The following is a 57,671-nucleotide window of genomic DNA, read 5'->3' on the forward strand; positions in this document are numbered from 1 at the left end:
AATTAATAAATCAAAATAAAGAAGACCGTTGTGCATAATTTGAGAAAATGGGATTAGACATTAATTTAATGGTAAATAATGATAGTGAAGTAATCACGTCAGAATACTTTGAAAATAGCAATCTCTATTCTCTGAGTAGAGAATTTTGTAATCTAATGTGCAGACCAGGAGTAGTTGAACACACATCTGAATTTGACCAAATTGGAGAAATAACGAATATCAATATATCTCATTTGTACAAAATGACCGAATACCCAAGCGAAGAGGAAGAAGTCAATATGATTGAGTTTGCGGAAAATGAAGAAGAAAAGGAATGTTTAAAGTCTGATTTCGAAAAGAGAAAAGAAGATTTAAATGGAAATATAAACCAAGTAAAAGTTCTTGTAGAAAACTTAATCAATAAACTGGAAAATATTGATAATCTGTACGAAAAATTAATAAAAACGGATTTTGACTCAATGAACTCTGAATACTATTTTTCGGACTTCAATAAAGACAAAGGAGAAGGTTATGTTGGAAATAATTTTGGACAAGACTTGCGAAATTTCAAAAGATTTATTGACTATGCGATTGACCGAAATTCAGAAACAATTTGGTTTGAATATGTATAAAACTATGCACATAATGTATAACCGCAATTACGTCGTCCCTAAAGTTCGGGAGGCTAGGTCCTAATCTACTCGGAATTGCTAAAGTCTGTGATAAGCCGAAAACATTAACTTTAATCCCGTAACTGACGGTTATACGAGACCGATATAAACAAAACCTTAAAAACCGAGATGATAAAACAAAAATTCCTAAATTTAATTAGAAAATATTCTTCTAATGAAGATTATAATTTGGAATGTTGGATTGAAATTGAGGACAATTATTTGTCTAAATCTCGTCATTATCATAATCTTGAGCATTTAGATAATATGATTTCGGAATTAAGTAAAATTCAATCAGAAGTTAACGATTTAGACTGCTTATTATTTGCCATCTACTATCATGACATTATTTACAAACCAACTAAAAGCGATAATGAACATCAAAGTGCTTTAAGGTTTGAAAATAGAATTGCTAAAACTTCATTTAACAAATTGAGTAAATGTATAGCGCAAATTGAGGCAACAAAAGAACATAAATTATCAGATGACAATGATACAAACATACTTTTAGATTTAGATCTTTCAGTATTAGGTAAAAGTACTGAAGAGTATAAAAAATATAGTGAGAACATCAGAAAAGAATATAGAATCTACCCAGATTTTATGTATAAGAAAGGAAGAAAAAAAGTACTTAAAAGCATTTTGGAATTGGATTTTATTTATAAAACAGATTATTTCAAACAACTTTATGAAAAACAAGCAAAAAAGAACTTAACGCTTGAATTAAATCAATTTTTAAAAGCAAAACCTAAATAGCTAAAGTGAAAGACTTTAAATTAAGTGAAGAAGTAATATTGGTGCTTTAAAAAAATAAAAAAATGACATCTACAATTTTGACCTTTCAAATAAAAAACTAGAATAATTATTACTACTATAAACGTAAAACATACTTAAATTGTAGTATTTGGCACAAAAAAACAATGATATAAAAGCAATGATTACACTAAATAAAACAATAGCATATTCTAAAAATTGGAAACATACTTTTATGATTGCGTTATTGCTAGGAACATTTGTTTCAATTTTATTGATAGCCTTAGAACCCTTTGATAGTAATAACGAGTTTTCATACAAATATTTAATTCTTTCTGGTTATGCATTTTGCCTAATAATACCTATACTGCTTGTTCATCCTATTGAAAATTACTTTTATAAAATTCAAACAAAACGATGGTTTGTATTAAATGAGTGTTTGTATATTATTGCAACTGCCTTTATTGTATTTCTTTTCGCTTTTTTTTATCACTTTTATGTAGTTAGTGGTTTATCTTCATTTACGTCTAAATTAATATGGGGTTTTATAAAATCGTTTGGAATACCATTTACACCTATTGTGGTTCCTTTTTGGCTTTATTTGCGCTCTAAATTTGGCTCTATAGAGGTTCCTTTGTATAATAAAGAAAATACTAAAAGAAATAAAACCATAACTATTGTTGGCAATAATAAGTCTGAAACCTTAACCATTTTTGAATCGGATTTTATTTTTGCAAAAGCGCAACAAAATTATGTAGATGTATACTACAACACAGAAAACGGAATGGAGCAAAAAACTTTTAGGAACACACTCTCTAATATAATGAAACAGCTTCCTAAAGCCTGGCAAGTGCACCGTTCTTACTTGGTTAATTTAGATTATCTAAAAACTGTAGAAGGCAATGCTAGAAAGCGTTTTATAAGAATATCTGCAACCGAGGAAACAATACCAATTTCTCAAATTTACTATGAAGCCTTAAAAAAAAGGCTTTCAAATTCGTCCCAACAGCTTCAAAATTAGCCCAGGCCATTCAAATTTAACCCAAAAACTTCAAGTTAATCACACTCTTTTTTTTCTATTGTTTTTATGTTTTCTCTTTGTTGAGAACTTAAAAAACAAACAAATGAAAACTCGTATACTTTTTGTCCTAGCCATTTCAATACTATCTTTAACAAGTTGCTCTTCTGGTAAATATGTAAACTATTTAAAAAATAATACAGAGGTAGTTAAAATGAAAGATTCACTTCAGTTTAATTCACTAGATGAAGATTTTTACAAAAACAAACTCTTTTTAGTTGGTGAAGTACACGAGGTTGAAACATCTCCAAGAATTGATTTTGCATTATTTAATCAACTTAATGAAAAAATAAAAATTGATGTTTACTTGGCGGAAATGGACATTGCCCAAGGATATTATTTACAAGAATATATAAAAGGTTCTAATGAATTAGAGCTTAAAAACATACTTAAAAAATGGCCAGTTTACATAGGAAGCATTTCTAAGCAATACAGAAATAAATGGAAAAATATGAGAACATATTATGCTCAACTCCCAGAGACCTCTAAATTTAAACTAGTAGGAATTGATAGAATTGTGGACTTTGAACTAACTCAAAAACTATTAAAAGAAAAGCTACCTAAAAAATATCATAGAGAGATTCCTAACACTAAAGATTCTTTAATTTTTTGGTCTAAAAATAAGCTCAATGCTATTCTAGAAAAAGAGAAAACACAACTAGATAAAAACACATTTAATTTACTAGAAAATATAGAATACAACATTTCTAATTATGGTAAAACAAGAAGCAGGGATAAGTTTATGTATCAAAACTTTAAAAGATTATATGCACAAAATGAATGGGGAAATAAGAATATTTATGCCGGATTTGGTTTTTCTCATACACTACAAGCTTATAATTATACTTTTGCAGGACGAATTAAGAAAGACACTACATTACCATACGCAAACAAAATGGTTAGCCTAAATACAATGTATGTAGACTCTAAATTAACTGTAGATAGCAGAGCGTTACCAAAGTTTATGCAAGACAAAGGCAAAGCGTTTACAAAATTTAATTATTCACAAGACAGTAGGCTTTTTATGTATATAAAAGGTATTGCAGACTATAAAAAAGTAACCGTACCAAATACAATAAGTTTGCTTAAACTAGATGCAGATGGATCACCTTACTTAAACTCTACAAGAGGTACTAAAGTAAAAAACCTTATACCTATTTGGGATGCTTATGATATTATTGATGGTACATCTACTACAGACTATGCGCAATATATTTTATTTGTTCGTAATGCAGATTGGATTCAGCCAGATTTAAAATAACCTATATTAAAAATGTATAAAAAAAATAGTATTTTTAACTTGGTACTATACCATTTAAATTAAGTATTTAATTAGAGCATTAATTATGGAAAAAAAGAAATTACCCAACAGTAAATTAATTTATCTTTTAGCAATGTTAAGTTGTTTTCTATTTTGTTTTGGTGGTTTTTCAATCCTATTTGCTTTAATTTCATATTTTCTTGCTAAAAAATCTGAGCGTATTTACAGAGAAAACCAAGACGAATACCATAATATTAAGAGTGTAAAAAAAGGGAAAGTAATTGCTATTATAGGTATTGTTTTAAATTTAATTATTTTGGGTATTACTATCTGGACCTTAGCAACCATTGGTTGGGACAGTTGGTCTGATGAGTTTGTAAGAAGATGGAACGCTGGTGTGGAAAGTAATAGTTATTAATATACAATAATTTATTCTGCCTTTAAATTAAATATATGTATTTAAAGATTAACGATAAGCAAGTATAAAAAGAAGACTTAATTAAGTTAATATCTAAAAATAAATTACAAGCAGTTAGCTACATTGTCCAACAGGTAAACATTGGTCTTAAAGACGCTTATAATATCGTTGAAAACTTAGAAGATAATCCAACTTATTATGATAATAAAGTATTAGATATTGCAGAAAGAGACTCCCGAAGCGAAGAAACTATTGTAATTGAAGAAAAACAAATTCTAAATAAAGATCTAATTGAGTTTACTGGCCAAAATAAATTAGAAATTATTGAACAAATAAGGGAAGCTTTAAATGTTGACTTAAAAACAGCCAAGAAAATAACAGAGCAATTGGGAGAGAATATCGATGATGAAGGTAGGCTTGTAGTAGATATAACTAAAGAAACGGTTATAGATAAAGAGTTTTCTTTGGGAAATGTTAAAAATAGGGATGATAAAAATGATAATGAGCCAAAAAGAAAAGTTGCTTCACACATTATAAAAACTAATGATAACACAAAAAAATGGGTTTATTTAATAGTCTTAGTTACTATTGCTATAATTTTTTATTTTTTAATGACTAATTAACTTATTTTATTTTTAGAAAATAAGATACTAATGAATTTATAAATAAACAGTTAAAGGTGGTTAAAAAAAAGTTGGCAATAGTAGGCGTAGGTCCTAGAGGGCTTTATGCGGCAGAAAATTTTATAACACAATTAAGTTTAACAGAAGACCAAACTACGTTAGAGCTGTTGCTGTTTGATGAAACAGGCGATTTTGGAAACGGACAAGTATACAGTACAGCGCAAGTAAAATCTAACTGGATAAATATAACAGAGCGTATACTTACATTGCCTAAAAGAGATGAGGTAGTATACAATGGTACTATTATTCCAGGTTTTTCTTCATATCACCACTGGGCCAATTTAAACTTTGATAAAATAGGGAGCTCAGAACCAGATATATATCCTCCAAGGGCAAAAATAGGAGCGTATTTAAAAGAACGGTTTACTTCATTAATTACACCACTTTTACTAAATAAAACAGCTACATTATATAATCAGAATGTAAAAAGTATAGAGGTATTAGCTAATAATAAAGTTAGGTTAACAACAGAAAATCAAAATTTTACAGACTTGGATGAGGTGCTGCTTACTATTGGTCACCAGTCCACAAAATTATCTGAGCAGCTAATTAAATGGAACAGTTATTTTAAAAATAACTCTAATGTTCATCTTTTTTTAGACCCTTATCCTGTTAAAAATTATATAGATGTTGCCAATACACAACGTAAAGCAAATATTGGTGTTAGGGGGTTTGGTTTAGCAATGTTAGATGTTATGCGTGGTGTATTAGCTAAACAAGGTACTTTTAAAATTACAGATAAACATACCCAAAAGTGTCAGTTTACTGCCAATAAAAATGCAAATACGGTAATAGTGCCTTTTTCATTAGATGGCTTACCACCGGTTCCTAAACCTTTAAACAAGGTTATAGATGATTTATACAAACCATCTAAAGAACAGTTTAGTAATTTAGAAAAAGAAATAGGAGATAAAACAGCTCAAAGTAATGCTAAAGGAGTAGACTTTTTGGTGTCTGCTATAGTGCCAATTGTTGCAAGTATTTATACCTCATTACCACATACTTTAGGAAATGAAAATTATACGTTTAAACAGGTTGAAGAAGCCGCATTTAAATGGATAACGAATCAAAATTACAAGCATAGCCTAATATTGCCTACAGAAACACCAATTGTATCCTTGATAAATAGTTATGTAGATATGGCAACAGCTACAAGCGCAATAAGTTTAGACTTTTGTGTTGGACAGGTTTGGAGACATTGTCAGCCATCAATTTACAAACAGCTCTCATATAATAATTTTAGTAATGAGGTATTTGCTAATATAATTGCTTTGGATGAGCAAATAAAAAGGTATTCTTATGGGCCACCTGTAGAAAGTATTCAGCAAATGTTAGCTTTGGTAGATGCGCAAATTCTAAATCTAGAATATGTAAATAATCCTGAAATTGAGTTGTCTGAAAATGGGTGGATTATAAAATCCAAAAATAAAAATATAGTTGCCAATATAATGATAAATTCAGTTTTAGATGCTCCAGATATTACAGCAGTTAAATCTGACTTAGTTAAAAGTTTGCTTTATAATGAGTCTATAAAAATAGTAAGCGATAATCTTGGGGTACAAACAACTAAAGATGGGTATCTTATAGAAAAAGACACAGAAAACAAATTACCATTAGCCTTACTTGGTAGGTTAGCAAAAGGTACAGTTATTGGCGTAGATGCTATATTAGAATGCTTTGGAGATAGACCTGCAGAATGGGCTAAAGCAGCTGTTAATAGAAAATAAATATGGTAAAAAGTAGTTTTAGATTGTAGTAATAACCAATTCTAACTTATGAACTATAATGATTTTAAAAGTAGTGCTAAAAAATTTTCTAATGAAGTGCTTTTTGATAGCTTATTGCATAGAGACCTTTGTAATGATGAGCGTAGAGCTTATACAGAAGAAATACACAAAAGAGATCTAGAGTCGCAATTGGCAGAAGCTACAGAAGCTAATAATGTTAGAAAAAATAGTATTATAGACTCTGTAAAAAATTTACCAAAACAAGAGTTATTAAATGTAATTGTTTTTAATATAGATAAGTTTACAGAAGAGCAATTAACCATTTTTAGGAACGAAGCAGTAGCAAGAGGTTTGCAAAACGAGTTAACAGCTGCTTTAAATGAAAAAGCAAAAAGCGATAAAGAGTTTAGAGATACAGTAATAAATAACGCCGATAATATTGGACAAATGATGAATAATTTTACAGAGCATTTGTTTACAATTTCACCAGAGTTAAAAAAGAGTGTAGAAAAAGCAGAAAAGAAGTCTAAAGCCAACAGAATTGTTGGTATAGTTTTGTTAGTAATTGGTATTTTACTACTATCCAAAACTGGATGGAATACCATTTCTTTTGGTATAACCGCTTTGGGTATTTTTTTATTTGTAAGAGGAGTTTTAAAATGATAAAAATATAATATGGAATAGTAGTAATTTTGGGAATCCTTTTTGCTGCATTTTTATATTGGGCTTACTTACCAGATTATAAAATGAACCCTAAAGAATTTTGGAAAACTTTAATTGGTATGCCAATAGGATTGTTTTTGGGTTTTATAGGGTTTGGAGCTTTAAATGAAGTAATTCGTAAATGGGCTACAGCAAAAAAACCAATTAATAAAAATGATAAAAAAATATAACTAAAGCAGAATAGCGCCATATGAAACTACCAAATAATATTGCAGAAATATCTTTAGATAAGGAAGTACAAGTAGGTGTGTACCCTCCAAATGGTTTTTTACATTTTTATGAGGCTAGTTTGGGCAACGGAGATTATTTTGGATTGTATTGGGAGTTTGGTAAAGAGGATAAAGAACCTATTGTTTGCGAAATGATCCATGATGAAGGTATTATTAAACCTAGTTTCTCATCGTTAGATAAGTTTTTAGAATGGTATAAATTAAATGATTTTGATTATGGTGATGAAGAAATTGAAGATGAAAAGTTAGTTTACAACTATCTAGAAAAAGGAAACCAATGCCTAAAGCAGAACAATGTAAATAAAGCTATTGAGTTTTATAAAATGAGTACAGAAAGTTTTGGAGAACTAAGCGAAAACTGGTTTAAACTAGCATCACAATATAAAAGAATTGGTAATGAACTAGATTTTCAGAAAAGCATAATAAACTCAGTAATTTCTAATTGGGCTATAGAGTTTCCTTCTCAAAATGTGATAAGATTGCTAAAAAACTGTACGCCAGTAAAAGAGCTAGAGAATCATCCTTTACTTAAAAATAGAAAAAATTTAGATCTTAATTTTGGAGGTCAGAAAGAAAATGAAAATTACGAAGTAATTAAAGATATTTTTACAGAACTCTATGAAATAGGGGATACTAACAAGGCTATGTTACTAGAGCAGAATTACGCATTAATGATGTATTGGGAAACATCTTCTTTTCAAGAAAGAAACAATTTTAATATAAACGATTGGAGAAGCAAGTTTGCTCAAAAAACAAAATCAAGAATAACGCTAAATGAGTTATAAGTAAACAATAATCTTTTATGAAAATGAAAAAAATACAACTTGTATTACTTGCAATAGTTTTAGTTTCTTGTGCAGACAAGAAAACCAAAACAGAAGATATTAAAGTAACAGAAGCTACTTCTAATAAAACGGAAGAGGTTAGTAAAAAAGAAGAGTCATTTAAACCATTAAACAAAGACATTAATTTAGGAAGCTATACAGGTAAAATAAACAACAATTTAGATGTTGCATTTCATATAAATAATGATGAAGGACACATAAGTGGATTTTATTATTACAAAAAAATAGGTGTAGATATAAAAGTAGTTGGTACAGTTGTAGCAGATAGTTTGCTTGGGTACGAGCTAAATTATAAAAATGATACACTAGCAATTATAAAAGGAAAAATTAATGATTCTGGTATAAAAGGAACGTGGGTAAACGCAGAAAATAAAAAAGAATATCCTTTAGCTTTAACAAAAGCAGCTAAAAAAGTAACTCCGTTGCCAGCAGATATACTGGGCGAATATTACAATGACGTGTGCAACCTAACGCTTACGTTTACAAAGTCTAAAGGGGAGTACTACTACACCTATAAATCTAAAGAACGAAACTTAAAAGGCAAACTTAATTTTTATAGAGAAGATGGTTTATATATAAATTTATCAGAGATTGAATATGCTGAAGATTATTTTGATGTTAGTTTGGCAGAGGAAGATACTGAAACCGAAAAAAAATATGCAGAATTAAAAAAAATAGGCAAGCGTAAGCTTGGTGTAGAGTGCTACTATAGTCCAGGAGAATTAACAATTCAGAATTACGGTAATGCAATGAATTATTATGTGAAATTAAATGATTGCGGAGAAAAATATATTCATTTTAAAAAGAAGTAGAATAACAACATACACAAATAATGAAACAGTTTTTAATTACGTTACTTTTAGTTCTACTATTAAGTTTTTCTTTTGTAAAACAGCAAACTAAAGCAGAAGACATAAGAGAATGGAATAGGTTTGAACTTACAGGTATAGTTAAAGCTTTAAAAGAAAAAACATATAAGGCTAATTTTACTAGTAAATCAATTAAAGAAGATGAGCTTAGTATATTAAACACCGTAATTGTTAGTTTTGATAGTATAGGAAGGTATACTAAAAGCATTACTTTAAACCCAGATAATAACAAAACTAGTAGTACAATAACTAAGTATACAAAAGCTAAAAATTATGAGTCTTTTCATTACAGTAAAGACAATGTTTTACGCAACAAAAGCATAATGAAGTATGTGTCTGATTCATTAATTTTAGAGGAATCTTTTGCACCTAATGGCGAGTTATTATTTTCTATTAGAGTAGAAAAGCAAAATGATAGATTTTCTAAAGTAACTCTTGTAAACGGGGATAAAATAGATTCACATTTTTATTATTATACAGATGATAAATTTATAAATAATATAGTAACCGTAAATAAAAATAAGGATACTATATCTCATATAAAATACAAGTATGTAGCGTTTGATAAAAATGGAAATTGGACCAAAAGATTGTCTAAAAATTACTTTAATAAAAATGATATAGGTAAACTAGAAGTAAGGGAAATAAGCTATTAAAAGTAACTAAGTAGGACTCTTTTAAATATACAATAAGCGCCTACGAATATTAATTGTTGTTTTTTTTGTTGGTTTACTATTGTTAGTATTGGCTAAATAAATAATAGATAGTATGACAAATTTGACATTAAACTTAAACGCAAAATTACAACCAATGCACCGTCATGATTTGGAAGATGCATTGCAAGAAATACTAGATACATTAGATTTTAAGGCAGAAACTACAGGAGGAGGTACTTCACAAGCTTTAAACGGAGAAATAGAATCTTGTGATATTGAATTAAGTATTTCTGATAGTTCTAAAGAGAATATTAATAAAATTATTGAAGCAGTAGAGGCTATGTTAGCACCTATTGGGTCAAAGTTAATTATATATCCAGAAGATGAAAGTAAAGATGTTGTAAGTATTCCTTTTGGTACTCAGGAAGGATTAGGACTGTATTTAAATAGTAATGATTTGGATGATGAGGTTTATCAAAACTGCGATGTAAATTATGTATACGAAGAAATAGAGCGTCTATTGGGCGATTTTAAAACAGGACATATTGCTAGCTATTGGGAAGGTGAAGAAACTTCTCTTTATTTGTATGGCGAAAGTTTTGAGAATATGCATGAGTTAATTAAACCTTTACTTAATGATTATCCTCTGTGTAAAAAATGCCGAGTAGTTAAAATAGCCTAGAAATTGGCTTTAATAAAAAAAGTTGTTTTGTAAAACGTCCTTTACAAAACAACTTTTTTAATGTGTATAAATTTAAACTATGCCTTAGACCATATTTTAGTATTAAGGTCAAGTTCATTAATTAAGTCGGCAATAATGTTTAATTCGTTTTGTATTTCTTCAACAGAATTTACTTTTATGTGCTTTTCTTTAATAGTTATATTTTCAAATAAATCATTACTCATAGGCATTATTAAGTATAATTTACCATTCTTTAGGGTCATAGATAGTTTATCACCTAATTTCTTGTTTAATCTATCTATAGCATCAATAATTTTAGGACTTAAAACATAGTATGCCATTTGCTCATTTGTAGTAGTAATTTTATACTTTTTGTTAATAACGCTGTTTTCTACTCTAATAGTTTTAAGTTGGTCTTTAGCAAACATTTTTTTACTAAACTTTTTTCTGGTTTTAATGTTTACAGTACCTTCAAAATCTTTATGAAAATCTGCAAATAAAAAAAGGCCTCTAAAATTTGTTTGTTTACCATACAAAAATGCCCTCTCATCTACTTTAGTCTTATCTATTGTTTTAGGAGCATTATTAGAGTTGTTTACTGGCTCATTAGATTCAGCAAGGTTTTCTAGTCCATCAAAAACAGGTGTCGGAATTTCTGGTAAAAGAGCTACAGGCAAAATTAAAGCTAAAACAAGTATGCCCCAACCCAAATTAGTCATCCCTTCTGATTTGTAATATAACTCACAAAATTCAAAATCTACATCTTTAATTTTTCCAGAAAAGTAATCATCTCCAAAAAACCAACTTTCTTTTAAACTGTCTAAAACTTTTGGAGAAAAAAATGAAGATTCTATAATTTTTTCTTCATCAATCATTCCATCAAACTGGTAATTTATATTACTATATTTTGATGCAATTATTTGTGGTAAAATATTTATTTTAAATTCTTTGCGATAGATACTAGTGTTTTTAAACCTTTGTTTTTGTTTAGTGTAAGACTTAAAAATTACTATTGCAATAACTGTAGCTACTATAGAGTAGGTAAAAGTTATAAAAGTCAAACTTCCTATAAAATCATTGTCAAATGTTAATATAGAAACAATTAAATATATTAACAAAGAAATAATAAATATAAAAAAAGTAAATACAGAGGAAAGCATTAAAATTATAGGTATAATAATTGAAATGTTAGAAGGAGGTTTAACAAATTTAGCTTTTGCTTTAACCTTGCTAAAGTGTTCTGTAAATTGGTTCATATTACAATAGGTTGTTTATGTTAGGGTTTTCTCTTTCTTGCTCATCAGAAATAATTTTTAAATAAATTTCTTCTTTAAACCCAAAAATTGAAGCAATTATATTACTTGGAAAAGTAGATATAGCATTGTTATAGGTTAGAACAGAACTATTGTATGCTCTTTGTGAAGCGGAAATTTGTTCTGCGAACTCATTTATAGATCGTTGTAGGTGAGTAACAGAATCGTTAGATTTTAGTTCAGGATAATTCTCAAAACTGATTGATAAATTACCAAGTAATTTAGAGAGTTCATTTTCTACTGCTATTTTTTCAGAACCATTTGTAGTGGTGTAGTTGCTTCTTAACTGGGCAATTTGTGTGTGAATCTCATTTTCGTGGCTTAAGTATTTTTTTACAGTTGCTGCTATATTTGGTAATGCTTCAAACCTTTTTTTAAGCTGTACGTCTATGTTTTTTTTAGAAAATTTAATATGGTTTTTATACTTAACTATTTTGTTGTAAGTCCAAATCATTGTATTTTAATATTAGTTGTGTTATTCCTCTAAATTTTACGGTTAATTTAATTTAAAATAAAAAATGTTAATTTATAAAACTGATTTAGATTTTACAACAATAATTATAAGAAGTTTCTTATTTTATTAACAGGAAATAAATGGTTTTAAGTATTATATATTATTCTTCACTTAATGTAGCATATAAGTACTTAACATTTAATAAAAATGATATAGGTAAACTAGAAGTAAGGGAAATAAGCTATTAAAAGTAACTAATAAGATTGTTTTAAATATACAATAAACGCCTACGAATATTAATTGTTGTTTTTTTTGTTGGTTTACTATTGTTAGTATTGGTATACTTCAAAAATATATTTAAAAAAAATCGAATTTATCTAATGATTAAAAAAAGCATTCTTTTATTGTGTTTCATTTTTTGTGTTAGTTGCAAGAGTGCACAACATAAATTCCCTTCTTATAAAAACATAGTTAACACATTTTTTACAGATTATGATTTGCCTAACGGGCAAGATGCAAGTGATATTAGATTTATTAAAAAAAAGGAAGGTTATTACATACAAGAATATAACTATGATACGGAAGGTTATAAAGAACCAGAACTTTTTTGGGATGCACCTACTAATAAATACCAAGTTTTAAGCTTTCCTAAAGGTAAAGTGTTAAATACCGAGTATGCAAATTATCATTTAACATACTTTTATAAAGAAAGATTTAATGTGTTGCCTTATTATGGTTATGTAGGTTGGACCAAAGATGTTATTGCTTTTTTAGAGCAAAAAAAGGACTTAACAGATTTAGAATACTATGCTTTAGGAAGAGCATACAGTACCAGTGCAAGTCATTTATTAAATAATAGTTATGAATTTGGAAATCCTAAAAATCAATTTAATTTTTTAGAGTCTGGTAAAAATCAATTTACAAAAGAACAGCTTAAAAAGTATATGTATTATGTAGAGAAATCTATAGAGAGTTTTGCTATACTCTGTCAAAAAAAACCAGATTATCCAACAGTTGTAGGTAACATTTGTAATAAATTAGATAACGAGTATGTTACTGCTTATTTAAACCTTAGCATTTACCAAAACCAGGCAGAGGCTTTAACATTTTTACCAGAGGATTTGTATACAGATTTTGTTATGGATTATGCCAAAAACTATTTAAACTCCTTAGAACCTAATGCAATTTTATTTACCACAGGTGATAATGATACATTTCCGTTTATGTACGCACAAGCAAAGCTAAAACACCGCCAAGATGTTGCTATTGTAAATACAAGTTTGTTAAACCAAAACAGTTATGTAAATCATTTAAGAGATGATATGGTTTTAGCCTCACCACCAATTAAGTTTGCATTAAAACCAGATGCATATGCAAAAGAAAATTTATCTTATATAGTTTTAGGTAGCAATAAAAATGATGATAAGTATTTAGACTTAAAAAGCACACTACAATTAATAAATGAAAAAGATTCATCTGTTGTTTATAAAGCAGCAAAAGAGAATGCTAAATTGTCTACAAATAAAATAGCTATTGCTATTAACCAAGACACCTTAAAACTTACATATAAAACAAATTATATAGTAAAGGGAGAATTACTTGCGTTAGATATTATAGCGTCAAATATAAAAACAAGACCTGTTTACTGTAAATTTAATGAGTTGCCTGTAGTATCTAACTATTTAGAGAAATCTGGTTTTGCATATAAAATAACAGCTAATCCTAAAAACAAAATAGAAAATGATAAGTATGTAGCAGGTATAGATACAGATAAAACCTATGCTGTTTTAGTAGATAATTTTCAATATCACAAAAACACAAAAAATAGCTCAAAAACTGAGCTTTCTGTTTTAATAAGTTATGCATCTTCTTATGAAACTCTTATTAATCATTACAAAAAAGTAGGAGATATTAAAAAATGTAAAGAAGTTTTAGATGCGTTCACAAATTTTTATCCAAAAGACCTTTACGCAGATATTAGTTTTATGATTTCATCTATGGCAAAAAATGCGTATGCCATAAAAGATTTTAAAAATGGAGATCTTATGGTTGAAAATCTTATTGAAAATTTAGAGCGTATAAAAAGAAATAACAAAGAGAGTACAACCTCTGACAAAACAGCAGCTTTAAAAAAATTAATTTTTGGAGATGAGGTTAATGATAAATTAAGTGAAAATGAACTAGAGTTTTATTCGTATATTATTACAGATATATCAAATATAGAAGAGGTAAATACTAATTTAACTTCTCGTTTGCATACGTTAAAAAATTACTTTGAAGAACAGCTTAGTCAGTTTTAAGAGTAAGTTTTTTGCAGTGTAAGTAGTTAGTTTTAGAACTATGCTTATAAAAAAAATACAAATACACAGTTATTCAGGTATACTATTAACTGGGCTTTACGGAGTTTTTTTAAGAGTTTTAAGGGAGTGTTTTGATGTTTCTAGTGAGAACTTTATTTTCATTTTTGTTGTACCTGCAATTATAAGTTTAGTACCTGTTTATTATGCAACTACTGGTATTTACAGATCTAAACTAAAACTTTTCTTTTACCCTTTTTTTTCGACACTATTATTTTTAATAATATACTCTGTAAGTAGTTGGACGGATTTTCCTTTATTTCTACTTTTAGGATTACCATTCTATATAATTATAGGCGTGCTTGGTATACTGGTAGGCGGAGTTGTTAAAGAGCAGAACTCAAAAGGACTTAAATAACCAGATTAAATATACAACACACCCTTACGAATATTAATTGTAACGTTGGTAGTTACACAACTGTATGTATTATTGTTTTAATTAAAATAATACATAAATGAAGATTGGCTTGCTCTGTATAATGGTTTTTAGTCTTATTTCTTGTGGTAGTAAAGAAAAACAGGAAATTAAAGAATTAGAAAAGCTAGAAGCTAATTCTAGTGTAAAGTTGACTGATACTTTACGTATTAATAAAGACTTTACAATATCTTATTTAAAAATTGACTCGTTAACCTATTCAAACTTTAAAAAACAAAACAAAGTAGCTTTTACAGAAACTAAAAACGCTAGTTTAAGTTGTGGAAACTCTAGTCCAATGTGGAATTCCGGTATTAGACTAAAAAATGATACACTAGGTATAGAACTAAATTTTAATAAAAGCTGGGTAGAAAATATGCCAGAGCCTAAAGAGCAAGTATTAACCAGAATAACTTTAGATAAAGCAAAAGCAAAGTTTTATAACGGAATTATACTAGGTAAGTCTAACACAATAGAAATAAAAGAAAAGTTTGGTAAGCCAGTAAGTGAGGGTAACTACGTATTACAGTATGTTTTTAAATCAACTAGTATTATGTTTGTTTATAATGAGTTAGGCATTGTAAATTATATGGTAATGTCTAAAGCATACCAAGAGCCTAAACCACAATTTAGTTTAGCATTAAATTAATGAGATAGATCCTATTAAGCAATTTATAAAATATGAAACAGGTACTAATTGTATGCTTATTATTAATTTCTTCCTTTTGTTTTTCTCAAGCAAATAAGTTGCAAAAGAATTTAATTCCGACTAAAGTAGATAGTATTCAGTTTTCAATTTGGCATATACAGACTAAAGAAACTTCAAACCCAGGTACAAAAGTTAAGGAGTATAAAAAAGAATTGGGTTATACTGTATTAGATAAAAAAGACCAACATACCTTTATAAAAAAACTGCAAAGTCCAGAATCGTACAATTCATCTAGAGCGTTGTTGCATCATTATAATTTAGTATTTCTAATATATCATAATGGTAAAATAGTAGGTAAAGTACATATTTCTTCAATTACAGGAAATATAGATGTAGAGAGTGTGCAAAATCAAAACAACTATAAAACTAGTGTTTCTAAACAAATGGGTAAGTATTTAATTGGCTTGCTTAAAAAGTATAAGCTACTAAAATTAGTAGATGAGGTAAACTTAAAAGGACTATCAACTTAATTTTAAAAAAGAATTACGATGAATACTATAAAAAAAAGAGGTTTAAATAATGCCATAATAGTATTGGTGTGCTTTTTCCTTTTTCAGAATACCTATAGTCAATCAAAAATTTATTTTGATAAAGATTGGAAAACAACAACCAAAGATAAAGCACAGTTTTACAGAGTTGTTACCAAAAAGAACGATTCTCTTTTTCATATAAAAGACTTTTATATAAATGGAGTGCTACAAATGAATGGTCATTTTTCTAATCTAGAAAAAGAAGTTTTAGAAGGTAAAGTAACCTTTTATGATGAAAAAGGAAGAAAAACAAATAGCGCAAATTATGTAAATGGTGTTCTAAACGGACCAAGTATTGTTTACTTAAAAAACGGTAAAATAGAGTATACAACTGAATACAAAAATGGCAAAATATACAATGGCATTTATAAAGCAGCAACAGTTAAATATTTATATAAAAATGGTGTAACTGCTAAAAGAATTGAGTTTTTATCTCCAAATGATTATTACCCTTTGGCAACTACAGTATATGGTAAAGAAAAAGATAGTGTGTATTGGTACACTAGTAAAGGCAAAAAAATAGGATTTGGTATTTATAAAGGCATTGACCCCATAAATGGATTAGATATTAAAAAGAGTTGGTTAAAAGTTACACATACGTATTATAATAACAGAAAAAAAGACGGGGTACAAAGCATATTTTATGAAGGTAAATTAATTGTAGAAAATACGTTTGCTAATGATGTACTGCTGTTAAATAAGAGTTTAAATCCGCTTACAGGCAAATTTGTAACGTGTAAATACAAAAATAATAAACCCTACCAAGGACATTATTTTGTGTACCATATTACACAAGATTATTATGATGAATATGTTTATGATACCGGAAAAATTGTCTCATACAAAAAATATAAAAGTATAAACGGGGTAATAAATACAGACTCACCTAATTAAATTATAGTGTTGTAAAACAACACTTTATGGTTTTTTTATAAGTAACAAATATTTAAGTATATGTAGCAGTAACATTAAATAAAGCTAATTTTAGACATAAAAAAACCTGCTCAAATAAATGGGCAGGTTTTTTAGGTTACAACCTAATTGTTGTTGTGGAGCCGGAGGGATTCGAACCCTCGTCCAAACAAGTAACCAAAGAGCTTTCTACACGCTTAGTCTTTTCTTGTTTTTTCGATTATAAGCTGGTTAAAGACAACCTACTTATAACTTATCTTCTTTAGTTTCAAAAAGGCAACAAAGCACTGCCTAATCTATATTGACATTTACGATGCCTCAAAATAGAACGCCGTCAATCAAGGCTTTCTGGAGACATAAAGCTTGTACACCTTGTGTACCTAGGCTAATCTTACTATAATTCAGATTATGCAGCTAAAGCGTAGTTATTCTCGCCGTTTAAAAAGTTGGTCTAGCCTTTAACGTGTTTCAATGCCATTACACGACGTGCTTACTGTTCAATTAATCTCGCTGTCAAAACCAGTCGGCCCCAATATTACAGTAATTATTATGGCGTTTTAACGGGCTATTCGCTATATTTTTTTAAGTTTTATAGCTATAAAACTTAAAAAAGATGTCGCTACTATCCCTAACGCGGTCGGCAAAGGTAATTCAAAAAGTATTCCAAAAAAAGTTTTGTTTGTCATCTTGTCATATGTTACATTTACAACTATACTTAAATTTTAAGTTATAAAACAATTTTCTATGAAATTCGGAATCATTAAAGAACGTAAAAACCCGCCAGACCGTCGTGTGGTATTATCTCCAGAAGCTTGCAAAAAGGTTATAAAAAACTATAAACAAGCTCAAGTAATAGTAGAACCGTCAGATATTAGGGTTTATAATGATTCAGAATACACAGAGCAAAATATTAAAGTAGCCAACCAAATGCAAAATTGTGATGTTCTTGTAGGTGTTAAAGAAGTACCTATAAGCGCATTAATACCTAATAAAAAGTATTTTTTCTTTTCGCATACCATAAAAAAACAACCCTATAACAGAGACTTACTAAAAGCTATATTAGAAAAAAATATAGAGTTTTACGACCATGAAGTTATAGTAAGTCAAAAAAACACACGCTTAGTAGCTTTTGGTAAATACGCGGGTATTGTTGGTGCATACAATGGTTTTAGAGCTTATGGTTTAAAATACGGTACTTACAACTTACCTAAAGCCGAAACATTAAAAGATCAGCAAGAGTTAATAACCCAATTAAAAAAAATAAAATTACCAAATATTAAAATTGTGCTAACAGGTAAAGGCCGTGTGGGTAACGGAGCCAAGGAAATGTTAGACGGTATGGGCTTAGAGCAAGTAGGCTTAAAAGACTATTTAAATAAAAGTTTTAATATTCCCGTTTACTGCCAAATAGACGTTTTAGATTACAACAAACGTAAAGATGGTGAGCGTAGCAACAAGCAAGAGTTTTTTACCAATCCATCAGAATATAAGTCTAACTTTTTTAGGTTTGCAAAAGTGTCAGACATATATATAGCAGGGCATTTTTACGGAGACGGAGCACCATACTTATTTACAAAAGAGGATGCAAAACATACCGATTTTAAAATAAAGGTTGTAGCAGATATTAGTTGCGACATTAACGGCCCTGTAGCTACAACCATTAAAGCATCTACCATTGCAGATCCTGTGTATGGTTATGATCCAGAAACAGGTGAAGAAACAGATTATAAAAATCCTAATGCCATAGCAGTAATGGCTGTAGATAATTTACCATGTGAGTTGCCAAGAGATGCAAGCGTAGGTTTTGGACAGTCTTTTATAAAACACGTAATCCCCGCCTTTTTTAATGAGGACAAAGACGGAGTTTTAGAACGTGCTAGAATGACAAAAGATGGCAAGTTAACCGATAGGTTTTCTTATCTACAAGACTATGTAGACGGTAAATAGTACTTTATTTTTTAAAGACTATTTTTTTATGTAGCGTCCAAAATAAAATATATAACAAACCACCAAAAGCAAACGTCATTGACCAAACATTGTAATTGGTTAAACTGTGTGCAATATTGTAGGCAAGTATATGTGGTTTTGTAAATAAATCCCAAGAGTTAAAACGTAAAAACCTACCTAAGTACACACCATAACCACAAAGTAAACAAAGGTATATCATAAAAAAATGAGCATTTTTAGCATTGTACTTACTTTTTAGCACTTGGTAAACGTCTATCATAGAGAATAACCCAAGTAGCAAACCAATAATAGCGTATACAAATAAAAGTAACAAGTCTAACCAAACTAAAGTAGCATTTTCGTTTTGTAAATGTATAAGGTCTGTAATTATATACGGGCTATTAGGTAAAAACAGTAGCCACATTCCAAAAAAAACAAATTGTCCTATTTTGCTATAGTTACTATTGTTTAGGTACTTTAATACCTGAGAAAATAAATAGGGTAAACCAGCCAAAAATAAGTTCCACACTAAAAAACTAAAAAATAATGATCCTGTAATTTTTATGCGAACTGCTAAAATTAAAATAGCAAAACTTATGGCTGCTAATAAACCAATGTTAGAGGTTGTAAATAAAATTAATTTCTGTTTCATTTTTATGATATTAAAAAGGTTGTTTTAATTTTTTGGACAGGTAAATGCAGCATTCTTAAAAAATTTAACTGATGAAATTGTAAAGCTTTACCGCCTTTGTAGTATGCTTTTTTAAAAACTTTAAAATAGTCAGGGTAGAGTAGTAGTCCTAAAAATACAACCGAGAATAAATAAAGACTACGCTTGCCATTTCCTAACAAATAAAACTGCATGCTAATTTCTTCTGGTACTGTAATACCTGTATTTGTAAGTACATGAAATACATCATGACTTTCTAACTTTGCTTGTAGCTCAAAATTATGTTTTGTTATAAAAATACCTAAACTATTACCTAATGTACCTTTAGGGTAGTCTAATAAAGTGGCTATTTGTATGTTCCAAGCATTGTTCTTTTTTAAAAATTTCTGATACGGAATTTTACTCCAGTCATATAACTTTTCTAATACTATTGCTCTCATATTTTAATTTTTAAAAGTACTTTGTTTTTCAAAGTGAAGGGGTAAAAAAATAATACTATTGTTTTCCTATTAATTTTTCAAGTGCATCTATATGTTTTTTAAACTCTAGCTTACCCAATTTTGTGGCAGAATATCGTGTATTTGGTTTTTTACCAATAAATTGTTTTTCAACCTTTATATACTCTACCTTTTCTAAAGATTTGGTGTGACTGGCTATATTACCGTCAGTTGCACCTAATAGTTCTTTTAACATATTAAAATCTGCATAATCATTAACCATTAAAATAGACATAATGCCCAATCTAATGCGGTGATCAAATGCTTTATTAATATTGTTTATAATACTCATACTTAACTACGATCATGTTTAAAATACATTAAAGATCCATAAATAATATGGCAGACTCCAAAACCTAAGGCCCAAAAATATAAACCATATCCAATAAATTGGGTAGAAATTAAACCAATAGCAATTATTGTTATGCCTAAATAACGTACGCCGCCCAATGTGTATTTACTAGCATTAACACAGGCAAGTCCGTAAAAAATTAGGGTAGCAGGAGCTACAATTTTTATGTATTCATATTGTATTAATACCAAACAAAATAGTCCGCCAACAACCAATGGTAGCGCAAAGTTTAGTAATAAACGTTTGCTAGATATATCCCACATTTTTTCACCACTTTTTTTAGCTTTAAAATAGGTAAGTACAGTACCAGTTACTAAGGCCAACACCATAACGCTTAAAGCAATTATAAGTAAACTATCTAGTGCGCCAAAAGTCATCAAAAAACGTTTTAACTTACTTGGTTCTGATTTTATATTATGTATAATATTGTGTGCTAAATAAGCTCCAATTAACGCATACACGCCAGCTAATATTCCAGACAGTCCACTTAAAGACATAAAACGAGACGACTTACTCATCATATTCTTAATTTCAGAAATATCGTCTAAGTATTTTTTAGAATCCATATTTAAAGTACTTTGAAAAACAAAGTAAGTTAAAATAATTGTGTTATGCAACAACCCATATAAAATTTATATATTTAAATTATGAAACCAGCGGAAGAATACATCTACAATGCACCAGAAAATTATAGAGCTATTTTAATGCATTTACACGGAACTATAGTACGTACTTTGCCTAGTGTAGATTTAAAGTTTAAATACAAGCTTCCTTATTTTTATGTAGATGATAGTCCTTTTTGTCATTTAAATTACAATAAAAACTATGTAGATTTGGTTTTTAAAAACGGACAATATTTAACAAAGTATACAGAGTTGTTAGTTGTAGACGGACGTAAAAAAATGAAATCTTTACGTTATACAAGTTTAGAGGAAGTTAATGATACTGTTTTAGTAGCTGTGGTTAAAGATGCTTACCAGGTACGCCATAAAAAGTTTTATGGAAATTAATTTTTAAAAAAAGAAAAGGCAACTGGTTAGAGTTGCCTTATTGATAACTAAATGTAAATGGTTACGAGTTTAGCAAGTCAATCTTTAATGATAATTCTTTTACTAATTTATCTGTACTACCACTGTAGCCAACAGATACAAATTTTATGTTTCCGTCTGGACCAATAATTACTTTTGTAGGTATACCTGTTACCTCAAAATTAGACGCAACTTGGTATTCTCTACTACCTTCTTTAACAGGGTTATCTACCACAACCTGAAAGCTATAATTGTTATTTTTTACAAAATCACCAGCTAATTTACTTCTGGTTTCATAGTCACCGCTTTCCATAGTGTCTACAAATAAAAATACCACATTTTTATTGTCTTTATATTTGTCTACAGCTTTTTGCATACCAGGAAAAGAAGCCTTACAAGGACCACACCAGGTTGCCCAAAAATCTAAAATAACAATTTTACCTTTTAAAGATGCTAGTTCTACCGTTTCTCCTTCTAAATTTTTAAGTCTAAAGTTTTTAGGCTTTTCATTTATCATTTCTTCTTTGGTTTTTGCAACCAATTTTTGATGCCCAACTTTTTCAAGTGCTTTTAACTTTTCTTCAAAACCGTTTTCAGAACCGTTTTGTGTAATGTAAGCTTTTTTATAGTAGTCATTAATTTTTGCTGTTGTGTTGCCTTCTTCAATAAATTTAGCGGCTTCTTTTAAAACGGTATCGTACTGTTTACCTTCACTTAAAAACATAATATAACGTTCATTAAGCTCAGGGTCTTTGCCTTCTGCAATTGCTTCTTTTTGGTAGCTTATGGCTTCATCAATTTCTCCTTGTTTAAACTTAATTAACGCATACGTATCTGCATACATATTGTATGAACTTTTCATATTATCTATGTACTGAGATTTTGTACTGTATGCAGGTTTTTCTTCAGGATTATTTATTGCGTTTTTAGTAAGTTCTAGAGATTTTTTAGATATTTCTGCTGCAAAGTCTAAATTTTCTCCTTTCTCTGCATAACTCCAAGCAAGACTATTATATGAGCTAGGTAGCATATTTTTATCGGTTACCTGAGACATTAGTTGTACATACTCTTCTTTATTTCCATTTTCTATGGCTTTAGCGGCTAGCCTAGTAACCATATAGTCTTTAATTTTGCTTTTTTCGCCAAATACTTCTTTAAATTTGGTGTAAAGCTGTTTTTGCTTTTCATAATCTTGTTCTTTATAAAAAGTAGCCCAAGCTTTTTGCTGTGCATTTGTACCAGTAGGAAATTTTTCTTCCATAACAAGCTGTAAAGAATCTGTTTTACTTTTTTCTCCTAAAGTTTGGTACAGGGAGTTAAGGTTTCTATAGTCTTGTTCTGTTAAGTTGGTGTTATTAGAGTAAGTAGCAATACGTTCTTTAATATAGTTTTCTGCTTCTGTTTTATCTTCTGCCATAAAAGTTCTAGGAAATACAACATCCCAGTCTTTCTGAATTTCCTTATGAGATAATACATCTGAGCTCATTTCTTTATAAGCTTCTTTTTTATCTACATCTAAACCAAGGTTAGCACCCATTCTTAATTTAAAGTTAGCCAAACTAGCCATTGCACCAGCTAAAGTGTCGCCGTTACTATTTGTTAATGGCAGCAAATATCCTTTGTTATTGTTAGTGTCAAAGTCCTTTTTATTTTTAAAATTAAACGCAATAGCAATTGCAGAATCTGGTATTACAATAGAAGCTTTGTATAAACTATCTGCTTTACTCAAGTTAAGATCTACAGGATATTGTTTATAACCAACCGTATAATAGTAAAAAGCATTAATATCTTCCTTTTTAGCTGTAGTGGCATAACTTAGGTGTAAAGAGTCTCCTGGTGTTGGTGTAGCACTAGAAATATGTAAAGATCCTATAGTAGTACCAGTGTCTTTTGTTGTATTATCACATGAAAAGCATAACAAAGCAAATGTAAATGCGAATAAACATTTTATAGTTTTCATCTTTTATCTAATTTTTTAGTTGAAAGATAAAAGTATTAGATTTGTAGGAAAATAACTAGTTAAAATTGAATTATTTATAATTTTTTTTAACTATTTAGCATTAAATTAAAGTTTTTTTAAAACAATTAAAGAATTGTTCTGAGCATTAATTACTTGTTTAAAAAGTTCTTTTAAAGAAAAGTATTCTTCAGGGCTATATTGTTCTTTATTTATTATTAATTTGAAGGACACAGTAATTAATCCAGGTTTAGAGTTAACCAACATTTGCAATCTACCTCCTTTGTTAGGTAGAGACAAGTTAATACTTTTAGGTGTTTCTACAATGGTGTAGCTTGTTGGAATTTTTATTTTGGCTGCATAAGTGTAAGTACGTTTAAATCCAAAATCTACAGGGTATTTACGATCTTCTGCAGTGAAAGGGTTAGAGGAGCCAAAAGACTTAACTAAAAACGGGTTTATATACAATGTATTTTGGTCTAGTACAGTGTTATTAGTATATGAGAAATTTTCAACAGTACGTTTTTCATTGCTTTGCTCTTCAACTAAATTATACTCGTTAATTTCTGCATTAACCCCAATCTCTTTTTCCTTATCGTTTAAATAATCATCTTCTGTGGTGTCGTTTAAAACTTTTTTTCTTTCAATAGCTAAATAACCACTATTCATTTCATTATAGGAGCCTGTAATTTTATGAGTTTCTGGATCTAATTCTAAGTTAGCTAATACGTAAAGCTGATTGTCTTTTTGTGGCGTAATAGTTTCCCAGTAACTATCGTTTTTAAAGTCCATTACTCTACCTTGGTAGTTTAATGCTCTGTATGGTAACATACCAAATGGCATTAACTTATCAGACGCATCTAGTAAATATGTTTTTCCTCCAATTATAGTTTTAGCTATCACATAGTTAAAATCAGACATTACCGGATGAGATTTTTTAGGCAAGCCATTACTTCTGGTAGATAATAAGACTAAATCTGTTTTTAAACCAGCACTGTTTAATAGGTTTATTAAGGAAATATTTATTTCACCTATGTTACCTGTTTTATTATCAAAAGCACTTTTTACTCTAATATCCCTGTAAATACCATACTTGCCATTCCAAGTAAATCTATCTTTTACAAAATTAAAAATGTTTTTAGCTCTGGTTAAAGAATCACCTTCTGTTAATAGAGACTCTGGTACATTTTTCTCAAAAAAACCTTTTTTAGTTAATTGTCTACCTATGTTTTTATCTTGTTTAAATTCTTTATCTACATCTTGCCAAGTTTGTGTAAATCTATCTCTACCTCCTTTTAAATCATAATGTACAGATAACTCAAAATCTATTCTAGAAATGTAATTTTTAGGAGAGAGCATAAAATCTTCATCGTCATTAAATGCAGGTATATCTTTCATGGCATATTTTAATACCTCGCAATCAGCGCTTTCTGGGTAGCCATCTACTTTAAAACATCTTTTTTCTATCTCAGATGTATTGGTTTCTAACTTTAAAAAACCAATTAGACTCCTATTATAAACATAGTTTCCGGGAATTTTTGCGTTAAACTCACTATATATTTTTGGAATATTAGATTGAAATTGCCATCCTTTAAAATTGTATATAAAAGGAGATGTTAAAGTGTATTCAAGTTCTATAATACTACCAACCTTAGCATCAGGAAAAGCAAATTTTTTGGTAGACCATCTTTCATTTTCACGGACGGTGAATATATTATTTAACGATAATTTTATCTTAGACTGTCCATTATGAGTAACGGCTTTAATATCCTCAATTTTTTCACTAACCTTGTTATTAGCATAATATGAAATAGCTACATTAGCTTTAGAAAGTCCTTCTTTTTTTAATATTTTTATTTTAGAATAATACTTTTTTACAACTTGTATCCTATTATCTATTACCTTAAAGTAATTATCGCCTTTTTCATAAAGTACAACGGCATTGGCTGTGCTGTCTTTTTCATAAATAGTTAAGTTTTTATCAAAATCAGATAATTGTCCAAAAGTGTAACTTTCTTGCGCAACAAGTGGTGTAGTGCTTATTACAGCAATACAAAATAATAGGATGTTTTTAAACATTGGTATGGTAAGTTTGATTGGTTTTGATTGATGAATTGTGTTTACTCTAAACTATTTACTGTTTTCCTAATGGCTACTAGGTTTGTTAGTACTCGCTCTAAATGATCTAAGTGTAACATATTTGCACCATCACTTTTAGCATTTGCTGGGTCAAAATGTGTTTCCATAAAAATACCATCTGCACCAGTTACAATACCGGCCCTTGCAATGGTTTCTATCATATCTGGTCTACCACCTGTAACACCAGAAGATTGGTTTGGCTGTTGTAAAGAGTGTGTTACATCTAATACAACAGGTGCATATTGCTTCATAGTTGGTATACCTCTAAAATCTACAATCATATCTTGGTAGCCAAACATAGTACCACGATCTGTAACCATAACTTGTTGGTTGTTGCTATCTGTAACCTTAGTAACTGCATGTTGCATACTTTCAGGACTCATAAATTGTCCTTTTTTAAGGTTAACAACTTTACCTGTATTTGCAGCCGCAACAACTAAATCTGTTTGCCTAACTAAAAAAGCAGGTATTTGCAATACATCTACATATTCTGCAGCTTTTTCTGCATCAGATACTTCATGAATATCTGTAACTGTAGGAACGTTAAAAGTTTCTGATACTTTGCGTAATATTTTAAGCGCTTTTTCATCACCAATCCCAGTAAAGGAATCTACTCTACTACGGTTTGCTTTTTTAAAACTTCCTTTAAAAACATAAGGAATTTCTAACTTATCTGTAATTGTAATTATTTTTTCAGCAATACGTAAAGCCATATCCTCACCTTCTATAGCACAAGGGCCAGATAGTAAGAAAAAATTGTCGCTTTTTGTGTGTTTTATTTGAGGTATAAGATCTAAGTTCATCTGTGTTCTAAATTTGTAATTGCAAAGATAGTAGTTTTTACCAGTATTTTACATTTTGTAAACAAGCTCTAAATCAGTATAATAAGAAATTGTAATCTTTTGCTTTTGAGTAAAAAAAATAGAGTATCTTTGCGCGCGCATTTAGGAAGGTAAATGCATTTAAAAATCAGTTATGTCAACAACAAAGAACATTGCAATTATTGCCCACGTAGATCACGGGAAAACGACCTTGGTAGATAAAATCATGTACCACTGTCAGTTATTTAGAGAAAACCAAAATACAGGTGATCTTATATTAGATAACAACGATTTAGAACGCGAACGCGGAATAACAATCGTATCTAAAAACGTTTCTGTAGTCTATAAAGACACAAAAATTAACATTATAGATACTCCTGGTCACGCCGATTTTGGTGGAGAGGTAGAGCGAGTATTAAATATGGCAGATGGAGTTTTACTTTTAGTAGATGCTTTTGAAGGACCTATGCCACAAACTCGTTTTGTACTGCAAAAAGCAATTGACCTTGGTTTAAAACCTTGTGTTGTTGTTAATAAGGTTGATAAAGAAAACTGTACGCCAGAAGAAGTACACGAAAAAGTTTTTGACTTAATGTTTGAGTTAGGAGCAGAGGAGTGGCAGTTAGATTTTCCAACAGTATACGGTTCAGCTAAAAATAACTGGATGAGTGACGACTGGAAAAACGAAACAGAAAATATAGAGCCATTATTAGATATGGTTATTGAGCATATTCCAACTTTTGAACCAAAAGAAGGAAATACTCAAATGCTTATTACTTCGTTAGATTATTCTTCATTTACAGGAAGAATTGCTATTGGTAGATTACAACGTGGTGGCTTAAAAGAAGGTCAGCAAATTTCTTTAGTAAAAAGAGATGGTACCATTACAAAATCTAAAATAAAAGAACTTTATACTTTTGAAGGTCTTGGTAGATTAAGAGTAGAAGAAGTTAATACAGGAGATATTTGTGCTATTGTAGGTTTAGAAGGATTTGAAATTGGTGATACTGTTGCTGATATGGAAAACCCTGAAAAATTAGAGAGTATTGCTATTGATGAGCCAACAATGAGTATGTTGTTTACAATTAACGATTCTCCTTTCTTTGGTAAAGATGGTAAGTTTGTAACTTCTCGTCATATTAAAGATCGTTTAGAGCGTGAGTTAGAGAAAAACTTAGCGTTACGTGTAAACGAAACTGATAGTGCTGATAAATTTTTAGTATTTGGACGTGGTGTATTACACTTGTCTGTACTTATTGAAACAATGCGTAGAGAAGGTTATGAACTACAAATTGGACAACCACAAGTTATTATTAAGGAGATTGATGGTGTTAAATGTGAGCCTGTAGAAAGTTTAACTATAGATTTACCAGAGGCTGTATCTGGTAAAGCAGTAGAAATGGTTTCTATGCGTAAAGGTGAAATGACTAGTATGGAGGCAAAAGGAGAGCGTATGGTATGCGAGTTCTTAATTCCTTCTCGTGGTATTATTGGTCTTAGAAACCAATTATTAACTGCAACTGCTGGTGAGGCTATTATGGCACACCGTTTCTTAGAGTACCAACCAATGCGTGGAGATATTCCTCAGCGTCAAAATGGTTCTTTAGTTTCTATGGAAACAGGAAAAGCAATTCCTTATTCTATTGATAAATTACAAGACAGAGGTAAGTTCTTTGTAGATCCAGGCGAAGATATTTACGAAGGTCAAGTAATTGGAGAAAACTCTAGAGGTGATGATATGACAGTTAACATCACTAAAACTAAAAAGTTATCTAACGTACGTTCTTCAGGGGCAGATGATAAAGCTAAAATTGTACCAGCTATTAAATTCTCTTTAGAAGAAGCTTTAGAATACATACAAAAAGATGAGTACGTAGAGGTAACTCCTGCGCACTTAAGATTACGTAAAATTTACTTAACAGAAAATGAACGTAAACGTAATAAAATAGCTTAATTAATTAAGTTTATACTACTAAAATCCCAAGACATAAGTCTTGGGATTTTTTTTATTTATTTCTGAAATGTTTTGTAAGTTTAAACGACTACTAATTAGTAACACATAAATATAGAAAATAATGAAATTAACAGTGAAACTTGTAAGTTTATTTGCGGTATTAAGTTTTGTAGCTTGTAAGGAAGCAAGTAAAAAAGAAGCTGCTAAATCTACAGTAACTCAAACAGAAAAATCTGAATATCAAATACCAGATTCTTGGATAGAAAAAAGAGTTACTTCTGCTAGTAATAGATTAAATGCTACAGAGGCTGGTAAAGTTTTATGGGGTGCAATGGAGGCACATGGCGGACTAAAAAAATGGTATGCTAACGGTTATTTATCTTTTAGATTTAATTACCAACCATTAAATGGTAAAGGTATTAGAGACTCATACCAAACTATAGATACTTGGAACAACAAAGCAAGGCACAATAGTATTACAGATAAAAATGATATTTTTGGTTGGGATGGTAATGAGGCTTGGATAAAAGCAAAAGACAGTACTTCTTTTGAGTACGATACTAAATTTTGGGCGTTAACTCCAATATACTTTTCTGGCCAGCCATTTGTTTTTGACGGTAAAGGTGTTAACTTAGAGTTATTGCCACAAGTAGAATTTAAAGGAGCTTTACAAAATGTAGTTAAAGTAACGTATGACAAAGGTGTGGGTTCTGCTCCAGATGATTACTACATTATGTATATAAATGCAGAAACTAATTTGGTAGATGCTTTTAAATATATTGTTTCTTACCCAGAATATTTTCCTGAAGGCGGACACGCTCCAGAAAAAATAACAGTAACACAAGAAACTACAACTGTAAACGGTATTGTATTTGCTAAAGGATTTAAAACATATTGGTCTAAACTAGAGGAAGAAAATGGTCTAGGAGAATACATTACTAAAATAGATGTTAGTGATATTAGTTTTTCTAATAAAGTACCAGAAAATTACTTTTCTAAACCTAATGGAGCAGAAGTATTAAAATAATACCAAATCATTTTAATATTTATCAAAAGCCTTTATAATAAGTGTTATAAAGGCTTTTTTTATGCTTTTTATTTTTTTATAGTAGCAGAGGCGGCGCCTATAATTCCCGCGTGATTTTCTAAAACAGCAGGTATTACGGGGGTATTAATTTTTATGTGTTTGCTAAATTTATCAAACTCCTTAGATATACCACCACCAATAACTATAGTATCTGGTGCTACTAACAACTCTACGTATTGTAGAAAAGTGTTTAAACGTTTTCCCCATTTTTTAAAAGAAAGTTCTTCTCTTTGTCTGGCAGAGTCTGCTGCCCATAGTTCTATTTTTTTATGTTTTTTATATGGTATTTGTCCTAACTCAAAATTAGGAATTAGTTTACCATCTAAGTAAGCACTACTTCCTAAGCCGGTACCTACGGTAATCATAATTACAAAGCCTTTAAGCTCTTTACCTACACCATAGTTCATTTCAGCATAACAAGCAGCATCAGCATCATTAATAACTGTAAAAGGTAAGCCAGTAGTTTCAGAAAAAAGTTTAGTCACGTCTGTGTCTACCCATTTTTTATGTAAATTTCCTGGTGTTTTACAAATTCCGTTTTTTATTAACGTAGGAAAACCACAACCAACTGGTCCGTTGTAATTAAAATGTTTAATAATTTTTTTAACCACCTTAGCCATTTCTTTTGGTTTTTTAGTAGGCGGAGTAGGAATCCTAAATCGTTCTGTAATTTTTTCTCCTGTTTTTACGTTTACAAGTGCTCCTTTAATTCCAGAACCACCAATGTCTATACCAAGTACTTCCATTTAGTTACTTTATAGTTAGGATTAACAAAGTAACAAAAAAACTTTTAAGAGTGTGTATTAATTAAATCTATGTAATATTTAAAGATTTTATATGTCATCACAATAGTAGCAATTATTTGTAACTAATTTGTAATAAGTTATTTGCAGTTTTTTATGTTAATGCTCTTAAATTATTTTAAATTTTACAGGCAATTATTAAATGTAGTTTTTAAGCTTATTCTAGAACAGCATTAATTCTTTTTATATATTTAATAAAGAAAAAACTTACAAATGTTAAAAATAAATTTAAAATATTTAATTGTATTGATCATTTTTAGTGGTTTATCATGTAGTAGTTCTAGTGATGATGATACCGTTAATACTGCTGTAAACAATGATATTGCTGAAGAAACTCCGTTTTTTATAGATGGTAACAGTCCTACTCCCTTGGGTAAAAAATGGACCAAGATTGAAAATATATCAGATGAGTTTAATAATAATAGTTTTGATGAAGCTAAATGGGAAAATACTAGTACACGTTGGATAGGCAGAGCTCCAGGAATTTTTAAAGCGAATACAGTATCAGAAGCTGATGGTAATTTAATGCTAACTTCATATGAGTTAAACGAGCCAGAAGTAATTAATGACGACACTTTTACTCACGCAGGTTCTAATATTTACTCTAAAAACGCAGTACAAGTTGGTACTTATGTAGAATGTAGTATGAAAGCAAATAAAACTTTTATGTCTTCTACATTTTGGTTAATTAATGTTGTTGGTGAGGGTGAGGGTTGTGATAAAAGAGTAACAGAATTGGATATACAAGAGTGTGTTGGGCAAATTACAGGAACGGCAAATTTTGCTAAAACTTTTGATGAAACAATGCATTCAAATACACATAGTAGAAATACTGCTTTTGATGAAACCCCAGTTGGGTCTGAAGGAAATAATGTAACTACAGGAGAAAAGGTTTGGGAAGATTACCATATCTACGGTGCTTGGTGGAAGAGTCCAACAGAAATAGAGTTTTATCTTGATGGTAAAAAAGTTTATAGCATAACTCCCAAAGCAGAGTTTAATTTGCAAATGTACTTAAGGTTGGTGGTAGAAACTTATGATTGGAATCCAGTTCCTGAAGATGGAGGAATGACAGGTACTAAATCAGAAAGAACAACTTATTATGACTGGGTTAGATCTTGGGAATTAAAAGATATATAACCTTTAAATAATGCAATTAAAAAAGCCCTTTACTCTTGTAAAGGGCTTTTTTTAAGTTAATTAAACTGTAGTAATTTTTTATTAATTAATGTTTCCCATTTTTTAGCTAATTGCAGCTCTCCAGTAAGTTGCATTTTTAAATCGGAATCATACACGGTAAAAGATACTTCTGGGTCTTGATTGTAACGTGGAATAAATTTTAAATCCAACCCTTCAACAATATATTCTTTACGGTTTTTAGCATTAATAGCTTTTGTATGGGTAGCAATTTTACACTTTTTAATGCCAGTTAAATTTACAGACCCTTGGTTTATTACGCCTTCTTCATTTTTGTAATAAAAAACTTGATTTTGTTTATGGTCTATTCCAATAATAAAACCAGCATTAATATCATAATCATTAACTGTACAATTATCTTTTTTAGCCACTTCTTCTAAAGATGTAAGCATTTTTTTTTCTCTTTTTTTTCTTCCTCTGGCTATAAAGATAAATGGCAATAAGCATATTACCACTATTATAATTGCTACTATATCTGTTCCTAAATCCATTTTTATTTTTTTTAAGTTGATGTATGTAAAGTGTGGCTATGTGTGTTTACATAGCCTTTGTTTGTAATTTGTTTTCACTGTAGTACAGTAAAAAACATCAGCTTAATTACAAGAAATAATGAAAAGGAAATATTAGTTTTAGCTTTTTAAGTTGTGCTAAAAAGTTAATATAAGTACTTTGGTAATTAGAGCTTAACGATAGAGTATTATGCGGAGTTGCATAAGTGCTAGGTGTTAAAAAACTCTGAAAAAGATTTTTTAAATTAGAAGGGTAGTTGCTGTTATTACCAGGAATACTAACAACATTTTCTGTTTGTGAAGACTGTATAAAGAAGTTGTTAGATGCATTGTATGAAAACTGAACTTCTTTAGCTGTAGAAATATCTTCTGCATTATAAGACGCAAGAGAATTTGTTACAACACCTATTGCCAAGCAATACAGTGTGGTAAGTAAAAATGTGCTTATAAAATTAACTGTTTTTTTCACGCCACAAATGTACTTTAATCTATAAATAAGTAAATGTTAATTTATATTAAAGTTACTTATTAAGGCAGCTTTTTACATTGTCTATAGCTTCTTGCTTGTCTGCAAGTACTACTAATATATCTTTATCTTCAATAACTGTAGACCCGTTTGGTGTAACGTATTTATTATCTCTACGTATCATTGCTATAATTGCGTGTTTAGGAAAACCTAAGTCTACAATTTTTTTATTTACAGCGTAGCAATTAGCGGTAACAGGAATTTCTTTTATTAATGCCTTTGGGTTATCTTCCATAAGAAGGTCTGTAGCACTTAACTTTTTTTCCTCGTTAGGTAAGGCTACATTTAACCATTTTGCCATTACAGATAACGTTGTACCTTGTATTATTACAGATGATACTGATATAAAAAACACAATATTAAACATCATATCTGCTTTATCTATACCAGCAAGTAATGGGTATGTGGCAAATACAATTGGTACTGCACCACGTAAACCTACCCATGAGATATAAAAACGACGTCTAAATTTCATTTTAAAAAATAGTAGACTTAAAAATACACTTACAGGGCGTGCTACTATAATTAAGAATAGAGATATAAGTATTCCAAGGCCAAAAACCGGAATAATTTTAGAAGGAAAAACAAGTAAGCCAAGTGTTAAGAATAATACAATTTGCATTAACCAAGCTAAACCATCATACATTTTTAAAATGGTTTTTTTATGAATTAAGTCTTGATTACCTAAGTAAACTGCACAAATATAAATAGCTAAAAAACCATTACCACCAACAAAATCTGTGGCAGAAAATGTAATAAACATTAATGCAATTACAAGTACAGGGTACAAACCTTCAAAGTCAAGTTTAATTTTATTTATAATGTATTTACTTAATTTACCAAACCCAAAACCAGCAATAGCACCCAAAGCCATTTGCTGTATAAACATTGGTATTATAGAAAATATACTTTGATCCTGATTTATAACAAGAGTTAAAAAGGCAAGTGTTAGTACATATGCCATAGGATCATTACTACCACTCTCTAACTCTAGAGTTGGTCTTAAATTGTTTTTTAGTGCTAAGTTTTTAGATCTAAGAATAGAGAATACAGCTGCTGCATCTGTAGAAGATACAATAGAGCCAAGTAACATACTTTCATAAATTGTAAAATCTGTAATATAAAAAACAAAAGTGCCAATTGTAACTGCTGTTAAAAGCACACCAATTGTAGATAGTACTATACCTTCTTTTAATATGGGTTTTACCGTGTTCCAGTTGGTATCTAATCCACCAGAAAAAAGAATAAAATTTAATGAGACTACACCTATAAATTGAGCAAGTTTTGGATCATCAAACTTAATACCCACAATACCATCAGACCCAGCAAGCATACCAATTACCAAGAATAATAATAAAGTTGGCACTCCAAATTTATAAGAAGTTTTGCCTACTATTATGCTTATAAAAAGCAATATAGAGCCAACTAATAATATATTTTCTATGGTTAAGTTCATTCAGTTTATTTTTGCTAAGCAACAAAAATAGTAGATATAAACTTATAAAATCGTGAAAATTTGTTAATCTATTACTTCATTAGTTTCCACCACTTTTTTTTCTTTGTAGATAAGTCTACTCTGGCATCTAAAAAATCAAAATATTTTTTGTCTTCTTGCATAAAAAGAGGTTTTCCTTTAATGGTGTAAGCTCTATTTAGTTCACATTCTGCCCTATGTTTATTACCAATTTCTAGTTGGCATTGTCCCAGTCTTAAATGTATAAAAGGATTACCAATAGCATCTGGACATTGCATAGCGCTAGATAAATTTTTAACACCTGCTTCAAAATCCTTATTTATAAAATTAATGTCTCCAATAGATGCTAATAACCAAGTGCTAGTTTCCCATTTTGTTTTAGGTTCGGGAATTAGGTCATATGCAGACCAATATTTTTGTAACGCACTAGTATATTCTTCCTTTTCAGTTAATAAATCTGCAGCTTTAGATAATTGCAAAATTTGCATGTAAATATGGTCTTCCAATTCTTTCATTTGGACTTTTTGACGCATAAATTACAGCCTTTTTTAATGATATAAGTGGTTTATTTTAAAAGCATTGATAACTTAATGTTTAGTTAACTTTTTACAGTTTTAAGGTTAATTCTTTGTAATTTATTTTAAGCTATTAATTATTTTTTTAAAGTGTGGGTAATAGATGCGCCCCCACATAGGATTTTTTTGAAATTGATACACTTCATTAGTATCTGGATTAAAAATTACGGGTACCGTAAAACCAGCCCATTTTTTGCCAGATTTTAATTTTGTACAATATTCTTTGGCTTTTTCGTCTATATTATTAGAAATTAAAATAGCTATTACTCCAATACCAGATTGTAAACCACGAGGCCAACCCGTATAATTTTCTTTAGTGAAATTAAAAGATGCAGTAATATGTTGGTTAATGAGTTCTGGAGTTATTTTCTCATCTTTAAAATCTGTAGCAACAATAAATGTATTTAGTTGAGTTGCCATCCAAGCTAATTTAAACTTCTTTTCATAACCAATTACACTGGGTTTATTTACAATGTTATTATCAGAATGATAAATACCTTGAGCTATTAACTTTTGTTTAATTGTATTTGTTGTCATTGTAATGGGTTTAGTTATTTATATAATCATCAAAAATAACAGAATTATACAATTACAAATTAGCTGTTTACCGTGAAATTGCTATTTTTTAGTTTTAACTAATGAGAAACTGCTTTTAAGCCAATAATAGAACCAATAAGTGTGGTTATAAAGAAAACTCTCCAAAAATTGCTTGGATCTTTAAATACTAAAATGCCAACAAGTACAGTGCCTACCGCACCAACACCTGTCCATACCGCGTAACCAGTCCCAACTGGTATGGTTTGTATAGCTTTAATTAATAATAAAAAGCTAATAGTTGCGCAAACAAGAAAACCTCCATACCATAAGTATATGTCTATTCCTGTAGCTTCTTTTGCTTTACCAAGGCAATAGGCAAAAGCAACCTCAAAAAGTCCTGCAATTATTAAAATTATCCAGTTCATTGTTTTATTTCTCTAAAAATGCTGGTTCTAGTGTATAAAATTTGTTATGTATTGCATCTATCTCCATTTAAAGTGAATGGGTTAGATATAAAAGAAAACAAAATATGATTATTAGTTTAATATAGTAACCGGCTTTTTGTTCTCATCAATTGCAACAAAAGTAAACTCGCCAGATACAGCTTTTTCTCTGTAGCTAGAGTACATTTCTTCAATATAAATATCTACTCTAACTTTTAAACTGGTGTTACCAACGTGCGTTACGTAGCCCGACAATTCTGCAATTGTACCTGCTGGTATTGGCATTTTAAAATCTATTTTATCACTGCTAACAGTAACCATTTGTTGTCTGCTAAATCTAGTTGCGCAAATAAATGCAGTTTCATCCATAAGTTGCATTGCAGTACCTCCAAAAAGAGTATCGTAATGGTTAGTAGTATTAGGAAAAACGGCTTTAAAAATTGTAGTTACAGATTTTTCAATTCTTTCGTCTAAAGTCATACGTGTAGATTTGTTCATAGTTAAATTACATCCTTTTTTGAGGAAAAAAAAGACGTTGTAAAAATACTATATAAAGTTTAATCTAAAGTAAAAACTGCAGTTATTAAAAATATATCTTCTTGTGGTACTAAGTCCTTTATACGGTTGGCAAAGTATGGGGATACTACGTTTTCTCTATGTAAATTCCAAAGTTCTGTTTTGCTGCCACATTTTGGTTCTAATTCTCTGTTGTTATTATAACTTATACATAACTCTATTAATAATTTAAAAAATAAATTTATAGTTGGTGTTAGTTGTATAAAGTTGCCTTCTACATCTGTAATGTAAGTGGGAGTGTGCTCTTTTGTGTTGTCTGCCCATATTTTTTTTGCAGAAGCGTTAAATGAGTGTGCTATTACAACTTTTCCGTTTTTCCAAGGATTATGTTTTTTAGTCATAGCAGGTCCTTTTCCAAAAATATGAAGTTTTGGCTGTAAACTAGAAAAAGTATTTACATGTAAGTGTGGTAAAATTAAAAGTGTAATATAATTACTGTATAAGTAACTAAGTTCTGCAGAAAGTACTTGTTCTTTTACGTGTGTTATTGGTCTAGAGTTTTCTCGGTTTAAAAAGTCATTTTTACTCCCAAATTTAGTGGTGCGTAATATGCTCTGAAAATCTTTTAAGGTGCTAGAAAATTCTTCAAGACTATTTTTCATACTTCATTAGTAATATCATTACAGCTAATGTAGTTGTTTTTAATGGCTAATTTTTATTGATTTTGTAATCGTTTGCAACCAGTTTATATTTGTTTTTATGTGTAAAACTGACAGAGTTGCTGCTTTTGTATTTTTAGATTGATATTTTTTTTAATCTTAATTAATTTGCTAGATGCCTACTTACAAAGGGCTATGGTTGTTTTTTTTCTTTTTTTAGGTTGATAAAAATTGGGTTTATGCCGTTTTGTGTCAGGTTTTTAGTCTTTTGGCTTGGTTTTGGCAGAATTATTAGTCTAAGTTTAAAATAAAATATTGGCTGTATAAGAATTATGCAAAGAATATTTTAAAAATTGAAAAATACGATATGAGTATAGTTAAGGAAAACAACACGGTAAAAGTTAATTACACAGGGAAGTTGGCAGACGGACAAGTTTTTGATACTTCTGAAGGTAGAGAGCCGTTAGAGTTTACTTTAGGACAAGGGCAGTTAATACCTGGTTTTGAAAAAGGTGTTTTAGATATGAAGCTAAATGAAAAAAAGACCATTACTATTGCTAAAGAAGAAGCATATGGTGAGGTTAATGAGGCTTTAATACAGGAGGTTAAAAAATCTGAGCTTCCACAAGATATGGAGCCTAAAGTTGGTATGGGATTAGTTTCTAAAGCTCCAGATGGTAGAGAAATGAACCTAATGGTAGTAGAAGTTAAAGACGAGTCTATTGTTATAGATGGTAACCACCCTTTAGCAGGTAAAGATCTTATTTTTGATTTAGAAGTTTTAGAAATTAAATAAGCTTGCTTTTTAAAATAATATAACCCGGTAAACTTAGTTAAAGTTTATCGGTTTTTTTTGTGCTGAATATATTTTAATTTACTCTTTATAGTCTGTAGAAGTCTTCATTTTTTTATAGCCAGTATAGGTAAGTAATACACCGTTAGCAATACAAATAATACCAAGAATTTTTTGTTGTAGTGTAAGTAAAGCAATACCGCCTATTACGCCACAAATACCAAATGTTGCTAGTTGTTTGCCTTTATGATGCTGTTTGTTATCCATTTTTATGTTTTTATGCTACTCGTAAGTATCTGGCTCTATATGTATTAAAACATATTCTAGATTGGGGATTTCAGCCATAAGATAATCTTTTAATTTATGAGATATATCATGGCCTTCTTTTACTGTAATTTTTCCATCTACAATGGCGTGTAAATCTATATGAAATTTCATTCCGGCTTTACGAATAAAACATTTTTCGGTATCTAAAACGCCATCAACTTGTACAGATTTTTTTCTAACTTCATCAATTAAATCATCATATAATTGTTCATCCATTACCTCACCAAGTGCAGGTCTTAAAATTAAATAACTGTTGTATAATATAAAACCAGAGGCAAGTAAAGCAGCCCAATCATCTGCAGTTTCATAGCCTTTGCCGCAAATAACAGCAATAGAAATACCTATAAATGCCATTACAGATGTTATTGCGTCACTCCTATGGTGCCAAGCATCTGCTTTTAAAGATGTACTGTGTATTTGTTTACTCTTTTTTAAAACTATACGATATAAAATTTCTTTCCAAATTATAATTATGCCTAAAACTATTAGTGTCCAAGATTTAGGGGTTTTATGTGGTGTTTGTATGTTTTGTATGCTCTCATAAGCAATAATAGTTGCAGATGTTACCAAAAAAGCAACAACTAAAAAGGTTATTAGAGGTTCTATTTTACCGTGTCCGTATGGGTGGTTTTTGTCTGCAGGGCGTTTTGCATATTTAAATCCAACAAGCACTAACAAAGAAGAAAAAACATCTGTGGTAGATTCTATTGCATCTGCAATAAGGGCATAAGAATTACCAAAAAAACCAGCAAGTCCTTTAATAATAGCAAGGCAAAGGTTGCCTATTATACTAAAATAGGTTGTTTTAATGGCGGTATCTTCAACATTCATAGTTGTAGGCCTTTGTAGGTTGTTTTTTTTAAACGGCGCGTTGTACTACTTCAAACACCTTATTATCATCGCACTTTAGGGTTTTAGATGGGTATTTTAATATAAGCGCATAGTCATGGGTAGCCATCAAAATTGTGCGTCCGGCTTTGTTAATGTCTTGTAACACTTTCATTACCTCTACACTTGTTTGCGGATCTAAATTTCCTGTAGGCTCATCGGCTAAAATTAGTTCAGGGTCATTAAGTAAAGCACGTGCTATGGCAATACGTTGTTGCTCTCCACCAGAAAGCTCATGAGGAAATTTAAAACCTTTAGTTTTCATACCAACCTTGTCTAAAACCTCTTCAATTTTAGTATCCATTTTGGTGCGGTCTTTCCAACCAGTTGCTTTTAGCACAAAAAGTAAATTGTTATTTATAGTACGGTCTGGTAATAATTTAAAATCCTGAAAAACAATACCAAGTTTACGGCGTAAAAAAGGAATGTCTTTTTCTTGCATTGTTTTTAAATTTATATCTACAATATTGCCAGTACCTTCTTTTAAAGCCAAGTCGCCATAAAGTGTTTTCATAAAACTACTTTTTCCGCTACCAGTTTTGCCTATTAAGTATACAAACTCACCCTTTTTTATCTCTAAAGAGATGTTATTAAGTACAAGGTTGTCTTTTTGGTAAACAGAAACATCTTTAAGTTCTAAAATAGTGTCTTGCATAAATTTTTGAGGTAAATAAATTTACTGGTATTATTGTTGATATAAAAGTAATAAGTTTAAGGGTAAAAGTAATGTGCTTTGGTAAAAAATATTTTTCTTAGTTTTAATATACTTTTAGCCGTTTTAAACGTTATATAATTTAACAAAGGTATATCACTATAAGACCTTAGTCTATATGAAAATGAAAAAAATAGCAATACTCCTATGTTTTATGGGGATGTCTATCTATGGATATTCGCAAAAAACAGAAATTTACACGCACAAGAATAAAGATTACGTAAAAGCACTGTCTTTGTATAATGACAAGCAGTACCAAGCATCACAAGCTGTTTTTAAAGAGGTGGCAAAAAGCACAGATGATTACGAGACTAAAGCCAATAGCCACTATTACATTGCTACAGCTGCAATACGCCTTAACCAGCTTGGAGCAGATAAGCTTATGGAGCGTTTTGTAGAAGACTACCCAACGTCTACCAAAAGAAATACAGCTTATTTAGATGTGGCAGATTATTATTTTGAAACAGGTAAATATCCGCACGCTTTAAAATGGTATGCAAAAGTAGACCAGTCTTCTATGTCTAGAAAAGATAAAGAACGATTTGAGTTTAACAATGGCTACGCTCTTTTTTCATCTAAAAAATATAAAGATGCAGAACGGTATTTAAATCGTGTAACCAACTCGGCAACCTATGGTTCTCAAGCTAAATACTACTTAGGCTATATTGCTTATGAGCAAGATAATTACCAAGAAGCAAATGAGCGTTTTGACCAGATTACAGACCAGGATGAGTTAAAAGAAAAACTATCATATTACCAAGCAGATATGAACTTTAAGCTTGGTAATTTTGAAAAAGCAATAGCTCTTGCTAAAGAACAATTGCCAAAGGCAGATAGGAATGAAGTATCAGAACTAAATAAAATTATAGGAGAAAGTTACTTTAACCTTAAACAGTACAACAACGCTATACCATACTTAACAGAATATAAGGGTAAACGTGGTAAGTGGAGTAATACAGATTATTATTTGCTTGGCTACAGTTACTATAAGCAAGGAGATTACGCAAATGGTATAGACCAGTTTAATAATATTATAGATGGTGATAATAGTGTGTCTCAAAACGCATATTATCATTTAGCAGAGTGTTATTTAAAGTTAGATAAAAAACAAGAAGCTTTAAATGCGTTTAAAAATGCATCTCAGATGGATTATTCTGAGGAAATTAAAAAGGATGCTTATTTAAACTATGCTAGACTTAGTTATGAAATTGGTAATGCATACGAGCCTGTACCATCCGTACTAACTAAATATTTAGAGACCTACCCAGATAGTGAACACGCTAAAGAAATTCAAGAGCTTTTAGTAGACTCTTACATTACGTCTAAAAACTACAAAGGTGCTTTAGAGTTGTTAGAGAAGAATAAAAACTATGCAAGTAAAGAAACCTACCAAAAGGTTGCTTTTTATAGAGGAGTAGAATTGTTTTTAGAGCAAGATTATGAGAGTGCTTTAGAAGCTTTTAACTTGTCTTTAGATAATGCAGAGGAGCCAAAGTTTAAAGCTAGAGCAAATTTCTGGAAAGCAGAGTCGCTTTATTTACTTAATAAGTTTGATGATGCTTTGGTATCGTTTGTGGCTTTTCAGCAGAATCCAATGTCTGTTTCTACAGATGAAAATAAGGAGTTAGATTACAATTTAGCGTATACTTATTTTAAGCTTAATGATTACGTAAAAGCAACATCATACTATAAAAAATATACAGATAGCAAACCAGAAGACGAAGCTAAGTTAAACGATGCTTATTTACGTTTGGGAGATTGCTACTTTGTAACTAGTAAGTATTGGCCAGCAATAGAAACGTATAACATTGCTTTAAAAAATAGAGGCGGACAAAAGGATTATGCAGCTTACCAAAGAGCCTTAAGTTATGGTTTTGTTGGTAAGAGTGATACTAAAATTAGTGAATTAAAAAGCTTTGTAACAAAGTATAGCAAATCTACCTTAAAGGATGATGCTTTGTATGAACTTGGTAATACTTACATAAAATTAGGTAATGAAGATTTAGGCTTACAAGCGTATAACAAGTTAATTGAAGAGTACAAAGGAAGTAGTTTAGTGCCAAGGGCATTGCTACGTCAAGGATTAGTGCATTACAATGCTAGTAGAAACCAACAGGCTTTGGCTAAGTTTAAAACAGTTGTACGTGACCATGCAAAAACACAAGAAGCTATACAAGCTGTTGCAACGGCTAAACTAGTATATGTAGATTTAGGTAAGGTAGATGAATATGCTAATTGGGTTAAAGATTTAGATTTTGTAGAGGTTACAGATTCAGAATTAGACAATGCAACTTACGAGTCGGCAGAAAAACAATTTATAGAAAACAAGACAGATGCCGCTATTAGAGGGTATGAAAATTACATTAAAGAATTCCCTAACGGCTCTCATATTCTAGACGCAAACTTTAAACTAGCGCAATTGTATTTTGGTAAGGGGCAAAAAGCAAGTGCTTTACCATATTACAAGTATGTTGCAGACCAAGGTGGTACAGAATTTACAGAACAAGCAATTGCACGTGTTTGCGAAATTTACATAGGAGATAACAAATACACTAATGCTTTTCCTTATTTAGAGAAGTTAGAGCAAACAGCAAACATTAAACAAAATGTAACTTTTGCACAGTCTAACTTAATGAAAGGTTACTATAACCAAAAGAATTATAGTAAAACTATTGCTTATGCAGAAAAAGTGTTAGCTACAGAGAGTATAGATAACCGTATTAAAAGTGATGCTCATATTATGATAGCGCGTTCTGCTATTAAAACAAATAATGAAACTAAAGCAAAAGAAGCATATGCTATAGTGCAAAAAATAGCCACAGGAGAAAGAGGAGCAGAGGCTTGGTATTACAATGCATATTTTAAGCATAAAGAGCAAGATTATGAAGGTTCTTCTGAGGCAGTACAAACTTTAGTAAAAGATTTTTCTGGGTATAAAGAATGGGCAGGTAAAGGGTTGTTAATTATGGCTAAAAACTATTATGCCTTAGGAGATGCTTACCAAGCAAATTATATTTTAGAAAACATTATTAAAAACTTTGCAAGTTACCCAGATATAGTGGCAGAGGCGCAAACAGAGCAACGACTTATTAAAACCAAGGAAGCGCGTAGCAACTCATCTATTAACCCAGACGGCAACTAGTAAAAGGCAAATAATATTAAGAACACACTATGCAAAAGTATATCTATACAACTATAACTTTATTTTTAGGACTGGCACAAATTGCCTTTGCACAGGATAAAGACAAAGATAAAGAAGAAAAAGATTTAGGAACAGAAACCGTAACAGTTGTAAAAGCATACAAGCCAACTATTGCAGATGCTTTTAAACTAAAATCTACACCTGTAATTAATGGAGCTGTAGAGTTAAAGAAAAAACCAATTCAATACAGTATTTTTTCTGTACCGGTAGCTTCTACATTTACTCCAGCAAAAGGAAAAGCTACTGCAGTAAAAAAGAGAAAGCCAGAGGAGTTGTTTAATTCATACGCTTCTATAGGTTTAGGAAACTATAGTAATGCACTGGTAGATTTTTACACAAGTAGGCCAATTAACAGAAATGAGACTTTAGATATAGGGTTAAACCACCATTCTTCTCGTGGAGATATAGAAGAAGCTCCTGTAGATAATGTTTTTTATGATACCAAAGTAAAAGGTATTTATACCAGAAGAGAAAGAGATTTGGAGTGGAATGCTAATGTAGGATTGCAACACAAGTTATATAGCTGGTATGGAGTAACAGAAGATGCTTTAGGTACAACACCAGAAAGTCTAATAGATGAAAAACAACACTATTTTGATGCTGAACTTGGAGGAGAACTTAAAATGGAAGATTACCTAATAAAAGGTGGCGATGTGTTGTTAAGACGTTTTTGGGACGCAACAGAATCTGGCGAAAATAGAGCGGTTATTAATGCTGCTGTAGAAGTACCAATTTCTAATGAACTTATAAATTTTAATGTAAAGCTAGATTATTTAGGAGGTAAGTTTAAAAACGCTAGTTTAAATAATACAGACAATACAGGAGAAATTAAATTTGGCCAAGTACAGTTTGGAGTAAACCCAAGTTTGGTAATTTTAAGAGATGACCTTACCCTAAATTTAGGAGCTAATGTTGTGTATGGTTTAGATACAGAAGCTAGTGATAGTAACTTTTATATTTATCCTGCGGTAACGGCATCGTACAGATTATCTGGAGAAACTGCAATTGCATACGGTGGTATAGAGGGAGATTTACACCAAAACTCTTACCATGATTTTGTAGATGAAAATCCATTTGTGTCTCCAACGCTTACAATCTTACCAACAGATAGTCAGTACAATGCCTATGCTGGTTTAAAAGGACAATTGTTAACTAACTTAGGGTACAATGTAAAGGCGTCTTATAAAGCAGATAATAACAGAGCATTATATAAATTAAATCCAGAAAATACTTTTAGAGCAGATGAAGATAAAGATTATCATTTAGGTAATACTTTTGATATTTTTTATGATGATATAAAAACATTTTCATTCTTTGGAGAGTTAAATGTAGATGTAAACAGAAATTTTGCTTTAGGTATAAATGCAGAGGTTTTTAGCTACACAACAGAAACAGACAATCCTGCTTGGAATCTGCCAAAAGTAAAGGGATCTTTATTTATGGATTATCAAATTAATGAAAAATGGTTTATGGGAGCTAACCTGTTTTTTGTAGGAGAAAGAGAAGATTTAAGCTCTGTAGCTGCTACTGCAACTCAACCGCAAGATTTTGCTTCTACAGTAGTAACTTTAGATAGTTATTTTGATGCTAATGCACATGTTGGTTACCGTTTAGATGAAAAATTATCATTATTTGTAAAAACAGCAAACATAGCAAATAACAATTACCAACGTTGGGCAAATTATCCTGTTCAGGGTTTTCAGGTGCTTGCAGGAGCAACATATAAGTTTAATTGGTAAAAAAATAGAAAAACTATTTTTTTAAAGGATATGAATGACTCGTTAATAAAGTGGTTATTTATATCCTTTTTTTATTTTCATTATTTTTGAAGAAAATCAAAGACTAATGAAAAAACTAACACTTGTTTTACTGCTGGCAATTGCAGCGTGTAATCCTAAAAAAGAACAGGTAGACTATATAGTCACCAATGCAAATGTCTACACTGTAGATTCTACTTTTACAAAAGCACAAGCTTTTGCTGTAAAGGATAATTTGTTTGTAGCTGTTGGTACAGAACAGCAAATTACAGAAAAATATACATCGGCAAAAACAATAAATGCAGCTGGCAAAACTATTACTCCTGGTTTAATAGATGCACACTGTCACTTTTTTGGTTTAGGGATGAACCAGCAAGTGGTAGATTTGGTAGATACTAAAAGTTTTGATGAGGTAGTAGAGCGTGTTTCTGCTTTCCAGAAAACAAATACAAAAACGTTTATTAGAGGTAGAGGTTGGGATCAGAACGATTGGGAAGTAAAAGAATTTCCAACAAAAGAGGCTTTAGATTCACTTTTTCCGTCTATACCTGTTGTTTTGGAGCGTGTAGATGGTCACGCTTACATTGTAAATCAGTATGCATTAGATCTTGCTAAAATTACAGAAGATACTAAAATTAGTGGCGGAGAAATTGTAAAAGTTAATGGTAAGCTTACAGGTGTTTTGGTAGATAATCCTATGGCTATGGTAGATGCTGTTTTGCCTAAACCAAGTGTAGCTACACAGGCACAAGCATTAAAAGATGCAGAAAAAATTTGTGTAGATTATGGGTTAACTACTGTAAATGATGCAGGTTTAAATAAGCAAACTATAGAAATTATAGATAGCTTACAGCAAAACGGAGAATTAGATATTCGTGTTTATGCTATGATAAGCGCAAACAAAGAAAACTTAGATTACTATTTAAGTAAAGGAATAGTAAAAACAGATGGTTTAAATGTGCGCTCTGTAAAAGTATATGGAGACGGTGCTTTAGGCTCCAGAGGTGCAGCTTTAAAAGAAGAGTACTCAGACAAACACAATCATTTTGGAGCAATGGTTACTCCGGTAGAGGAAATAAATAATCTTGCAAAAAGAATAGCAAAAACAGATTACCAGATGAATACACATGCTATTGGAGATTCTGCTAATGTAGCAGTATTACGCGCATACAAATCGGCCTTAAAAAATACAAAAGACAGACGTTGGAAAGTAGAGCATGCGCAGGTTATAGCTCCGCAAGATTTTGACTATTTTAAATTAGGTATTATACCATCTGTACAGCCAACGCATGCAACTAGTGATATGTATTGGGCAAAAGATAGGTTAGGAGATGAGCGCGTAAAAGGAGCTTATGCATTTAAAAAATTATTAGATATTGCAGGTGTTGTTGCATTGGGGACAGATTTTCCTGTAGAACGTGTTAGTCCGTTTTTAACTTTTTATGCTGCTGTTGCCAGAAAAGACACTAAAAATTACCCTGAAGGTGGTTTTCAGATGGAAAACGCTTTGTCTAGAGAAGAAACATTAAAAGGAATGACAATTTGGGCAGCTTATTCTAATTTTGAAGAAAATGAAAAAGGAAGTATTGAGCCAGGTAAAAAAGCTGATTTTGTTATCTTAAGTGATAATATTATGGAAGTTGAAGCTTCTAAAATTCCGACAATAAAAGCAGAACAAGTTTTTATAGGAGGTAAGCAAGTAAAGTAAAATTACGTTCTATTTAGGTAAAAAATAAACCCGAAACTAAAAGTAGTTTCGGGTTTTATATTTTTAGTAAGTGCTTAAATTACATAGAAACTGCGTAAGGAACAGAAACTAAAGTAGTTCCCCAGCCCATTACCATATCAGTATCTGTAAAAGTAATAGAAAAAGCTTCTAAAGATTCCTTGTTTTTAGATACTTTGCCAGTTACTCTAACCACATCAGCATCTTCCTCATAAGAGTAAGCTCCCCATTGGTTTAAATTTTTATTTAAAATTACAGTCCATTGCTTATCTCCTGGTATAGAGAATAAAGAGTATGTGCCTGCTGTTACTTTTTTACCACCAAAGTTTGTATCTGCGTAAAAAGTAATTTCTGCAGCTTCATTAGCACCAGTTCTCCATACTTTTCCTGCAGGAGCTAAATCTTTTACTAATCTTCCCTTTAATTGTGGTCTGCTGTAAACTACACGAATGTTCTTTTTAGAAATTTTGTAGCTAGATGGTTGTGAAGCAATATCTGCTGGACTTTTATCTAATCCAGGAAATTTTTGAGCTGTAGCATTAGTAGTAAATACCATAGTTAATACAAGTGCTGATAAAGCAAATAATCTTTTCATAAATGTTTGTTTTTTGTGTTTTTCAAATTTAGCGACATTTTCGCAGTAATTCATTATATGGTCGCTAAAATTATGCCAACTTACAAAATGACCGTTTTTTTTATAAAAATAGTTTATCTAAATTCTAAATAGAATATAATTGGCTTAATAAAGTTTTAAATTGAAACCATTTTAAGTATTTATGTTTTTAAATTGAAACCTTTAATTCATCTTTGTAATCAAATTGATATAAATATTAATAATATGTGTGGAATAGTTTGTGCATTTGATGTAAAGGAAAGCACTGAGGCATTAAGACCTCAGTTGTTAGAGATGTCTAAAAAAATTAGACACAGAGGCCCTGACTGGAGTGGTATATATGCAGACGATAAAGCTATTTTAGCACACGAGCGTTTGGCAATTGTAGATCCAGCTTCTGGTAAGCAACCATTATTGAGTCCTAATGGTAAATTAATATTGGCTGCCAATGGAGAAATATATAATCATAGAGAATTGCGTAAGCAATTTGAAGGTAAATATGACTTTCAAACAGAATCTGACTGTGAGGTTATACTAGCTTTGTACCAAGAAAAAGGAGTAGATTTTATAGATGAATTAAATGGTATTTTTGGTTTTACTATATATGATGCCGAAAAAGACGAATATTTTGTAGCTAGAGACCATATGGGAATTATTCCTTTATATATGGGATGGGATAAAAATGGAACTTTTTATGTTGCTTCAGAATTAAAAGCATTAGAAGGTACTTGTACAAAAATAGAATTATTTCCTCCAGGACATTATTTACATAGTAAAGACGGAGAGTTAAAAAAATGGTACTCTCGTGATTGGATGGAGTATGATGCTGTTAAAGAAAATGAAACTAGCATACAAGAAGTAAAAGAAGCTTTAGAAGCAGCTGTACACAGACAATTAATGTCTGATGTACCTTACGGTGTATTGTTATCAGGTGGTTTAGACTCTTCTGTGACTTCTGCGGTTGCAAAAAAATATGCACAAAAACGTATAGAAAGTGGTGATACTGCAGATGCTTGGTACCCACAATTACACTCATTCTCTGTTGGTTTAGAGGGGTCGCCAGATTTGGCTGCTGCAAAAAAAGTAGCAGATCATATAGGTACCGTACACCACGAAATTAAGTTTACAATACAGGAAGGTTTAGATGCTATTAAAGATGTTATTTATAATATAGAAACGTATGATATTACTACCATTCGTTCTTCTACACCAATGTATTTAATGGCGAGAGTTATTAAGTCTATGGGTATAAAAATGGTATTGTCTGGTGAAGGTGCAGATGAGCTATTTGGAGGTTATTTATATTTTCATAAAGCGCCAAGTGCACAAGAGTTTCATGAAGAGACGGTACGTAAATTAGATAAGTTGCATATGTACGATTGTTTAAGAGCTAACAAGAGTTTAGCTGCTTGGGGAATTGAAGGTCGTGTGCCATTTTTAGATAAAGAATTTATGGATGTTGCTATGCGTATTAACCCTAAAGATAAAATGATAAACGGTGAGCGTATGGAAAAGTGGGTAGTTCGTAAGGCATTTGAAGATATGATACCAGAAAGTGTAGCGTGGAGACAAAAAGAACAGTTTAGTGATGGCGTTGGTTACAGTTGGATTGATACCTTAAAAGAATTGGTTGAGAAAGAAATAACAGATGAGCAAATTAAAAATGCGGCATTCCGTTTTCCTATCAACACCCCATTAAACAAGGAAGAGTATTACTATAGAACTATTTTTGAAGGACATTTTCCTAGTGATGCAGCAGCATTAAGTGTGCCGCAAGAAGCAAGTGTTGCTTGTAGTACAGCAACAGCCTTAGAATGGGATGAAGCATTTAAAAATATGAACGACCCTTCTGGTAGAGCAATAGCTAACGTACATGATGAAGCATATTAAACAGTAAAATATAACTTGAATTATCGCCTGTTCTAAGGTTTTAATTATAATTAGTCTTTCAGGAGCATCAATTTATTGATGCTCCTTTTTGTTTACAGCCTTTTTAAGCGCATTTTGCTAAATTACGTAGTTTTTAAAAAAGCTAATTTTAATCTAATTGTAGTTAAAAGCTAATTTAAGCGCTTTTAAGAAACTTTTTCTATTGTAAAGAAAATGTTGATAACTATTTTAAAACAGTCTTAAAACTGTTTAAAATTAAGAAATCAATAATTTATATTTGTTAGGTTATATTTTATGATGAAATTAAGCACAATAATTTATATATAATGAGCGAAGAAGCAAACAAGAATAATTATTCAGCTGACAGTATTCAGGCCCTAGAGGGTATGGAGCACGTACGTATGCGTCCTTCTATGTATATTGGGGATGTTGGTGTAAGAGGTTTACACCACTTAGTATATGAGGTAGTAGATAACTCTATTGATGAGGCAATGGGTGGCCATTGTGACAATATAAGTGTTGTAATAAACGAAGATGGTTCTATAACTACCAAAGATAATGGTAGGGGTATACCTGTAGGTCTTCATAAAAAAGAAGGTGTATCTGCATTACAGGTTGTAATGACTAAAATTGGTGCAGGTGGTAAGTTTGATAAAGATTCATATAAAGTATCTGGTGGTTTGCACGGGGTAGGTGTATCTTGTGTTAACGCATTATCTAACAGTTTAAAAGCAACTGTTTACAGAGAAGGTAAAATATGGGAGCAAGAATATGAAAGAGGTAAGGCTTTGTATCCTGTTAAGAGTATTGGAGAAACAGAGGAAACAGGTACTATAGTTACTTTTTATCCAGATGATACAATTTTTACTCAGACTACAGAGTACAATTATGAAACATTGTCTAACAGAATGCGTGAGTTGGCTTACCTTAACAAGGGAGTAACAATTAGTATTACAGATAAGAGAGTTAAAGATGAAAAAGGTGAGTTCTTATCTGAAGTATTCTACTCTGAAGAAGGATTAAAGGAGTTTATTAAGTTTTTAGACGGTAACAGAGAGCAACTAATAAGAGAAGTTGTTTCTATGGAAGGCGAAAAAAACGGTATTCCTGTAGAGGTTGCAATGGTGTACAACACATCTTACTCAGAAAATCTTCACTCTTACGTAAACAATATTAATACACATGAAGGTGGTACACACCTTTCTGGTTTTAGAAGAGGTTTAACATCAACCTTAAAAAAGTATGCAGATGCATCTGGAATGTTAGACAAGTTAAAGTTTGAGATTCAAGGTGATGACTTTAGAGAAGGTTTAACTGCTATTGTATCTGTAAAAGTGGCAGAACCTCAGTTTGAAGGGCAAACAAAAACTAAACTAGGTAACAGAGAGGTTTCTTCAGCAGTAAGTCAGGCTGTATCAGAAATGCTTACCAATTATTTAGAAGAAAACCCAGATGATGCTAAGGTAATTGTACAAAAAGTTATTTTAGCAGCGCAAGCACGTCATGCGGCTACAAAGGCCCGTGAAATGGTACAGCGTAAAACGGTAATGAGTATAGGTGGTTTACCTGGGAAATTATCAGACTGTTCTGAGCAAGATGCTACAAAATGCGAAGTATTCCTTGTAGAGGGAGATTCGGCGGGTGGTACTGCCAAGCAAGGTAGAGACAGAAACTTTCAGGCAATATTACCGCTTCGTGGTAAAATCTTAAATGTTGAAAAAGCAATGCAACATAAGGTTTTTGAAAACGAAGAAATAAAAAATATATATACAGCTTTAGGTGTAACTATAGGTACAGAAGATGATAGTAAAGCCCTAAACTTAGATAAATTAAGATACCATAAAGTAGTTATTATGTGTGATGCCGATGTAGATGGTAGCCACATTGAAACTTTAATTCTTACATTCTTCTTCCGTTTTATGCGAGAACTAATAGAAGGCGGACACGTTTACATAGCAACACCACCATTATATTTAGTTAAAAAAGGGACTAAAAAGCGTTATGCTTGGAATGATAAAGAACGAGATGAAATAGCAGATAGCTTTAATGGTAGTGTAGGTATCCAAAGATATAAGGGTCTTGGGGAAATGAACGCAGAACAATTATGGGATACAACAATGAATCCAGATTTTAGAACACTGCGCCAAGTAACTATAGAAAATGCTACAGAGTCTGATAGAATATTCTCTATGTTAATGGGTGATGAAGTACCACCTAGAAGAGAATTTATAGAGAAAAATGCTGTTTATGCTAACATTGATGCATAATAAAGTACATTTACACAACAAAAACTCGCACCTAAAGTGCGAGTTTTTTAGTTTTATAAAAAAAATGTAATTCTATGAGAAAGTTTAGTTTAGTTATTTTCTTGGCATTAAGTGCATATGCTTCTGCCCAGTCTAGCGCAAATGAAGTTTTTGCGGCAGGTGTTAATGATGCAAATAAATTTATTAACGACTATATGTCTCCAGTTTCTGAAGGAATGTTATATAGTATTTCTGGAGGTTGGTACAATACAGCAGATGCCAAACCATTAGGTGGTTTTGAAATTTCTATAATAGGAAATATGGCACAGTCTCCAGATGATAAAAAATCATTTATTTTAAATACTGAAGATTATGAAAACCTGCAATTTGTAGATGGTAGTATCTCTAAAGAAGTGTCTACAGGTTTAGGAGATATAGAAGGTATTAATGTTTTTGTAGAAGATGAAAACGGATTATTTAGAGAAGAATTTGAATTACCAACAGGTTTAGCATCAGAAAATATAAACTTTGTACCCTCTGCATTTGTACAAGTAAGTGTAGGCTTAATAAAAGGGACAGAAATAAAGGCTCGCTTTCTGCCAAAAATAGAAACAGATGATGTAGAAGTTGGTATGTATGGTGTTGGGTTGCAGCACGACTTTACAAAGCTTCTTCCTGCAGATAAAATTTTACCAGTGGCAATTTCTGGTGTTATTGGTTATACGCACTTAACAGGTGTTTATGATTTTACAGACCAAGATGTAATTGCAGGAGAAAACCAACGATTAGATATGAAAATGAATACGTGGGTTTTTCAGGCAGTAGTATCTACAAAAATGCCAATTATTAATTTTTATGGAGGACTGGGTTACTTAACAGGTAATTCTACTGTAGATGTTTTAGGAACGTATAGGGTACAATCCGGACCATTTATTGGAGATACATATACAGATCCTTTTTCTGTAAAAACAGATGCTAGTGGTGTTACCGGTAATATAGGTGCTAAACTTAAACTAGGATTTTTTAGATTACACGCAGATTATTCTATGGCTAAATACAATAACCTTTCTGTAGGTATTAATTTTGGTTTTAGATAATAGTATCAATTATTAAGATATATAATAAAAAAGCCCTAGTAATAATAATTGCTAGGGCTTTTGTTGTGGTGTTACTTTCTTTACTATTATTCTCTAATAGCTAAAGTTTCACCATTTGTTTCTTCTAGTATAACAGTAGCAGAGGCATTTTCAGAAGCTTTTTCAGTACTATTATTTATTTGTGTTGTTTTAATTTTTACTTGATCACTTGGCATATCTGTCTCAGGATATGTAATAGTATAGGTGTCACCCTCTATAGTCCATCTAAAATCTGTTAAAAAAGCCACGTTGTCATTAGTATAACTATGGTATCGTCCTTTGTAGGCATCGTTAAAAATCCATTCTTGTTTAGAATCTACGCCAGATTCTGATGTTGTGGTTTTTGCCCATATCCCAAGAATAGGGTCGTTGTTTTCTGGAATTTCAGAGCAACAGTAAATTGTAAAGCATACAATGGTTGCTATGAAAAAAAGTAGGGGTTTTTTCATAAGTAGGTATTTTAATTAATTCGGGTTATTGTATACAACGCTCAATTTTGTTGTGTATTTCATTATAATCGATGTATAACACGTTTTTTTGTGGTTTTTCGTTTAAATACATCTTTCTTTAACATTAAGTTGTGTTTAAACCTCTTTTCAGTAGATTCAATAAATATTAAAGTTGGTATATGCACTATTTTTTTGTTTAAATTCTTTATTTTTACAGTCAATAAACAAATCATTAAAAAATTAAATATATATACTTATGAAAGTAACGGTAGTAGGTGCAGGTGCAGTAGGCGCTAGTTGTGCAGAATACATTGCAATTAAAAATTTTGCATCGGAAGTTGTTGTGTTAGATATTAAAGAAGGTTTTGCAGAAGGTAAGGCAATGGATTTAATGCAAACAGCATCTTTAAACGGTTTTGACACTAAAATTGTTGGTTCTACTAATGATTACTCTAAGACTGCAGGTTCTGATATTGCTGTTATTACTTCAGGTATTCCTCGTAAACCAGGAATGACAAGAGAAGAGTTAATTGGTATTAATGCAGGTATTGTTAAAACCGTATCAGAAAACTTAATTAAACATTCTCCTAATGTAATTTTAATAGTTGTAAGTAACCCAATGGATACTATGACTTATTTAGTACATAAAACTACTGGCTTACCAAAAAACAGAATTATTGGTATGGGTGGTGCTTTAGATAGCGCACGTTTTAAATACAGATTAGCAGAGGCTTTAGAGGCTCCTATTTCTGATGTAGACGGTATGGTTATAGGTGGACATAGTGATACTGGTATGGTGCCATTAACAGCACACGCAACTAGAAATAGCGTTAAAGTATCTGAGTTTTTATCTGAAGAAAGATTGGAGCAAGTTGCTGCAGATACTAAAGTAGGTGGTGCTACATTAACTAAGTTGTTAGGAACTAGTGCTTGGTATGCTCCTGGTGCTGCAGTTTCTGGTTTAGTACAAGCCATTGCTTGTGACCAAAAGAAAATGTTCCCTTGCTCTACTTTATTAGAAGGTGAGTATGGTTTAAATGACCTTTGTATTGGTGTACCTGTTATTTTAGGTAAAGATGGTATAGAGAAAATAGTAGAAATTGAACTTAGCGACGCTGAAAAGGCAAAAATGCAAGAAAGTGCTGCTGGTGTTTCTAAAACAAACGGACTTTTAGAATTATAATATTTATAAGAAAAAGGGCTTAATAAGGGTGACAAATTTATTTGTTCACCCTTATTTTATATAATATTATAAATATATTGGCATTTCATATCTTAAATGATATATTTGCACGCTATATAAAATTACCAATAATAAACAAAAACTAATGTATAATAAAGGACTTATAAAGCTGTTTGCTTTTTTATTTGGGATCGTAAGTATCTATCAATTATCCTATACTTTTATAAGTAGTAAGATTGAAAATGAAGCAGCAACTTATGCAGCGAGCAAAATTTCTGAATCTGATAAAGATTTTGCAAGCAAGAGAGAGGCATTGGAAATTAAATACTTAGACTCAATTGGGAGCGAATCTGTTTTTGGATTTACATCTTACAATGAAGCTAAGAAGAAAGAATTAAACAAGGGTCTTGACCTTAAAGGTGGTATTAATGTAACGCTTCAAATTAAGATAAAAGATATCTTATCTGGTTTGGCAAATAACACTAAAAACCCTGTTTTTCTTAAATCTTTAGAAGATGCAGATGAGGCGTCTAAAAGCAGTGATAAAACATATGTAGACTTGTTTTTTGAAGCTTTTGATGCAAATAAAGGTGATACTAAGTTAGCTTCTCCAGATATTTTCTTCACAAAATCATTAAGTGAAGAAATAAAAACTATGGATGCTTCTGATGAACAGGTAAAATCTATAATCCGTAAAAAGATTGATGAGTCTGTAGAATCTGCTTTTGAAGTATTAAGAGAACGTATTGATGGTTTTGGTGTAACACAACCAAACATACAAAGAGAAGGTACTTCTGGGCGTATTTTAGTAGAGTTACCAGGAGCTAAAGATAAGGCAAGAGCGCAAGAGTTACTTTCTAGTACAGCTCAATTAGAGTTTTGGGAAACGTATCCTAAAAACGATCCTAACGTTATGCAGTTTATAAACGCTGCTAATGAAAAATTAAGATCTTTGGTAGATACAAAAACTGCTACTGCAGAAGATACTGAGTCTAAACCAGAATCTGAAATTGATTCTTTATTATCTGATGTTACTCAGGATTCTTTAGATGTAGCTAGTCAAATAAACCCTTTAGGAGATTTAATAAAAGGTATTCCTAATAGTTTTGCTGTTGCGGAATTTGCAATTAAAGATACGGCTAAGGTTAATGAGTACCTTAATATGCCAGAAATTAAAAGATTAATTCCAAATGCAATACAACATGTTAAATTTGCTTGGGAGCGTCCTTCTAAGGGTTCTGAAGTTGTTGGTCTTTTTGCATTAAAAGGTAATAGAGATAATACTCCTAAAATGAGTGGGGATGTAGTTAGTGCTGCACGTGCTCAGTTCGATCAGTTTAACAGACCAGCTGTTGGTATGGATATGAACGTTAAAGGAGCTAAGCAATGGCAAAAGTTTACAAGTGAGGTTAACTTAAACCAAACTGGTATTGCTGTAGTTTTAGATAATAGAGTATACACTGCTCCAGGTTGTTCTGTAGTTGGTGGTATATCTGGTGGTAGTACAGAAATCTCTGGAGATTTTACTATTACAGAAACTAAGGATATTGCAAATGTTCTTAGAGCTGGTAAGTTACCTGCAAGAGCAGACATCATTCAGTCAGAAGTAGTTGGACCATCATTAGGTCATGAATCTATAAACAGTGGTTTAATGTCTTTCTTAATTGCAATGGCATTAGTACTTGTTTGGATGATTTTTTATTATGGTAAAGCTGGTGTAGCTGCAGATATTGCATTGTTATTAAACATATTGTTAATATTTGGAGTTCTAGTAAGTTTAGATGCTGTGTTAACATTGCCAGGTATTGCTGGTATTGTTTTAACAATTGGTATGTCTGTAGATGCAAACGTTCTTATTTTTGAACGTATAAAAGAAGAACTAGCAAAAGGAAAAGGACAGTCATTAGCAATTTCTGATGGTTTTGGTAATGCACTATCTTCTATTTTAGATGCAAACATTACAACTGGTTTAACTGCAATTATCTTGTTTATATTTGGTTCTGGACCAATTAAAGGTTTTGCTACTACTTTATTAATTGGTATTGCTACGTCTTTATTTACTGCAATATTTGTTACTAGATTATTTATTGAGGGTTATACTGGAGCTAAAGGAAAAGTATTGGAGTTTTGTACAGGTTTAACTAGAAACCTTTTCAAAAATTTAAGTATTAACTTTTTAAAGAAAAGAAAAATTGCATACATTTTTTCTGGAGCTTTAATAGTTATTGCATTATTTTCTTTACTTACTACTGGTTTACAACAAGGTGTAGATTTTGTTGGAGGTAGAACATATCAAGTTCGTTTTGATCAAAGTGTAAATACTTCAGAAATTTCATCAAACTTAACTGAGATTTTTGGTAGCGGTACTAACGTAAAAACTTTTGGTGAGGATAATCAAATAATGATTACTACATCATACAAAGTAGATGCAGAAGATATTGCTGTTGATGAAGAAATTCAAGAAAAATTATTTACGTCATTACAAAACTTATTGCCTAGTGGTTTAACATTAGAGGAATTTAATAATGGAGGTACAGAAGATGTATCTATAGGTATATTAAAATCTAAAAAAGTAGGACCAACTATTGCAGATGATATCAAAAAGAATGCTGTTTGGGCAATTTTAGGTTCGTTATTTGTAGTGTTCTTATATATCTTATTCCGTTTCCGTAAATGGCAATTCTCTTTAGGAGCTGTTGTAGCGGTATTCCATGATGTATTAGTTGTACTAGGTGTTTTCTCTTTATTAGGTAAGGTTATGCCTTTTAATATGGAAATAGATCAAGCATTTATTGCGGCAATATTAACAGTTATTGGTTACTCATTAAATGATACCGTTGTTGTTTTTGACCGTATTAGAGAAATAGTAAAAGAAAGAGGATGGAGTTCTGGTAATAATGTAGGTTTAGCATTAAACAGTACATTAAGTAGAACATTAAATACTTCTTTAACTACGTTAGTAGTATTACTAGCTATCTTTATTTTTGGTGGTGAATCTTTAAGAGGATTTATGTTTGCTATGATAATTGGTGTTATTGTGGGTACATATTCATCTTTATTTATTGCAACACCTGTTATGTTTGATACATTAAAGAAAAGAATACAATCAGGTAAAGAAGATGTTGTTGTAAAAGACAAAGAGTAATTCTTTAATCTGTAAAATATATAAAAAGCTGCTTACAATATGTAAGCAGCTTTTTTATTTTAGTCTTTTGGCGTTAGATCCGTTTGGGGTAATTTGTAACTCTAAAATAGATCTAGGCTCTAAATTTGGTTCTTTTCGGTGTGATACAAAAACAATTGCTGTTTGCTTATTGCTAGCTATTTGGTTAACTAAGCTTATAAATAATGTGGCACTCTCATCATCTAAACCAGCGGTTGGCTCATCTAAAATTAAAAGTAAAGGTTGCTTTACTATTGCTCTTAATAACATAGCTAACCTTTGTTGGCCAACAGTAGCCTCATTAAATAATTTATTTTTTAAAGTAGATAGCTGTGCAATTTTTAACCATTTTTCTGCTTCGCTTTTTTGTGTTTCTGTAGGTTTAGTATAAAGGCCAATAGCATCTGTAAAACCACCAATAACCATATGTAGTAAGCTGTGGTTTCCTTTAAAACTATCTACTAATGACGGTGTAAAGTAACCAATCTTCTTTTTTATATCCCAAATACTTTCTCCTGTTCCTTTTTTGTTGCCAAACAAGTATAGTTCTTGTCCGTAGCCTTTACTGTTTTCTCCGGTAATCATAGATAATAATGTAGTTTTACCACTGCCATTTTTACCTATAAGTTG

Annotated in this window: 56 protein-coding genes and 1 other RNA gene (1 of these 57 running past the window's edge); 32 read left to right on the forward strand and 25 right to left on the reverse strand. The window is 30.8% G+C overall.

Annotated elements, in window-relative coordinates; all coding sequences use genetic code 11:
* Positions 1-47 precede the first annotated feature (47 nt).
* From KLA_RS07710 to KLA_RS07770, 13 genes are all read left to right on the forward strand, one after another.
* The gene (locus KLA_RS07710) at positions 48-611 is read left to right on the forward strand and encodes a hypothetical protein (RefSeq protein WP_013621807.1); all 564 of its coding nucleotides are present in this window, start codon (positions 48-50) and stop codon (positions 609-611) included.
* A gap of 168 nt (positions 612-779) precedes the next feature.
* Positions 780-1,406: a hypothetical protein gene (locus KLA_RS07715; protein WP_034644888.1), complete on the forward strand. Its 627-nt coding sequence runs from the start codon at positions 780-782 to the stop codon at positions 1,404-1,406.
* Between the two features lie 148 nt (positions 1,407-1,554).
* Positions 1,555-2,424: a LytTR family DNA-binding domain-containing protein gene (locus KLA_RS07720; protein WP_034644889.1), complete on the forward strand. Its 870-nt coding sequence runs from the start codon at positions 1,555-1,557 to the stop codon at positions 2,422-2,424.
* A 103-nt stretch (positions 2,425-2,527) separates the two neighbouring features.
* Positions 2,528-3,742, forward strand: a complete 1,215-nt coding sequence (locus KLA_RS07725; protein ID WP_034644890.1) for a hypothetical protein — start codon at positions 2,528-2,530, stop codon at positions 3,740-3,742.
* An 85-nt stretch (positions 3,743-3,827) separates the two neighbouring features.
* Positions 3,828-4,160 carry a CCC motif membrane protein gene (locus KLA_RS07730; RefSeq protein WP_013621811.1) on the forward strand — a complete coding sequence of 111 codons (333 nt, stop codon included), beginning with the start codon at positions 3,828-3,830 and terminating at the stop codon, positions 4,158-4,160.
* Positions 4,161-4,546: 386 nt separating this feature from the next.
* A complete protein-coding gene (locus KLA_RS07735) occupies positions 4,547-4,783 on the forward strand; it encodes a hypothetical protein (RefSeq protein ID WP_034644891.1) in 237 nt (78 codons plus the stop codon).
* 56 nt (positions 4,784-4,839) lie between these two features.
* On the forward strand, positions 4,840-6,570 hold the full coding sequence (locus tag KLA_RS07740; protein ID WP_034644892.1) for an FAD/NAD(P)-binding protein: 1,731 nt from the start codon (positions 4,840-4,842) through the stop codon (positions 6,568-6,570).
* Between the two features lie 48 nt (positions 6,571-6,618).
* Complete coding sequence (locus tag KLA_RS07745; protein WP_034644893.1) at positions 6,619-7,233, forward strand: hypothetical protein; 615 nt, start codon at positions 6,619-6,621, stop codon at positions 7,231-7,233.
* Positions 7,234-7,262: 29 nt separating this feature from the next.
* A complete protein-coding gene (locus KLA_RS07750) occupies positions 7,263-7,463 on the forward strand; it encodes a hypothetical protein (RefSeq protein WP_034644894.1) in 201 nt (66 codons plus the stop codon).
* A gap of 20 nt (positions 7,464-7,483) precedes the next feature.
* Positions 7,484-8,308 carry a hypothetical protein gene (locus tag KLA_RS17540; protein ID WP_051456061.1) on the forward strand — a complete coding sequence of 275 codons (825 nt, stop codon included), beginning with the start codon at positions 7,484-7,486 and terminating at the stop codon, positions 8,306-8,308.
* A gap of 17 nt (positions 8,309-8,325) precedes the next feature.
* Positions 8,326-9,180 (forward strand): hypothetical protein, encoded by an 855-nt coding sequence (locus KLA_RS17545; RefSeq protein ID WP_051456062.1) that lies wholly within the window; start codon positions 8,326-8,328, stop codon positions 9,178-9,180.
* A gap of 20 nt (positions 9,181-9,200) precedes the next feature.
* Positions 9,201-9,893: a hypothetical protein gene (locus tag KLA_RS07765; protein ID WP_034644895.1), complete on the forward strand. Its 693-nt coding sequence runs from the start codon at positions 9,201-9,203 to the stop codon at positions 9,891-9,893.
* 112 nt (positions 9,894-10,005) lie between these two features.
* The gene (locus tag KLA_RS07770; RefSeq protein WP_051456063.1) at positions 10,006-10,575 is read left to right on the forward strand and encodes a hypothetical protein; all 570 of its coding nucleotides are present in this window, start codon (positions 10,006-10,008) and stop codon (positions 10,573-10,575) included.
* A 77-nt stretch (positions 10,576-10,652) separates the two neighbouring features.
* Here KLA_RS07770 and KLA_RS07775 read toward each other — a convergent pair whose 3' ends face one another.
* Together KLA_RS07775 and KLA_RS07780 are read right to left on the reverse strand one after the other, a co-directional pair.
* Positions 10,653-11,831 carry a DUF3137 domain-containing protein gene (locus tag KLA_RS07775; RefSeq protein WP_034644897.1) on the reverse strand — a complete coding sequence of 393 codons (1,179 nt, stop codon included), beginning with the start codon at positions 11,829-11,831 and terminating at the stop codon, positions 10,653-10,655.
* Between the two features lies 1 nt (position 11,832).
* A complete protein-coding gene (locus KLA_RS07780) occupies positions 11,833-12,342 on the reverse strand; it encodes a LemA family protein (protein ID WP_034644898.1) in 510 nt (169 codons plus the stop codon).
* Between the two features lie 380 nt (positions 12,343-12,722).
* Here KLA_RS07780 and KLA_RS07785 point away from each other — a divergent pair, with 380 nt between their 5' ends.
* From KLA_RS07785 to KLA_RS07805, 5 genes are all read left to right on the forward strand, one after another.
* A complete protein-coding gene (locus KLA_RS07785) occupies positions 12,723-14,642 on the forward strand; it encodes a hypothetical protein (protein WP_034644899.1) in 1,920 nt (639 codons plus the stop codon).
* Positions 14,643-14,682: 40 nt separating this feature from the next.
* The gene (locus tag KLA_RS07790) at positions 14,683-15,057 is read left to right on the forward strand and encodes a hypothetical protein (protein ID WP_034644900.1); all 375 of its coding nucleotides are present in this window, start codon (positions 14,683-14,685) and stop codon (positions 15,055-15,057) included.
* Between the two features lie 97 nt (positions 15,058-15,154).
* The gene (locus KLA_RS07795) at positions 15,155-15,763 is read left to right on the forward strand and encodes a hypothetical protein (RefSeq protein WP_013621821.1); all 609 of its coding nucleotides are present in this window, start codon (positions 15,155-15,157) and stop codon (positions 15,761-15,763) included.
* Between the two features lie 32 nt (positions 15,764-15,795).
* Complete coding sequence (locus tag KLA_RS07800; protein ID WP_034644902.1) at positions 15,796-16,293, forward strand: hypothetical protein; 498 nt, start codon at positions 15,796-15,798, stop codon at positions 16,291-16,293.
* Between the two features lie 18 nt (positions 16,294-16,311).
* The gene (locus tag KLA_RS07805; protein ID WP_034644903.1) at positions 16,312-17,247 is read left to right on the forward strand and encodes a hypothetical protein; all 936 of its coding nucleotides are present in this window, start codon (positions 16,312-16,314) and stop codon (positions 17,245-17,247) included.
* A gap of 153 nt (positions 17,248-17,400) precedes the next feature.
* Here the strand turns inward: KLA_RS07805 and ssrA are convergent.
* Positions 17,401-17,796: a transfer-messenger RNA gene (gene ssrA / locus KLA_RS17815) on the reverse strand.
* A gap of 213 nt (positions 17,797-18,009) precedes the next feature.
* On the opposite strand from ssrA, the gene KLA_RS07810 reads away from it, so the two are divergent.
* Positions 18,010-19,212: an NAD(P)-dependent oxidoreductase gene (locus KLA_RS07810; RefSeq protein WP_034644904.1), complete on the forward strand. Its 1,203-nt coding sequence runs from the start codon at positions 18,010-18,012 to the stop codon at positions 19,210-19,212.
* A 4-nt stretch (positions 19,213-19,216) separates the two neighbouring features.
* Here KLA_RS07810 and KLA_RS07815 read toward each other — a convergent pair whose 3' ends face one another.
* From KLA_RS07815 to KLA_RS07830, 4 genes are read right to left on the reverse strand one after another with little or no spacing between them, the layout of a single operon-like run.
* The gene (locus KLA_RS07815) at positions 19,217-19,864 is read right to left on the reverse strand and encodes a DUF1361 domain-containing protein (RefSeq protein WP_051456064.1); all 648 of its coding nucleotides are present in this window, start codon (positions 19,862-19,864) and stop codon (positions 19,217-19,219) included.
* Positions 19,865-19,866: 2 nt separating this feature from the next.
* Positions 19,867-20,322 (reverse strand): hypothetical protein, encoded by a 456-nt coding sequence (locus KLA_RS07820; protein ID WP_013621826.1) that lies wholly within the window; start codon positions 20,320-20,322, stop codon positions 19,867-19,869.
* 55 nt (positions 20,323-20,377) lie between these two features.
* Positions 20,378-20,671, reverse strand: a complete 294-nt coding sequence (locus KLA_RS07825; RefSeq protein ID WP_034644905.1) for a winged helix-turn-helix domain-containing protein — start codon at positions 20,669-20,671, stop codon at positions 20,378-20,380.
* Positions 20,672-20,673: 2 nt separating this feature from the next.
* Positions 20,674-21,297, reverse strand: coding sequence for a hypothetical protein (locus KLA_RS07830; protein WP_034645013.1), 624 nt, complete (start codon positions 21,295-21,297; stop codon positions 20,674-20,676).
* An 81-nt stretch (positions 21,298-21,378) separates the two neighbouring features.
* Here KLA_RS07830 and KLA_RS07835 point away from each other — a divergent pair, with 81 nt between their 5' ends.
* Positions 21,379-21,741: a DUF1801 domain-containing protein gene (locus tag KLA_RS07835; protein WP_034644906.1), complete on the forward strand. Its 363-nt coding sequence runs from the start codon at positions 21,379-21,381 to the stop codon at positions 21,739-21,741.
* A 61-nt stretch (positions 21,742-21,802) separates the two neighbouring features.
* Here the strand turns inward: KLA_RS07835 and KLA_RS07840 are convergent, their stop codons facing one another.
* From KLA_RS07840 to kdsA, 3 genes are all read right to left on the reverse strand, one after another.
* Positions 21,803-23,719, reverse strand: coding sequence for a TlpA disulfide reductase family protein (locus KLA_RS07840; protein ID WP_034644907.1), 1,917 nt, complete (start codon positions 23,717-23,719; stop codon positions 21,803-21,805).
* 105 nt (positions 23,720-23,824) lie between these two features.
* Positions 23,825-25,795, reverse strand: a complete 1,971-nt coding sequence (locus KLA_RS07845; RefSeq protein WP_034644908.1) for a DUF3857 domain-containing protein — start codon at positions 25,793-25,795, stop codon at positions 23,825-23,827.
* A 41-nt stretch (positions 25,796-25,836) separates the two neighbouring features.
* On the reverse strand, positions 25,837-26,658 hold the full coding sequence (kdsA, locus tag KLA_RS07850) for a 3-deoxy-8-phosphooctulonate synthase (protein WP_034644909.1): 822 nt from the start codon (positions 26,656-26,658) through the stop codon (positions 25,837-25,839).
* 172 nt (positions 26,659-26,830) lie between these two features.
* Between kdsA and typA the strand changes: the two genes are divergently transcribed.
* Positions 26,831-28,630: a translational GTPase TypA gene (gene typA, locus KLA_RS07855; RefSeq protein WP_013621833.1), complete on the forward strand. Its 1,800-nt coding sequence runs from the start codon at positions 26,831-26,833 to the stop codon at positions 28,628-28,630.
* Between the two features lie 121 nt (positions 28,631-28,751).
* Positions 28,752-29,657 carry a hypothetical protein gene (locus KLA_RS07860; RefSeq protein WP_034644910.1) on the forward strand — a complete coding sequence of 302 codons (906 nt, stop codon included), beginning with the start codon at positions 28,752-28,754 and terminating at the stop codon, positions 29,655-29,657.
* A 68-nt stretch (positions 29,658-29,725) separates the two neighbouring features.
* Here KLA_RS07860 and ppgK read toward each other — a convergent pair whose 3' ends face one another.
* Positions 29,726-30,463 (reverse strand): polyphosphate--glucose phosphotransferase, encoded by a 738-nt coding sequence (gene ppgK, locus KLA_RS07865; RefSeq protein WP_034644912.1) that lies wholly within the window; start codon positions 30,461-30,463, stop codon positions 29,726-29,728.
* A gap of 270 nt (positions 30,464-30,733) precedes the next feature.
* Between ppgK and KLA_RS07870 the strand changes: the two genes are divergently transcribed.
* Complete coding sequence (locus KLA_RS07870; RefSeq protein WP_034644913.1) at positions 30,734-31,660, forward strand: family 16 glycosylhydrolase; 927 nt, start codon at positions 30,734-30,736, stop codon at positions 31,658-31,660.
* A gap of 56 nt (positions 31,661-31,716) precedes the next feature.
* On the opposite strand, the gene KLA_RS07875 is transcribed toward KLA_RS07870, so the two are convergent.
* From KLA_RS07875 to KLA_RS07910, 8 genes are all read right to left on the reverse strand, one after another.
* Positions 31,717-32,208, reverse strand: a complete 492-nt coding sequence (locus KLA_RS07875) for a hypothetical protein (protein WP_034644916.1) — start codon at positions 32,206-32,208, stop codon at positions 31,717-31,719.
* 106 nt (positions 32,209-32,314) lie between these two features.
* Complete coding sequence (locus KLA_RS07880; RefSeq protein ID WP_075695241.1) at positions 32,315-32,695, reverse strand: hypothetical protein; 381 nt, start codon at positions 32,693-32,695, stop codon at positions 32,315-32,317.
* A gap of 52 nt (positions 32,696-32,747) precedes the next feature.
* Complete coding sequence (locus KLA_RS07885) at positions 32,748-34,208, reverse strand: potassium/proton antiporter (protein WP_013621839.1); 1,461 nt, start codon at positions 34,206-34,208, stop codon at positions 32,748-32,750.
* Between the two features lie 71 nt (positions 34,209-34,279).
* Positions 34,280-34,741 carry a hypothetical protein gene (locus KLA_RS07890; protein ID WP_034644920.1) on the reverse strand — a complete coding sequence of 154 codons (462 nt, stop codon included), beginning with the start codon at positions 34,739-34,741 and terminating at the stop codon, positions 34,280-34,282.
* Between the two features lie 120 nt (positions 34,742-34,861).
* Entirely contained in the window at positions 34,862-35,338 is a 477-nt protein-coding gene (locus KLA_RS07895; RefSeq protein WP_013621841.1) for a hypothetical protein, read from the reverse strand.
* Between the two features lie 98 nt (positions 35,339-35,436).
* Positions 35,437-35,763, reverse strand: coding sequence for a DMT family transporter (locus KLA_RS07900; RefSeq protein ID WP_013621842.1), 327 nt, complete (start codon positions 35,761-35,763; stop codon positions 35,437-35,439).
* Positions 35,764-35,874: 111 nt separating this feature from the next.
* Positions 35,875-36,261, reverse strand: coding sequence for an acyl-CoA thioesterase (locus KLA_RS07905; protein WP_034645015.1), 387 nt, complete (start codon positions 36,259-36,261; stop codon positions 35,875-35,877).
* A 77-nt stretch (positions 36,262-36,338) separates the two neighbouring features.
* Positions 36,339-36,959, reverse strand: coding sequence for a hypothetical protein (locus KLA_RS07910; RefSeq protein WP_013621844.1), 621 nt, complete (start codon positions 36,957-36,959; stop codon positions 36,339-36,341).
* Positions 36,960-37,323: 364 nt separating this feature from the next.
* Here KLA_RS07910 and KLA_RS07915 point away from each other — a divergent pair, with 364 nt between their 5' ends.
* Entirely contained in the window at positions 37,324-37,752 is a 429-nt protein-coding gene (locus KLA_RS07915) for a peptidylprolyl isomerase (protein ID WP_013621845.1), read from the forward strand.
* Positions 37,753-37,830: 78 nt separating this feature from the next.
* Here the strand turns inward: KLA_RS07915 and KLA_RS07920 are convergent, their stop codons facing one another.
* From KLA_RS07920 to KLA_RS07930, 3 genes are read right to left on the reverse strand one after another with little or no spacing between them, the layout of a single operon-like run.
* On the reverse strand, positions 37,831-38,016 hold the full coding sequence (locus KLA_RS07920; RefSeq protein WP_013621846.1) for a hypothetical protein: 186 nt from the start codon (positions 38,014-38,016) through the stop codon (positions 37,831-37,833).
* A 15-nt stretch (positions 38,017-38,031) separates the two neighbouring features.
* The gene (locus KLA_RS07925) at positions 38,032-38,907 is read right to left on the reverse strand and encodes a cation diffusion facilitator family transporter (RefSeq protein WP_013621847.1); all 876 of its coding nucleotides are present in this window, start codon (positions 38,905-38,907) and stop codon (positions 38,032-38,034) included.
* A 28-nt stretch (positions 38,908-38,935) separates the two neighbouring features.
* Positions 38,936-39,619: a cell division ATP-binding protein FtsE gene (locus KLA_RS07930; RefSeq protein ID WP_013621848.1), complete on the reverse strand. Its 684-nt coding sequence runs from the start codon at positions 39,617-39,619 to the stop codon at positions 38,936-38,938.
* Between the two features lie 175 nt (positions 39,620-39,794).
* Here KLA_RS07930 and KLA_RS07935 point away from each other — a divergent pair, with 175 nt between their 5' ends.
* From KLA_RS07935 to KLA_RS07945, 3 genes are all read left to right on the forward strand, one after another.
* Positions 39,795-42,818 carry a tetratricopeptide repeat protein gene (locus KLA_RS07935; protein WP_034644921.1) on the forward strand — a complete coding sequence of 1,008 codons (3,024 nt, stop codon included), beginning with the start codon at positions 39,795-39,797 and terminating at the stop codon, positions 42,816-42,818.
* A 29-nt stretch (positions 42,819-42,847) separates the two neighbouring features.
* Positions 42,848-44,617 carry a TonB-dependent receptor gene (locus KLA_RS07940; protein ID WP_034644923.1) on the forward strand — a complete coding sequence of 590 codons (1,770 nt, stop codon included), beginning with the start codon at positions 42,848-42,850 and terminating at the stop codon, positions 44,615-44,617.
* A 106-nt stretch (positions 44,618-44,723) separates the two neighbouring features.
* Positions 44,724-46,343 carry an amidohydrolase gene (locus KLA_RS07945; protein WP_034644924.1) on the forward strand — a complete coding sequence of 540 codons (1,620 nt, stop codon included), beginning with the start codon at positions 44,724-44,726 and terminating at the stop codon, positions 46,341-46,343.
* Between the two features lie 79 nt (positions 46,344-46,422).
* On the opposite strand, the gene KLA_RS07950 is transcribed toward KLA_RS07945, so the two are convergent.
* Positions 46,423-46,956 carry a DUF2911 domain-containing protein gene (locus tag KLA_RS07950; RefSeq protein WP_013621852.1) on the reverse strand — a complete coding sequence of 178 codons (534 nt, stop codon included), beginning with the start codon at positions 46,954-46,956 and terminating at the stop codon, positions 46,423-46,425.
* A gap of 243 nt (positions 46,957-47,199) precedes the next feature.
* Here KLA_RS07950 and asnB point away from each other — a divergent pair, with 243 nt between their 5' ends.
* From asnB to KLA_RS07965, 3 genes are all read left to right on the forward strand, one after another.
* Positions 47,200-48,864, forward strand: a complete 1,665-nt coding sequence (asnB, locus tag KLA_RS07955; RefSeq protein ID WP_013621853.1) for an asparagine synthase B — start codon at positions 47,200-47,202, stop codon at positions 48,862-48,864.
* Between the two features lie 326 nt (positions 48,865-49,190).
* On the forward strand, positions 49,191-51,131 hold the full coding sequence (gene gyrB / locus KLA_RS07960) for a DNA topoisomerase (ATP-hydrolyzing) subunit B (RefSeq protein ID WP_034644926.1): 1,941 nt from the start codon (positions 49,191-49,193) through the stop codon (positions 51,129-51,131).
* Between the two features lie 74 nt (positions 51,132-51,205).
* Positions 51,206-52,207, forward strand: a complete 1,002-nt coding sequence (locus tag KLA_RS07965) for a DUF6588 family protein (protein WP_034644927.1) — start codon at positions 51,206-51,208, stop codon at positions 52,205-52,207.
* Positions 52,208-52,293: 86 nt separating this feature from the next.
* Here the strand turns inward: KLA_RS07965 and KLA_RS07970 are convergent, their stop codons facing one another.
* Positions 52,294-52,695 carry a hypothetical protein gene (locus KLA_RS07970; protein ID WP_034644929.1) on the reverse strand — a complete coding sequence of 134 codons (402 nt, stop codon included), beginning with the start codon at positions 52,693-52,695 and terminating at the stop codon, positions 52,294-52,296.
* A 256-nt stretch (positions 52,696-52,951) separates the two neighbouring features.
* Between KLA_RS07970 and KLA_RS07975 the strand changes: the two genes are divergently transcribed.
* Together KLA_RS07975 and secDF are read left to right on the forward strand one after the other, a co-directional pair.
* Positions 52,952-53,878, forward strand: a complete 927-nt coding sequence (locus KLA_RS07975) for a malate dehydrogenase (protein WP_013621857.1) — start codon at positions 52,952-52,954, stop codon at positions 53,876-53,878.
* A 145-nt stretch (positions 53,879-54,023) separates the two neighbouring features.
* Positions 54,024-57,023: a protein translocase subunit SecDF gene (secDF, locus tag KLA_RS07980; protein ID WP_034644930.1), complete on the forward strand. Its 3,000-nt coding sequence runs from the start codon at positions 54,024-54,026 to the stop codon at positions 57,021-57,023.
* Between the two features lie 54 nt (positions 57,024-57,077).
* On the opposite strand, the gene KLA_RS07985 is transcribed toward secDF, so the two are convergent.
* On the reverse strand, positions 57,078-57,671 hold the 3' end of the coding sequence (locus KLA_RS07985) for an ATP-binding cassette domain-containing protein (RefSeq protein ID WP_034644931.1). 645 nt of this gene lie beyond the right edge of the window; 594 of the gene's 1,239 nt are visible here — the last part of the coding sequence; its start codon lies beyond the right edge, outside the window — the gene reads right to left on this strand; it ends in the stop codon at positions 57,078-57,080.

The sequence above is a fragment of the Cellulophaga geojensis KL-A genome (genome assembly GCF_000568425.1).
In the GTDB taxonomy this organism is placed as follows: domain Bacteria; phylum Bacteroidota; class Bacteroidia; order Flavobacteriales; family Flavobacteriaceae; genus Cellulophaga; species Cellulophaga lytica.

What these genes read in the sequence shown, in the direction of transcription:
- KLA_RS07710 (WP_013621807.1), top strand. Translation starts at nt 48, where the DNA reads ATGGGATTAGACATTAATTTAATGGTAAATAATGATAGTGAAGTAATC.
- KLA_RS07715 (WP_034644888.1), top strand. Translation starts at nt 780, where the DNA reads ATGATAAAACAAAAATTCCTAAATTTAATTAGAAAATATTCTTCTAAT.
- KLA_RS07725 (WP_034644890.1), top strand. Translation starts at nt 2,528, where the DNA reads ATGAAAACTCGTATACTTTTTGTCCTAGCCATTTCAATACTATCTTTA.
- KLA_RS07730 (WP_013621811.1), top strand. Translation starts at nt 3,828, where the DNA reads ATGGAAAAAAAGAAATTACCCAACAGTAAATTAATTTATCTTTTAGCA.
- KLA_RS07745 (WP_034644893.1), top strand. Translation starts at nt 6,619, where the DNA reads ATGAACTATAATGATTTTAAAAGTAGTGCTAAAAAATTTTCTAATGAA.
- KLA_RS17540 (WP_051456061.1), top strand. Translation starts at nt 7,484, where the DNA reads ATGAAACTACCAAATAATATTGCAGAAATATCTTTAGATAAGGAAGTA.
- KLA_RS17545 (WP_051456062.1), top strand. Translation starts at nt 8,326, where the DNA reads ATGAAAATGAAAAAAATACAACTTGTATTACTTGCAATAGTTTTAGTT.
- KLA_RS07765 (WP_034644895.1), top strand. Translation starts at nt 9,201, where the DNA reads ATGAAACAGTTTTTAATTACGTTACTTTTAGTTCTACTATTAAGTTTT.
- KLA_RS07770 (WP_051456063.1), top strand. Translation starts at nt 10,006, where the DNA reads ATGACAAATTTGACATTAAACTTAAACGCAAAATTACAACCAATGCAC.
- KLA_RS07775 (WP_034644897.1), bottom strand. Translation starts at nt 11,831, where the DNA reads ATGAACCAATTTACAGAACACTTTAGCAAGGTTAAAGCAAAAGCTAAA.
- KLA_RS07780 (WP_034644898.1), bottom strand. Translation starts at nt 12,342, where the DNA reads ATGATTTGGACTTACAACAAAATAGTTAAGTATAAAAACCATATTAAA.
- KLA_RS07785 (WP_034644899.1), top strand. Translation starts at nt 12,723, where the DNA reads ATGATTAAAAAAAGCATTCTTTTATTGTGTTTCATTTTTTGTGTTAGT.
- KLA_RS07790 (WP_034644900.1), top strand. Translation starts at nt 14,683, where the DNA reads ATGCTTATAAAAAAAATACAAATACACAGTTATTCAGGTATACTATTA.
- KLA_RS07795 (WP_013621821.1), top strand. Translation starts at nt 15,155, where the DNA reads ATGAAGATTGGCTTGCTCTGTATAATGGTTTTTAGTCTTATTTCTTGT.
- KLA_RS07800 (WP_034644902.1), top strand. Translation starts at nt 15,796, where the DNA reads ATGAAACAGGTACTAATTGTATGCTTATTATTAATTTCTTCCTTTTGT.
- KLA_RS07805 (WP_034644903.1), top strand. Translation starts at nt 16,312, where the DNA reads ATGAATACTATAAAAAAAAGAGGTTTAAATAATGCCATAATAGTATTG.
- KLA_RS07810 (WP_034644904.1), top strand. Translation starts at nt 18,010, where the DNA reads ATGAAATTCGGAATCATTAAAGAACGTAAAAACCCGCCAGACCGTCGT.
- KLA_RS07815 (WP_051456064.1), bottom strand. Translation starts at nt 19,864, where the DNA reads ATGAAACAGAAATTAATTTTATTTACAACCTCTAACATTGGTTTATTA.
- KLA_RS07820 (WP_013621826.1), bottom strand. Translation starts at nt 20,322, where the DNA reads ATGAGAGCAATAGTATTAGAAAAGTTATATGACTGGAGTAAAATTCCG.
- KLA_RS07825 (WP_034644905.1), bottom strand. Translation starts at nt 20,671, where the DNA reads ATGAGTATTATAAACAATATTAATAAAGCATTTGATCACCGCATTAGA.
- KLA_RS07830 (WP_034645013.1), bottom strand. Translation starts at nt 21,297, where the DNA reads ATGGATTCTAAAAAATACTTAGACGATATTTCTGAAATTAAGAATATG.
- KLA_RS07835 (WP_034644906.1), top strand. Translation starts at nt 21,379, where the DNA reads ATGAAACCAGCGGAAGAATACATCTACAATGCACCAGAAAATTATAGA.
- KLA_RS07840 (WP_034644907.1), bottom strand. Translation starts at nt 23,719, where the DNA reads ATGAAAACTATAAAATGTTTATTCGCATTTACATTTGCTTTGTTATGC.
- KLA_RS07845 (WP_034644908.1), bottom strand. Translation starts at nt 25,795, where the DNA reads ATGTTTAAAAACATCCTATTATTTTGTATTGCTGTAATAAGCACTACA.
- kdsA (WP_034644909.1), bottom strand. Translation starts at nt 26,658, where the DNA reads ATGAACTTAGATCTTATACCTCAAATAAAACACACAAAAAGCGACAAT.
- typA (WP_013621833.1), top strand. Translation starts at nt 26,831, where the DNA reads ATGTCAACAACAAAGAACATTGCAATTATTGCCCACGTAGATCACGGG.
- KLA_RS07860 (WP_034644910.1), top strand. Translation starts at nt 28,752, where the DNA reads ATGAAATTAACAGTGAAACTTGTAAGTTTATTTGCGGTATTAAGTTTT.
- ppgK (WP_034644912.1), bottom strand. Translation starts at nt 30,463, where the DNA reads ATGGAAGTACTTGGTATAGACATTGGTGGTTCTGGAATTAAAGGAGCA.
- KLA_RS07870 (WP_034644913.1), top strand. Translation starts at nt 30,734, where the DNA reads ATGTTAAAAATAAATTTAAAATATTTAATTGTATTGATCATTTTTAGT.
- KLA_RS07875 (WP_034644916.1), bottom strand. Translation starts at nt 32,208, where the DNA reads ATGGATTTAGGAACAGATATAGTAGCAATTATAATAGTGGTAATATGC.
- KLA_RS07885 (WP_013621839.1), bottom strand. Translation starts at nt 34,208, where the DNA reads ATGAACTTAACCATAGAAAATATATTATTAGTTGGCTCTATATTGCTT.
- KLA_RS07890 (WP_034644920.1), bottom strand. Translation starts at nt 34,741, where the DNA reads ATGAAAGAATTGGAAGACCATATTTACATGCAAATTTTGCAATTATCT.
- KLA_RS07895 (WP_013621841.1), bottom strand. Translation starts at nt 35,338, where the DNA reads ATGACAACAAATACAATTAAACAAAAGTTAATAGCTCAAGGTATTTAT.
- KLA_RS07900 (WP_013621842.1), bottom strand. Translation starts at nt 35,763, where the DNA reads ATGAACTGGATAATTTTAATAATTGCAGGACTTTTTGAGGTTGCTTTT.
- KLA_RS07905 (WP_034645015.1), bottom strand. Translation starts at nt 36,261, where the DNA reads ATGACTTTAGACGAAAGAATTGAAAAATCTGTAACTACAATTTTTAAA.
- KLA_RS07910 (WP_013621844.1), bottom strand. Translation starts at nt 36,959, where the DNA reads ATGAAAAATAGTCTTGAAGAATTTTCTAGCACCTTAAAAGATTTTCAG.
- KLA_RS07915 (WP_013621845.1), top strand. Translation starts at nt 37,324, where the DNA reads ATGAGTATAGTTAAGGAAAACAACACGGTAAAAGTTAATTACACAGGG.
- KLA_RS07920 (WP_013621846.1), bottom strand. Translation starts at nt 38,016, where the DNA reads ATGGATAACAAACAGCATCATAAAGGCAAACAACTAGCAACATTTGGT.
- KLA_RS07925 (WP_013621847.1), bottom strand. Translation starts at nt 38,907, where the DNA reads ATGAATGTTGAAGATACCGCCATTAAAACAACCTATTTTAGTATAATA.
- KLA_RS07930 (WP_013621848.1), bottom strand. Translation starts at nt 39,619, where the DNA reads ATGCAAGACACTATTTTAGAACTTAAAGATGTTTCTGTTTACCAAAAA.
- KLA_RS07935 (WP_034644921.1), top strand. Translation starts at nt 39,795, where the DNA reads ATGAAAATGAAAAAAATAGCAATACTCCTATGTTTTATGGGGATGTCT.
- KLA_RS07940 (WP_034644923.1), top strand. Translation starts at nt 42,848, where the DNA reads ATGCAAAAGTATATCTATACAACTATAACTTTATTTTTAGGACTGGCA.
- KLA_RS07945 (WP_034644924.1), top strand. Translation starts at nt 44,724, where the DNA reads ATGAAAAAACTAACACTTGTTTTACTGCTGGCAATTGCAGCGTGTAAT.
- KLA_RS07950 (WP_013621852.1), bottom strand. Translation starts at nt 46,956, where the DNA reads ATGAAAAGATTATTTGCTTTATCAGCACTTGTATTAACTATGGTATTT.
- asnB (WP_013621853.1), top strand. Translation starts at nt 47,200, where the DNA reads ATGTGTGGAATAGTTTGTGCATTTGATGTAAAGGAAAGCACTGAGGCA.
- gyrB (WP_034644926.1), top strand. Translation starts at nt 49,191, where the DNA reads ATGAGCGAAGAAGCAAACAAGAATAATTATTCAGCTGACAGTATTCAG.
- KLA_RS07965 (WP_034644927.1), top strand. Translation starts at nt 51,206, where the DNA reads ATGAGAAAGTTTAGTTTAGTTATTTTCTTGGCATTAAGTGCATATGCT.
- KLA_RS07970 (WP_034644929.1), bottom strand. Translation starts at nt 52,695, where the DNA reads ATGAAAAAACCCCTACTTTTTTTCATAGCAACCATTGTATGCTTTACA.
- KLA_RS07975 (WP_013621857.1), top strand. Translation starts at nt 52,952, where the DNA reads ATGAAAGTAACGGTAGTAGGTGCAGGTGCAGTAGGCGCTAGTTGTGCA.
- secDF (WP_034644930.1), top strand. Translation starts at nt 54,024, where the DNA reads ATGTATAATAAAGGACTTATAAAGCTGTTTGCTTTTTTATTTGGGATC.